The following is a 55,323-nucleotide window of genomic DNA, read 5'->3' as shown; positions in this document are numbered from 1 at the left end:
CCAGCAGGTCGAGCAGCTCGTGCGCGCCGGCAGTCGGTACGACGTCCGAGAGGTCGTCGTACTGCAGCTCGTGCTGGCGGCCGGCGGCGATCGCGCGGATCGTCGGGTCGAGACCGGGCAGGATCCGCGCGACCACGGACTCGGCCGGGCTGCCGTGCGCGACGGCGAGCACCGCCGCGGCGTCGACGCCGTACTCGCCCGCCCAGGTCGTCCAGGCGCGCTCGACGGCGGCGTCGGAGTCGACCAGGGTGCCGTCCATGTCGAACAGGACCGCGTGGATGTCCCGTGGATTCACAACCGCCTCCATTAAGCTCGTTCTCCGAGGATAACCTGGAGCTGATGGTGAACAGAAGAGGACGGTGGCAGACCGCGTCCGAGGTGCTCGGCCTGCTGAGCCGGCAGCCGGGCATCACCCGCGCGGCCGTGGCGCGGGCGCTGCAGCTCAGCACGGGCTCGGCCACCGAGGTCACCGCTCGCCTGCGCGACCTGCAACTGCTGAGCGAGTCCCCTGCACCGATCCAGGGCCGGGGCCGGCCGACCACCGTGCTGGCCGCACACCCGCTCGGACCGGTCGTGCTGGCGCTGGAGCTCCGGCAGGGCGGTTGGCGCAGCGGTGTGGTCGCGCTGGACGGCTCGCTCGATCAGTTGCCCGCACGCAGGCACCGGCGTGATGGTCCGGCGAGCGTCCTCGCCGCACTGCGCGAGGTGGTCGTCAGCGCGGCTGAGCAGTACGGCGACCGCCTGCAGGCCGTCACACTCGCCGTACCTGGCACTGTGCGCGGACTGGAGTTGCTGCAGGCGTCGACGTTGTCCTGGAACGACGTGGATCTCTCACCGGTCGTCGAGGGCACCGGGCTGTACCTGCTCGCGGGTAACGACGCCACGCTCGCCGGAGTCGCTGAGGCGCGGACCGGCGCGGCCGCTGGAGCCGGTACGGCGCTGCACCTGATCGTCGAGGTCGGCATCGGCGGGACGCTGCTGCTGGACGGCGTACCGGTCGGTGGGGCGAGTGGCACGGCCGGGGAGTACGGCCACACGCCGTACGGCGACCGGAGTGTGCGCTGCCCGTGCGGTGCGCGCGGCTGCTGGGACCTGGAGATCGACGGGCGGGCGCTGGCCCGGCACCTGGATGAGCCGCTGCCGGACGATCCCTATGTCTACGCCGACGAACTGCTGCGGGGAGCGCGGTCCTCCCGTGTCCAGCGAGCTGTTGAACGGGTCGCCGAAGCACTCGGCGCCGGGCTTGCCGGGCTGGTCAACGCCCACGATCCTTCGGTTATCACGCTCGGCGGCCTGGCTGTTCCCCTGCGCGCCGCGGCCCCGGCGGCCTTCGCAGCGGCGTACGAGGACAACTTGATGACCTTCCGCCGTACCGCTCCCCCGCCGATCCTCGACGCCGCCCACCCGACCGACGGCGTACTGCGCGGAGCGGGTGCGCTGGGCCTGGACCACCTGACGAGCGAGGCCTCGCTGACCGCGTGGGAGGCCGGCCGCGGTTAGTGTTCGTTGTCCTCGGCAACTGTCGCGGCGAGCTCGCCGCCGGGTGCCGTGTCGTCGTCGGTCGCCGTGTCGTCGTCGGTCGCCGTGTCGCCGATTGCCGTGTCGCCGGTTGCCGTCTCGTCCGTCGCGTCGCCTTCGGCCGTGGTCTCCTCCTCGACGACCGGCTTGGGGGCCGGAACGATCGGCGGTTCGACCTTCGCGAGGATCTCGATGATGTCGTGCCGGTGGTGCTGGATCTCGTGCGCGGTGTGCCGGACGATCCAGCTCAGCGACCGCGGCGCGCGGACCGGGTAGTTGTAGAGCCCGAGCCGGGCGAGCTCCGGCGGCGTCAGCACCCGCGCGGCCGCGCCGAACTCGCGCGCGAACTTCATCACCGCCGCCCCGACCTCGATCGGGTTCTGGAACTCGTACTTCTCCTGCTTGACCCGGCCGGTCCGATCCATCGGCGCGTACACCGGCCGGTCCTCGGCCAGGCACTGTGCGATCCGCAGCCGCTGAACCTCGAGCACGTCGCGGATGTGGCACGCGTACTCGATCGCGGACCAGACCTCCGGCTCGGGCCGCAGCCGGACGACGTCCGGGTCCGGCCCGGCAGCCGCCTTGGTCAGCGCCATCGCCGACTCGGCCGCCTGGCGGACCAGCAACGTCACCGTGCCCTGCAGGTCACCGGTGCCGTAGTTGAAGCCGCACTGCTCACACAGCCCGTCGACCGGCGGCTGCTGCTTGCTCACTGACCACTCCCTCTGAACTGCCATGCGTGATCCACCGGTCCGATCCCACCACCCAGGGCGAACCCGTGGGCGACCGCACCGCTGATGTACTCCTTCGCCGCCCCCACTGCCGACGGTACGTCGTACCCGCGCGCCAGGTACGACGCGATGGTGCTGGCCAGGGTGCAGCCGGTCCCGTGGGTGTGCCGGTTGTCCGCCCGCGGCGCACTGAACTCCTGCCGGAAGTCAGGCCCGTGCAGTACGTCGACAGCCAGGTCGCCGTCGTCGTGACCGCCCTTGACCAGTACCCAGGACGCACCGGCGTCCAGCAGGACCTTGGCGGCCAACTCCCGGTCGTCGAGAGTCCGCAGCTCCACACCGGCGACCGGACCGAGCTCGGTGAGGTTGGGCGTGAGCACAGTCGCCAGCGGGACCACCTCGGAGCGGACTGCCTCCATCGCCTCGGCACCGAGCAGCGCGTCCCCGTGCTTCGACACCGCGACCGGGTCGACCACGACAGGCACCTCCGGCGGCAGGGTGCGCAGCAGCGCCGCGACGACCCGGACCATGTCGGCCGACGCGAGCATGCCGGTCTTCACCGCGTCCACGCCGATGTCGTCAACCACGCTGCGGAACTGCGCCTCCACCTGCTCGGCCGGCAGCTCCCACGCACCCTGGACACCCAGGCTGTTCTGCGCGGTGATCGCCGTGAGCACGCTCATCCCGTGCACGCCGTTGGCCAGCATCGCCTTCAGATCGGCCTGGATCCCGGCGCCACCCCCGGAGTCGGACCCGGCGACGGTGAGCACTCTGGGCGGGGCGGACGTCATCGTGCTGCAGCTCCTCGGTCGGTTCGTTCGTTCGTGCCGGGCATGGTCCGGCTGGTCGCCGGGCCGGCTGGTTCGATCATCGCGCCCTCGTCCGGTCAGCTGGTGAAGTGGGCGTGACCGGCCGGAGACTCGAACAGCTCGCCGTCCACGGTGACCGTCCCGGCCGGGCGATTGTCGTTGCCCTCAGCAACCGTGCCGATGACGATCCAGCCGTCCGGGACGTCGGCCGGCTCGAAGGTGCCGACCAGCGCGTGGTCCTCACCCCCGGTCAGCACGAACGTCAACGCGTCGAGCCCGGTCGCCGCAGCCACCGACTGGAGCGGCTCGGCGATGGCCAGCGCCGGGGTCCGGACGTCGATCACCACCCCGCTCGCCTCGGCGATGTGCCGCAGGTCGGCGATCAGCCCGTCGCTCACGTCGCACATCGACGAGGCCCCGGCGAGCGCTGCGCGCGGCCCTTCGGCGTACGGGGGTTGTGGACGGCGATGCGCGTCGACGACGGTGCGCGGCGAGCGGAAGCCACGCGTCAGCACGGCGTACCCGGCCTCGGCCCAGCCGAGCCGGCCTGCGAAGGCGAGCTCGTCACCCGGGCGTGCACCGGACCGCAGTACGGGCCGCCGTCCGTCGAGCGAGCCGAACGCCGTCACCGACACGATGACCTTCTCCGACTGCACGGTGTCGCCGCCGACGATGCTCGCGCCGACCAGCTCGGCCTCGTCGGCCAGTCCCTGGTTGAGCTCGACCGCCCACGCCGTCGGCAGGTCCGCGGGCCCGCCGAAGCCGACCACGAGCGCCGTCGGGCGGGCGCCCATCGCGACCACGTCGGCCAGGTTCTGCGCGGCGGCCTTGCGGCCCACGTCGTACGCCGACGACCAGTCCTGCCGGAAGTGCCGGCCCTCGACGAGCAGGTCGGTGGTGATCACCATCCGCCCGTCCGGCACCGCCACCACGGCCGCGTCGTCCCCCGGACCGACCAGGACGTCCTCACTGGTGGACAACCCCCGGGTGACGGCCGCGATCAGCCCGAACTCCCCGGTAGTGCCCAACGTCTCTGTCACGTCAGTAGACCTCCCATATCGCCGACTGGAGTCTAGGCGGTACGGTGACCAGGCAACGACGAGTACGCCCGGCCGCTCTGCAGTACTGTGGCCGGTGCCCGCTGAGGACGACTGAGTGGAGAACGACGTGGTGGTCCAGGCCTACATCCTGATCCAGACCGAGGTCGGCAAGGCCGCCGACGTCGCAGCACAGATCGCCGAGGTCCAGGGCGTCACCCTGGCCGAGGACGTCACCGGCCCGTACGACGTGATCGTCCGCGCCGAAGCCCGCAACGTCGACGAACTGGGCAAACTGGTGGTTGCCCGGGTCCAGAACGTCCCCGGCATCACCCGCACGCTGACCTGCCCCGTCGTCCACATCTGACCATCAACCGGTCCGACCTCGCGCGCGGCCCCCGTACCAGTCTTCGGACGGTAACGGCGGTCGCGCTGCTGGCTGTCCTCACGGCCTGCGGCTCCGACCCGGTCCCCATCGCCGTACCGCAGCCGGCCCCCGAGGTAGTGGACGCCTGCACCACCCTCGTCAAGGCGTTCCCCCAGAAGATCCTTGACGCCGACCACCGCGACACCGATCCGCCCAGCCCCCTCACCAAGGCCTACGGCGACCCACCCATCGAGGTCACCTGCGGCGTCTCCCCACCCGCGGGCATGGCGCAGGCCCAGTCCCAGTGCTTCGAGGTCAACGGCGTCGGCTGGTACGCCAAGGAAGCCGCCAACGGCGTCATCTTCACCACCATCGGCCGCAAGCTCTACCTGGAGATCGCGGTCCCCAAGACCTACACCCCCGAAGCCAACGCCCTGACCGACGTCTCCGACGCCGTAAAAGCCCACAACCCCCTCATCACCCCCTGCACCTAAGCGGAACTTCCGCACCCAGCCGCACCGCCAGCCTCCGTGGCTTGTCCTGCATCCAAGAGCGGAACTATCGCCCCCAGCCGCGCGCCAGCTTCCGGGACTTGTCGCGCCAGCTTCCGGGACTTGTCGCGCCAGCTTCCGGGACTTGCTCTGTGTCTCCCCAGCGACGCGCCCCCACGCGCACGCCGTCGCCCCCCACTGACCAACCCCCGCGCCCGCTCACCATCCCCGCCTGACCAAGCGCAACCGCCGCCGCCCAACGCCACTTGATCAGTGGTGCACGTCGGCCCGGCGGACCTCCACCACTCACCAACCCCGCGGCTACCCTCCACCCCGAACCTCGTCGAGCGCGGCCATCGCCGCCCAAGCCCGCTTGCTGAGTGCTGCACGTCCGCCGGCCCCAGCTGACCCGCGACCGCGACCGCCGCCGCGACCCGCGCTCCGGGCCCCGGCACCGGCACCGGCACCGGCCCCCGGCGTCCTCCCCTGACGGTGGCCTTGCGTGGCGTTCAGCGACGCCCACCACCGTCCAACCCCGCGGTCGACACCGCACTCACGCCTCGTCAAGCGCAACCGCCCTCAGCAAGCGCCGCTTGGACGGTGGTGCACGTCGGCCGGCGGACCTCCACCACTCACCAAACCCGGCGGACGCCCTCTACCCACGCCTGGCTGAGCGTCGCCCATGCCCGCCAGCACCACTTGGTGAGTGCTGCACGTCCGGTCCGGCACGCACGGCTCGCTCAGACCGGCCTCGAACCGCGGGCCTTCAAGCTGGTTACCCCTCGCGGAGCTTGCCGGTCATCGTCGCCAGGTGGCGGAGTTCGTCGAGCTTTCCGGGGAGACCTCGCAGCGTGTCGCCCACAGCGGTATCAATCGCCGCCCGGTCTCCCATCCAGCGGGCCGCGGCGGCCTCCCCCAGCGAGACACGGATCCGCTCGCCCAGAACCTGGACCTGATTTCTCGCCACGCTCAGATAGAGATCCGGGCCGGCCCACCCAAGATCGCCGCCGGCCGCGACGTACGTGCTGAGAATTCTCCGGACCCGCTCGGGCTCTCCGCCCCCGAAGATGTACGCGACCCGACCCGCCTCGAGCGCAGCGCTGTCGTTCCGGACGCTGTCCCAGTCCACCAGGACCGGCCCCGAGGCAGACACGACGAGGTTGTGGGGCTTGAAGTCGCCGTGGGTCGTCACGACATCCGGCGCGACATCGCACAACGTCGCGATCCGTTCGGTGATCGCGAGGATGTGCGGGAGGCTGTCGCCGTACAAGCCCGCCCACGAGGCCTCGCGCTCACGAGCCTGCGCGAACCAGCTCTCCCACGTCGCGGGAGACTGGACCGCTTGCCGCCACCACCCAGGCAACCCGACCTGACCAAGTGGCTGCAGTCGATGGACCTGCACCATCGTCCGGCCGAGCCACACCGAGATGTCCCCGTCGGGCGCCGTCCCGTCCCCGACCCATCGGTGCACCCTGAACAGCCGGCCCCCGATGCGGGCCACCCACCCCAGAACCGGATCGACCGGCATCACCGGCCCCGGCACGTCCACCCCCGCCTCGAGTGCCCGGCGCTCGAACTCCATCGCAACCGCCAGTTGGTCGACCAGGTGCTCCCCGTTGAACTGACCACCCGTCGTCGGAAAGTACCCCTTGACGAAATACCGTCCCGTCGTGGTCTCAAGCCGCCAGGCATCGGTGTCACCCCGCCTGACATGCACGAGCCCGCCGATCGGAGTCCCCAGATCGAACGCCACCGCAATCTCCTCCGGAGTCGGCGTGTGCAACGGTCCCCCCCAAGCTGAGCGCAGGCGATGAGCATCCTCGTCAGTGTTCAACGGCGTTGGCGTTGAGGGCGTTCCAGCCTCAGGCCGGCGACACAGCGCTTGCCGGAACGGTTGGTGGGCGGATGGAAGCGGAAGCTCGGATTTCCTCCACCGGCCGTGTCCGGTTTTGCGTGGGGGCGTCGACCTACTGGGTGAGAGGCTCCACAGTGGTGTCACTCGCGGACCGAGGAGACGAGCATGAAGTACATGATCCTGAGCTACGCGTCGCAGGAGGACTACGACGGGATGGCGGGGAAGGACACCGGGAAGCCGGCGTGGACCGAGGCGGACTTCGCGGCGATGGGGGCGTTCATGGAGAAGTTCAACGCCGACCTGGCCGAGTCCGGGGAGCTGGTGGAGACCCGCGCGCTCGCCGCGCCGGTGCTGACGCGGCGGATCGGGTCGAAGGACGGCGAGTCGGTCGTCACCGACGGGCCGTACGCCGAGACGCAGGAGGTGCTCGCCGGGTACTGGATCGTCGAGTGCGACTCGTTCGACCGCGCGGTCGAGATCGCGGCGCGGCTGGGTGACACGCCGGCGCCGGAGTTCGTCCGCGCCACCGCGTACGCCGACATCCGCCCGGTCGTCGAGGGACGCGACGACATGCTCACCTGATGAACCACCGCCCCGGCGGCCTCCCGCCCGACGACCGGCCGGCATCCGCCGAGCCGCTCGACGAAGCACGGGCGGCCGCCGAGCCGATCGAGGACCTGCTGCGTGAGCTCGCGCCGCGGGTCCTCGGTGCGCTCGTACGCCGGTACGGGCACTTCGACACCGCGGAGGACGCCGTCCAGGAGGCCCTGCTCGCCGCCACGAAGCAGTGGCCCGACGAAGGGCTGCCTGACAACCCGCGCGGCTGGTTGGTCACCGTCGCCTCGCGGCGGCTCACCGATCTCCTCCGGGCCGAGCAGGCGCGGCACCGACGGGAGCAGCAGTGGACGACCGTGCCTCAAGAGCCGGTGACCGATTCCGACGACACGCTCATCCTGCTGTTCCTCTGCTGCCACCCGTCGCTGTCGCCGTCGTCGCAGATCGCGTTGACGCTGCGCGCGGTCGGCGGTCTCACCACCACCGAGATCGCCCGCGGGTTCCTCACCACGGAAGCGACGATGACGCGCCGGATCACCCGCGCCAAGCAGGCGGTCAAGGCGAGCGGCGCGCGCTTCTCGCTGCCGCCCGACCACGCCGACCGCCTCAGCGCCGTACTGAAGGTCGTCTACCTGATCTTCACCGAGGGCTACGCGACCACCAGCGGCCCGGACCTGCACCGCGTCGAGCTCACCGCCGAAGCGATCCGCCTCGCCCGGATGCTCCACGACCTGCTCCCCGACGACCCCGAGGTCATCGGCCTGCTCGCCCTGATGCTACTCACCGACGCCCGCCGCCCGGCACGCACCGGCCCGTCCGGCGAGCTGATCCCGATGGACGAGCAGGACCGCACGCTCTGGATCCGCCCGGCGATCGACGAAGGCATCGCGCTGATCACCGCCGCACTCCCCCGCGGCCCGCTCGGCCCGTACCAGCTGCAGGCCGCCATCGCCGCCGTCCACGACGAGGCGCCGACCGCCGCCGAGACGGACTGGCCGCAGATCGCTGCCCTGTACGGCGTACTGCTGCAGCTCACCGACAACCCGATGACCGCCCTGAACCACGTCGTCGCCGTCGCCATGGCGCAATCCCCCACCGCCGGCCTCGAGCTGCTCGCGACCATCGACACCGATCCGCGCCTGACCAGCGACCATCGCCTGTACGCCGTACGCGGTCACCTGCTGGAGATGTCCAACGATCCCGCCGGCGCCCGCACCGCCTACGAGCGCGCGGCCGAACTGGCCACGAGCCTCCCGCAGCAGCGCTACCTCAACCAGAAGCTCGCCGCGCTGGGCACTCCCCAATAACTCTTTGACAGTCCACCCACCGGTCAGGCATCGTTCCCCCCAAGAACTGTTGGGGAGTGGTGCATGACCGACGAAGACATCAAGGACCTCCGGGCCGTGGCGCATCCGGTCCGGCTGCGCATCCTCTCGCTGCTCACCGGATCGGCGATGAGCGCTGCCGAGGTCGCCCGCGAGCTCGACCTCACCCACGCCAACGCGTCGTACCACCTGCGGCTCCTGCACGAGTCCGGCTCGATCGTCGAGGCCGGCGAGGAGCGCATCCGCGGCGGCGTCGCCAAGCGGTACCGCTATCCGCACGAGAACCGCGGCAAGAGCCCCAAGCACACGATCACCAAGAGCCGGATCCCCGAGCTGCGCGCGCTCGCCCGCGAGATCGAGCGGCGCCTCCCCCAGCGCAAACGGACCGGTCGCAACCACTTCAGCGACATCGAGGCGTGGGTCCCGCCCGAGGTCCACGAACGCGCTCGCGCCCTGCTGATGGAGGCCTCCGCCCTGTTGCACGACAACAACCAACCCCCCAGGACGCCGGGCACCGTCCACGTCAGCGCCTCCTCGTGGATCTTCGAGATGACCCGCAAGGCGCGACCGTGAGCGGCGCACTCGCTCCGCTCCGCGAGGCGAACTTCCGCTACTACTGGATGGCCCGCCTGGTCGACCGAGCCGGTACGACGATGGCCGGCGTCGCGCTCGCGTTCGCGGTGATTCACGTCAGCGACTCGCCCGGCGCCCTCGGCACGGTGCTGGCCGCCCACAGCATCCCGATGGTCGTGTTCCTGCTGCTGGGCGGGGTGATCGCCGACCGGTTCGGCCGGACCCGGGTGATCCAGACGACCAATGTCGTCTCCGGCCTGAGCCAGCTGGCAATCGCCGGGCTGGTGATCACCGGCACCGCCGAGATCTGGTACCTCGTGGTGCTCACCGCGATCAACGGCACGGCGACCGCCGCCCGGATGCCGGCCCTCGCCGGCGTGCTCCCCCAGCTCGTCCCCCGCGACCAGTTCAAGGCGGCGAACCTCGTGGTCGCCGTCCCCGAGAACGCTCTGATGGTGCTCGGCCCCGCCGTGAGCGGCGTACTGGTCGTCGTGGTCGGACCCGGATGGGCCCTCGCGGTCGACGGTACGACGTACCTGCTGGCCACGCTGATCCTGACCCGGGTCCGGATCCCACGCCCGGCCGAGGGTCAGGCGAGCAAAGGCGTCGTCGCCGACCTGCGCGAAGGCTGGACCTACTTCCGTACGACGACCTGGCTGTGGGCCGTGGTCGCCTCGTTCTCCCTGCTCAACGCGATCAACAGCGGCGCCTTCAACACCCTCGGCCCGGTGCTCGCCACCCAGACCGGCATCGGCGAGGCCGGCTGGGGCCTGATCCGGTCGGCCCAGGCCGTCGGCTTCCTGGTCTGCTCACTGATCCTGATCCGGCTCACGTTCCGCCGGCCGCTGCGGTGGGGCATGGTCGCGATCGCGCTCCAGGGCGTGCCGCTGCTCGTGCTCGGGTTCGAGCCGGTGCTCGTGGCGGCGATGGTGGCGACGTTCGTGGCGGGGATCGGCAGCCAGATCTTCAACCTGGGCTGGGACCTGGCGATGCAGGAGCACGTGCCGGACGAGATGCTGTCGCGCGCGTACTCCTACGACATGCTCGGCTCGTTCGTCGCGATCCCGATCGGCCAGCTGGCGTTCGGACCACTGGGCCTGGCCGTCGGCATCCAGCCGGTGATGATCGCGGCCGGCATCGCGTACGTCGTCATCGCGCTCGTCCCGCTGGCCTCGCGCTCGGTGCGGGACCTGCCCCGCGCATCGGCCGTTCCCAGCACCATTCCCTGAGCCTCACTGCTCGAACAGCATCGCCGTCGTACCGGCGTCCACGAAGAGCTCGACGCCGGTGATGGCCCGGGCCTCCGGCGAGAGCAGGAAGGCGACGGCGTTGCCGATGTCGATCGCCTCGACCGCGGTGGGCAGCATCTGCTTGCTGGCGACGAAGTCGGCGAGCAGGTGTTCGTTGCCCCGGGCCTCGACCGCGCCGGGGTGGACGATGTTGCAGCGGAGGTTCTGCCGGCCGTAGTCACGCGCGATGCCCCGGGTCAGCGCGGCCAGCGCGGCCTTCGTCGCGGCGTACAAGGTGAAGGTCCCGGCGGCGCCCGCGGCGTGCACCGAGCCGATGTTGACGATGCCGCCACCGCCGTTCTCGAGCATGACCGGCACCACCTCCCGGATGCACGTCCACGCGCCGCGGTAGTTGATCGCGTGCAGCTGGTCGAACTCCTCCGGCGTCGCCTCCGCACCCCGCTTACGCAGCCCGACTCCCGCACTGTTGACCCAGGCATCGACTTGCCCGTACGCCGTAACCGTCGCCGCCACGACCTCGCGCACCGAGTCGGCGTCGGTGACGTCCAAGCGCATCGCCACCGCGGTCGCTCCGGCCGCCCGCAGTTCCTCGACCACGAGCTCCGCCGCCTCGAGGTCCTGGTCCGCCACCACCACGGTCCGCCCCTGGCCGGCCAGCGCCCGGCAGATCCCACTCCCGATCCGCACCCCGCCGCCGCCCGTCACGACACACACCCGCATCCCCGTGCACCCACCTTCGTCGTCGATCGTCCCCCGATTCCATCAGACGCGTCGCCGGGGAGGCGATAGGCACCGCCCTTCGCCCGCATCGATCGGCGGCCTTCACCCCCATCACGCGCTTGCGCGGTCCCGCGGCCACACCCCGGCACTCCCGCCCCCGCACCCGCACCCGCACCCGCGCGCCTTTGCGCACCTTCGCGCCGCCCCCTCGCTCCAAACACCGGCTCGCGTAGGATCTGTTGACCGTGACCTCACCGCGACCGCGCAAGCTGCGCAAGGACGCGGCCGAGAACGCCGAGCGGCTGATCGCCGCGGCGGTCCGGGCCGGGCTCGCCGAGGGCAAGTTCGTCCCGATGGAGCAGATCGCGGCCGAGGCCGGCGTCGGCGTCGGGACGCTCTACCGCCGCTACCCCAACCGCGAAGCCCTGCTGGAAGCGATGGCGGTCCGGGCGTACCGCCTGATCCTGGCCGAGGCGGAGAACGCCCTGGAGACCGGCGAGACCGGCCACGACGCGATCAGCCGCTTCCTGCACCAAACCTTCGGCCGCCGCGACGAACTCGTGCTCCCGCTGCACGGAGCACCGATGACCAAGGACACGGAGTCCGCCGAACTGCGGGCACGGATGCGGCAGACCATGTCCGCGATCGTCGAGCGCGGCCATCGCGACGGCTCGGTGCGCACGGACGTGACCGCGGGCACCGTCGTGCGCTTCGGCGCGATGCTCGCGCAGCCGATGTCGAACGTTCCGGACTGGCCGGAAGCGGCCGCGGAGCAGCGCGCGGTGTTCCTCCGCGGCATCACACCCGACACGCCCTAGGCGGAGGCGCCCGCCCGTACGCCGGAGAGCTCGGACAGCCACGCCGCGAGGTCGTGCACGTCCGGAACAAGCCGACGCGTCAGCCCGAAGTCCGCCCGGTACGCCGGAAGCGTCCCGAACCACCGGAACATCGCCCGCAGATCCTCGTCGTCGCCGAGCACGTCGAGCGGCACCGCGTCGTACCGCACCGCCCTGCCGAGCACCGCCGCCGCCCGCTCGGCCACCTGCGTCATCGTGAGCTCGTCGCCGCCGAGCTCGACCGCGTCACCATCGATCGCGTGCGGGTCGATCAGCATCCGCGCAGCCGCGGCTCCGATGTCCCGTACGGCGACCATCTGCACGGGAACGTCACCGGCGATCGGCAGCCGCAGCACCAGCTCGCCACTTCCGTCGCCGGCGAACTGCGGCGCCAGGTTCTCCATGAAGAACGTCGGCCGGACGAACTTCGCCGGTACGACGTCGCGCAGCCGCTGCTCGACCTGGTACTTGCTCTCGAAGTGCGGGATGCCCGTCGCACGCTCGGCGCCGCCGACGGACGAGTAGACGACGGACGGGACGCCGGCCCGCGCGGCGGCCTCCGCGACGGCCAGGCCGCGGCGTACCTCGCCCTCGGGTCCGTCTGATCCGGCGAAGGTGGTCATGAAGAACAGCGACCCGATGTCGGTGAGTCCGCGCTGCAGCGAGGCGGTGTCCTCCTGGTCCGCGGCGACGACCTCGACGCCGCGGTCGACGAGCGCTCGCGCGGGGGCCGAGTCCGGGTCACGAACGAGCGCGCGGACGGCCTGCCGCTGCTCGAGCAAGGCGTCGATGACGCCGCTGCCCTGCTGTCCGGTGGCGCCGATGACGGCGATGGGGTGCTGAGTCATGAGATGTCCAATCGGAGAAGGTGTACCAGCATAAGCGGAAGAAATCGTCCGCTTATTCCCGTACGCTGGTCGCATGCTTCTCGATCCGTCCGCCGCCGGTTACGCCGCCGCGACCCAGCCCCACAACTCGTCCGTCGAGCAGCGGCCCGCCCGGGTCGCCGTCATCTCCGGCCCTGAGGACCTCGCCCCCGCCCTCGAAGCGGTCGATGCCCTCGCGCGCTCCTCGGGCGCAGCGCTGGAGGTCGTTCCGCAGGCGACCGGTCACGGCGCCGGCGCTCCGGTCGGCGAGGGAGCGGTCGTCTTCGACACGTCGAACCTCACCCACATCTCCATCGACGCGGAGGCCCGGGTCGCGACGGTCGGGGCCGGTACGACGTGGGCCGCGGTGAACGCCGCCGCGGAACCGCACGGCCTGCTCGGGCTCGCCGGTTCGGCGCCGAGCGTGTCCGTGTCCGGGTACACCTTCGGCGGCGGCATCGGCTGGCTCGTCCGGCGGCACGGGCTCGCGAGCGCGGCCTTGCGCACCGTGCACTACGTCGACGGCGCCGGGCGCCATCGGGTCGCCGCGGACGACGCCGTCGAAGAGCTCGATCGCGCGGCGATCTGGGCGGCCCGCGGAGCCGGCGGGGTCGGGATCGCGCACACGCTGGAGTTCGACCTCGTATCGGTTCCCGATCTGCACGCCGGCGCGCTGCTGTGGCACGCCGAGGCGCTACCGGCTCTGATGGCTGCCTGGTCGCGCGAGATCGGGAGTCTTGGCAGCAGCGTCTCCTCGAGCATCGGCGTACTGCATGTTCCGCCGCTGCCGTTGTTCCCGGAGGAGCTGCAGGGCAAGGTCGCGGTGCATCTGGCGATCGCCGATCCCGATGGTTCGGTCGCGGCCGCGCCATTGCTCGACGCGATGCGGGCGGTTGCGACGCCCGTGTCCGACACGTGGGGTCCGACCGATGCGGCCGGACTCGCGCGGATTCATCTCGACCCGCCCACCGCGACGCCGGCGATCGGTGACGCGCGCTGGCTGGACGCGTCGACGCCGGAGCTGGCCGCGGCGCTGCTCGCCACTGCGGCAGGCGACGACAGCCCGATCGTGATGATGGAGATCCGGCACGTCGCCGGAGCGCCGACCGGCCGGGCCGGAGCCGTCGTGACGCCGCCGGGCGACTTCATCTACCACGCCGTCGCACCGCTCGGCCGGTCGTCGCGCGAGGAGATCGACGCAGGGTTCGCGCGGGCACGGAAGGTCTGGTCCTCCGCCGACGCCGGTACGGCGCCAGGCTCGTGGATCGAGGGGGCCGCGACAGTGCCCGAAGCCCTGCCGGTGGAGATCCGGGACCGCGCCCGGACGATCGCCGACACCGTCGATCCCCAACGCCGCATCCGCCGCTCCCGCCTGCTCGGCTGAGCGCCGGACTGCAGGCCGAGCCGCCGTCACGCGTCACGCGTCCCCGCCTGCTCGGCTGAGCGCGGAACCCCTCACCCGTCCGCGGCGCTCAAACCCACGAGCGCGCAGCCCGTCCGCGCCGCCCCAAGGCAGCGCGGACAGCAAAGCTCAGCGCAGTCCGGTAGGCCGCGTCTGGGCCAGCGTCAGCAGGCGATCGACCAGCGCCGGGTAGTCCAGCCCCGACGCCGCCCACAGCCGCGGGAACATGCTGGTCGGCGTGAACCCGGGCATCGTGTTGATCTCGTTGATGATCACGCGACCATCCGCGTCGAGGAAGAAGTCGACCCGCGCCAGCCCCTCGGCCTCGATCGCGTCGAACGCGGTCAGTGCCTTCGCGCGGATCTCGGCGACGACCTCGTCCGGGAGCTCGGCCGGCACCGACAGCGCCGTGTACTCCTCACCCTCGGGCAGGTACTTGGTCTCGAAGTCGTAGAAGTCGTGCCCACCACCGGAGATCGCGATCTCACCGCAGACACTCGCCTCGGGCAGCCCACCGTTCAGCCCGCCCAGGACGCCGACCTCGATCTCGCGCGGGTTCTTCACCGACGCCTCGACGATCACCTTCGGGTCGTGCGCGCGCGCCTCGGCGATGGCCGCGTCCAGCTCGTCGACGGACGACACCTTGCTGATCCCCAGGCTCGACCCACCGCGGGCCGGCTTCACGAAAACGGGGAACCCGAGCTCGACCACGGCGGCCCGGCAGGCGTCGGGGTCACGCAGCCAGTCCCGGTCGCGGATCACGACGTACGGGCCGACCTCGAGCCCGGCCGCCGCGAAGACGACCTTCATGTAGTGCTTGTCCATCCCGACCGCGCTGGACAGCACGCCGGACCCGACGTACCGGATGTCCGACATCTCCAACAGGCCCTGCAGCGTGCCGTCCTCACCCCACGGCCCGTGCAGCAGCGGGAAGACCACGTCGACCTCGCCGAGCGTGCTCGGCACCTGGTCCGGCTCGGAGACGACCAGCTCGCGGTCGGCGCCGAACAGCACCGGCGCCGCCGTCACGTCGACCTCGGGCAGCTTGCCGTCGGTGATCGACAGCCGGTCCGGGTCGCCGCTCTCCAGCACCCAGTGTCCCGACGTCGTGATCCCGACCGGGACCACGTCGTACTTGTCCCGGTCGATCGCCTGCAGCACGTTGGCCGCGGTGACGCAGGAAATGGCGTGCTCGCTCGACCGGCCACCGAAAACGACGGCGACACGGGGCTTGCTTTTTTCGTCCCTCGAGAACTCACTCACCGGCTCGACGATAGCGTCACCGGCGACCGATCCTGACCGGGGTTTGGTAAAGATCCCTTCAGATTGCTGTCAGTAGCGCCCGTTCGGACCGCAGTTCCCGCGGCATGTTCCAGCCCAGTACGGCGCTCACGCGGCCGCCGGACACGTAGTGCGCGAGGAACTTCCGCGCGCTCGGATCACCCTGTACGACGACCAGCCGCGCGTCCGGCGGCACGACGCCGTAGACCTGGATCCGGGCGTCATACTGGTCGGTCCAGAAGTACGGCACCGGATCGAACGCGATCTCCTGCCCGGCGATCCGGCGCGCCGCGCAGACGGCCTGCTCCGTCGCGTTGAACCGGTGCTCGAGCCGCAGCGACACCCCGAACCGCGCGCTGGTCCAGCGCGCCACGTCCCCGGCCGCGTGCACTCCGGCGGGCGCCTCCTCGCACAGCACACCGTCCCGGCAGGGCAGCCCGGAGGCCTCCAACCAGTCGGTCGCCGGACGCGAGCCCACGGCAACCAGTACGGCGTCCGCCTTCACCACCGACCCGTCAGCCAGCTCGACGCCTTCCACCGCCGACTCGCCGAGCAGCCGGGTCACACCGGACCCACCAAGCACCCGTACGCCGTGCGCGGCGTGCAGCTCGGCGACCATCCAGCCCAGCTCCGCCCCCAGCTGCACAGCCATCGGAGCGGGGGCCAGGTCGACCAGAGTCACCTCGCACCCGAGCTGGCGAGCCGCAGCAGTCGTCTCCGATCCCAGGAACCCGGCCCCGACGACCACTACCGCCGAGGCGTCGGCCAGCGACTTCCGCAGCGCCACTGCGTCGTCCAGCGTCCGCAGCACGTGGACACCGTCCAGGTGATGGCCCTCCCGAAGCCGCAAGGGCTGCACCCCGGTAGCCACGACCAGGTGGTCCCAGCCGACCTCCTCCCCGGTCGCCAGCTCGACGACTCGTCGCGAGAGGTCCAGCCCGGCAGCACGCGACCCGAGCCGCAGGTCGATGCCCTGCTCGGCGTACGTCGTACTTGGACCGAAGCTGGTTCGCTCGGCCGGCCAGCTGCCGAGCAGCACCTGCTTGGACAGCGGCGGTCGGTCGTACGGGAGATGCGGCTCGTCGCCGATCACCGTGATCGCGCCGGCGAAGCCCTCCCGGCGCAGCGTCTGTGCGGTCGTGGAGCCCGCGGCCGAGGCTCCGACGACAACTACGCGCTCCATTACTCGCTCAATACGATGGCCCGGGCCGGACAGAGCAGCGCGGCCTCGCGGGTCGCGGCGTACTCGTCCGCCAACGGCTCACGCAGCAGTACGGCGACGCCGTCCTCGTCGCGCTGGTCGAACACCTCCGGCGCGGCCAGCACGCACTGCCCGGCCGCGACACAGCCCTCCTGGTCGATCTCGACGTTCATCAGTTGCCCTCCCAGGTGACCGGCAGCTCGGCCAGGCCGTAGACCAGCGCGTCGTGCTTGAAGCGGATCTCCTCGAATGGCACCGCCAGCCGCAGCGTCGGGATCCGCGTGAACAGCCGGGTGTAGACCTCGATCAGCTCGACCCGGGCCAGTTGTTGCCCGAGGCACTGATGCGGCCCGAACCCGAAGGCCAGGTGCGCGGACGCCTTGCGGGTCAGGTTGATCCGGTCCGGGTCGGGGAAGACCCTGGTGTCGCGGTTCCCGGCGGTGATCGCGGCGATCAGGTACTCGCCGGCCTTGATCGTCTCGTCGCCGATCGGGATGTCGTCGAGCACGTGCCGGAACAGGCCGAACTGCACGACGGTCAGGTAGCGCAGCATCTCCTCGACCGCGGCCGGAGCGATCTCCGGGTGCTCGCGCAGCTGCTCCAGCTGCTCCGGGTTGCGCAGCAGCGCCAGCGTGCTGAGTCCGATCATGTTGGCCGTCGTCTCGTGGCCGGCGATCAGCAGGGTGATGCCGATCGACACCAGCTCGGGCACGGTCAGCGGCGTGCCCTGGTCCTCGGCCCGGGTGATCAGCCGGCTCAGCAGGTCGTCGGCCGAGCGGTCCTCCTGCTTCGCCATGACGAGCTTCGCCATGTACTGCTGGAGTTCCTCGCTGGTCTGCAGTTGCTGCTGCTGGGTCCGCTTCACCGAGAGCAGCAGCGCCGACCAGTGCTGGAACTGGTCGCGGTCGTCGTACGGGACGCCGAGCAGCTCGCAGATGACCAGGGACGGGATCGGCAGCGCGAACTGCTCGACCAGGTCGACCGGACCACCGGCGGCGAGCATTCGGTCGAGGTGCTGCTCGACCAGGTCCACGATCCGCGGCCGCAGCGCCTGCACGCGCTTCACCGTGAACTCGGCCGTCAGGAGGCGGCGCAGGTGCGCGTGGCGCTCGCCGTCGTTCTGCAGGATCGAGCCGGAGTCGACCTCACGCTCCAGGTCCGCGTGCGGAGACATGTGGGCCGAGGGAGCCGAGCGGGAGCTCAGGTTCGGGTTGCTGAGCACCTCGCGGACGTCGTCGTACCGGCTGACGACCCAGGCGTCGACACCGAGTGGGGTGGACACCTTGGTGGGCTGGTCGTTGGCCAGCAGGTCGGCGTAGCCGGTGGCGGGGTCGAACGGGCACCCGGTCGGCCGGATGTGAGGAAAGGCAGTCATCGAACCTCCAGATTCTGACAGTGACTACCATATGACTGTAAGTACTGCTTTTCAAAAGGAAGTAAGTTGGGCCAATGGGGCTTCGTGAGCTGAAGCGGGAACGGACCCGCCGGCTGATCTCGGACAAGGCTTTCGAGCTGTTCACCGACCACGGCTTCGGCCGGACCACCGTCGAGCAGATCGCCGCGGCCGCGGAGGTCGGGCCGAGCACGCTCTACCGGTACTTCCCGACCAAGGAGACGCTGGTTCTCGAGTTCGTCGAGAACAGCTTGTTCGGCGCGCTCGACTGGTTCCGCGAGCAGCCCGTCGGCCTGGACGTGCCGGACGCGCTGGAGCAGGTCATCGCGCGGGTCCTGGACCAGATCGAGAGCAACCCCGAGCGGGTGCGCGCGGTCTACGAGCTGGCCGGCCAGACGCCGTCGCTGAGCGCCCACCTGACCGACGCGATCTGGCGCTGGCGCAAGGAGCTCACCGTCGAGCTGGTACGCCGAGAGGCCGGCGACGGCACCGCGCTGACCGCCAAGCTTGCCGCCGGCACCACGATGAACATCATCGAGATCGTGGTCGAGACCTGGGTCGACCACCCCGACGGCCCCACGGTCAAACAGCTCGCCGAGGAAACCCTCCACCTCTTCCGCGACAACGCCATCCCCCTCCCCAGGGCTCGTTGACAGTTGACACAATCCCCGCATGACCTCTGACCTGGATCCGTCGACCGTTGTCGTGCACGCCGGACGTCCCGAGCGGGTGCCGAACGCGCCGCTCGGCGAGTCGCCGGTCTTCAGCTCGACGTACATCGCCGGCGGCGACCGCGGCTACGGGCGGTTCGGCAACGACGCGTGGGACGCGCTCGAGCAGACCCTCGGCGAGCTCGAAGGCGGTCGCGGTCTGACCTTCGCCTCCGGCATGGCCGCCGCGGCGGCGGTGATGGATCTCGTACCGGTCGGCGGTCTGGTCGTCGCGCCGCAGCACGCCTACAGCGGCGTACTGGGTCTGCTGGACCAGCAGGCAGCGACCGGCCGACTCAACCTGCAGCGAGTCGACATCGCGAACACCGACGAGGTCTCGGCGGCCGTGGAGAGCGCCGACCTGTTGTGGATCGAGTCACCCACCAACCCCGCCATGGAGGTCGCCGACCTCCCCGCGCTCTGCGCGGCAGGCCGTGCCGCCGGCGCGCTGATCGTGGTCGACAACACCTTCGCCACTCCCCTGCTGCAGCGCCCGCTGACCTTCGGCGCCGACCTGGTGATGCACTCCGCGACCAAGTTCATCGCCGGCCACTCCGACGTCGTGCTCGGCGCGATCGTCACCGCGAACGACGACCTGTGGACGATTCTGGAGGGCAAGCGCCGCAACCTCGGCGCGATCCCCGGCCCGATGGAAGCCTGGCTCGGTCTGCGCGGTCTCCGCACCCTTGCCCTCCGCCTCGAGCGCGCCCAGTCGAACGCCGCGTTCCTCGCCGAGCGCCTGCTCGAGCACCCGCGCGTGAGCCGCGTCCGCTACCCCGGTCTGGCCGACGACCCGGGCCACGAGCGCGCCAAGGCCCAGATGTCCGGCTTCGGCGCGATCCTCGCGATCGAGCTCGGCGGCGACGCCGACGGCGCCCAGCGGGTCTGCGAGTCCACCAAACTCTGGGTCCACGCGACGAGCCTCGGCGGCGTCGAGTCCATGCTCGAACGCCGCCGCCGCTGGCCCGCCGAGGTTCCCACGATCCCGGCCGACCTGATCCGCCTGTCGGTCGGCATCGAGCACCCCGACGACCTCTGGGCCGACCTCGACCAGGCCCTCAAGGCTTAGCGCGTACGACGACCGCCGAGCCCGTACGACGGACCGCCTAGGCCTTCGGCTTCCGCAGGACCGGCGCCCCGATCACCGTCACGATGCACAGAATCACCGGCAGGACGAACGCCACGTTCAGCGGCATCCAGTGCGCCAGCCCACCGATCAGCGCCGGTCCGGCCAGCAGCCCGACGTACCCGAGCCCCACGACCCGGGCCATCAACGCCCCCGAGGCTCGCGGGTCCAAGTTCCCCGCCGCCGTGAACAGCTGCGGCACGCCCCCGGCCAGCCCGAGCCCGAACAACGCCCACCCGACCAAGCCGACCGCCACCCACGGGCTGAGGATCACGATCGTCAGTCCGACCGCGGCCAGCGCAGCGCCGTACCGGACGATCGCCATCGCCCCGATCACCGCGGCGACCCGATCGGTCGCGAAGCGCCCGACTGTCATCGCCACCGCGAACGCGCCGTACGCGTAGGCCGCCGTACTGGTTGAAGTCCCCAGCACGTCCCGGAACTGCAGCGCCGCCCAGTCGTTCGCCACCCCCTCGGCCAGCATCAACCCGAAGGCCAACCCACCAAGGGCCCACACCAGCTTCGCCGACGGCTTGGCCGACGGCTGCTCCTCGTGCTCCTCCGGTACGTCGGACTCGATCAGGAACCGGCTCGTCACCAGCGACACCACGACGAGCAGGACGCCGCACGCGCCCAGCGTCACCTCGGTCGGTACGTCGGCCCGCAACGTCATCGCGCCGATCAGCGCCGCGATCGCCCCGCCGATCGACCACATCGCGTGGAACGCCGCCATGATCGGCCGCGGATAGGCCCGCTCGACCACCACCGCGTGCGCGTTCATCCCGACGTCGAGCGACCCGTTGGCGAACCCGAGCACGATCAACGTCAGCCCGAGCGCCCACCACGAGTGCGTCAGCCCCGGCCCGAACAGCGACAGCCCGAGCAGCACGCCCGATGCGGGCACCAGCCGCCGCTGCCCCACGCGGTCGGCCAGCGGACCGGCCACCTGCATGCCGAGGAACGCGGCACCGCCGAGGACGAGCAGCAGGAGCCCGAGCGTGCTGTGGGTGATCCCCGTGGCGTGCTCGATGTTCGGGATGTGCACGACCCACAGGCCGATGGCGAAGCCGTTGATGCCGAAGTACACCCAGGTCGCGATCCGGGCCGCCCGCGGTGGGGCGGCGACGAGCGTGCTCAAGAGTTCTGGTCCTCTCCGGCCACCTGGACGAGGACGCCGCGCTCTGCCAGCGCGGCGCGCTCGTCCATCGGGGCCGACGGGTCGGTGATGATCAGGTCGGGTCGATCAGCCGGGCAGATGTAGGCCAAGGCGGCCCGGTCCCACTTCGCGCCGTCGACCAGCGCGATCGAGCGCGTCGCGACGGCGAGCGCCTGCAGCTTCACCTCGGCATCGCCCAGGTCGAACGCGGTCAGTCCGCTCTCCAGGCTGAAAGCACACGGACTCAGTACGGCGACGTCGAAGCGCAGCGCGCGCAGCGACGCGAGCGTCAACGGCCCGACCAGCGCCTGCTCGCCCTTGCGCGGCTCGCCGCCGGGAAGCAGCAACCGGATGCCCGGGTTGTCGACGAGCTCCTGGGCGATCTGCAACGACAGCGGCATCACGGTCATCGTCCGGCCGCGCAGCAGCCGCGCGACCTCGAGCGCCGTCGTACCGCTGTCGAGCACGATCGAGTCGCCGTCGCGCAGCTGTTCCACGGCCGCCGCGGCGATCGCCCGCTTGGCCTCGACCGCGGCCGTCGAGCGCGCGGCGAACGGCGGCTCGACACCGGCCGGCATCGCGGAGACCGCGCCGCCGTGGACGCGCTTGAGCACGCCCCGCGCGGCCAGGTAGTCGAGATCGCGGCGGACGGTCATGTCGGAGGCGCCGGTCAGTTCGACCAGTTCGGCGACCGCGATCCGGGACGCGCCCTGCAGGCGTTCTACGATGACACGCTGACGTTCGGCACTCTTCACGGCACCGAATCTAACATTTCTGCCTGTGCGTTCAAACATTCCGCCTGTTGATATGGACTCCCCTTGATGATCGACGAGGTTCGGCGCGCCCGCGTCGCGGTGGCTGTCGTGTTCTGCGTGCACGGCGCGGTGACCGGGTCGTTCGCGACCCGCGTGCCCTGGATCCAGGACCACGCCGGGGTGAGTCCGGGCCAGCTCGGCCTGGCACTCGCGTTCCCCGCCCTCGGCGCCGCGATCGCGATGCCGCTGGCCGCCCGCGTCAGTCATCGCTTCGGATCCCGTACGGCGCAGCGCGGACTGCTCGCCCTCTGGACGCTCGCGCTGATCCTGCCGTCGCTGGCTCCGAACCTCATCGCCCTGTGCGGCGCCCTGTTCGTGTACGGCGCGACCGCGGGCATGGCCGACGTCGTGATGAACGCGATCGGCGTCGAGGTCGAGCACCGGATGGCGAAGTCGATCATGTCCGGGCTGCACGGGATGTGGAGCGTCGGCGCGCTGATCGGTTCGGGCATCGGCACGGTCGCCGCGCACCTGGACATCAACGCACAGCTGCACCACCTCGTGATGGCAGCCGTTCTGACCGTGCTCGGCGCGATCGCCTGCCAGTTCGTGCTCAACCTCCACCCGACCGAGGACGAGGAAGCGCCGCCGCACTTCGCGCTGCCGCCGAAGTCCGCGCTGCTGATCGGCGCGGTCGGGTTCTGCGCGGTCTTCGCCGAGGGCGCGAGCCTGGACTGGTCGGCGGTGTACCTGGAGGACGTGCTCACCACCTCGGCCGGCGTCGCCGCCGGCGCGACGACGGGCTTCGCGCTGACGATGGCCGTCGCGCGGCTCTTCGGCGACGCGGTGGTCGACCGGTTCGGCGCCGTCCGGACCGTCCGCGTCAGCGGGGCGATCGCGACGCTCGGCGGCGTTCTCGTCGTACTGGCTCCGCATCCGGCCGTCGCCATGGCCGGCTTCGGCCTGCTCGGTCTCGGCATCGCGGTGGTGGTCCCGTTGGCCTTCGCCGCGGCCGGCAAGGCCGGGCCGAATCCCAGCCAGGCCATCGCGGGCGTCGCGACCGTCACCTACGCGTCCGGCCTGGTCGCGCCGTCGATCATCGGCGGCATCGCGCAGGCCAGCAGCCTGACCCTGTCGTTCATCGTCGTCACCGTCCTCGCCACCGGACTGGCGCTCTTCGCCCCGGTCCTGGCACCCCGTCGCTCGAGCCGCACAGCCGCCGATCCCGCGTGAATCACTGGCTCTGCTTGACCGTTTCGATCAGCGCGTACGACGCCCGCGCCGCGGCGTCCGGATCCCCGGCGCAGATCGCCTCGTAGACGTCCAGGTGTGCCGCGCGCAGCTGCGGATGCTCGGGGAAGCTCGCGGTCTGCTCGATCGACTCGGCCAGCAGACCGGCCATCGCGTCGTACAGGCGGAGCAGGATCGGGTTGCCGGAGGCCTCGACCACACCCCGGTGAAACGCGCTGTCGGCGATCACAAAGGCCGCGAGGTCGCTTGCGTCATGCGCGGCATCGCGCGCCTCGATGGCAGCGATCAGCGTCTTGATCCCCTCAGAGCTCAGCCGCTGCGCGGCCAGCCGTGCAGCGGCCGCCTCGATCCCCGCGCGGGCATCGAACACCTGGTCGAGCGACGAGAGCTCATCCCGCAGCAGCACCCCGCTGATCTCGTCGGTCGCCCGCACGTACGTGCCGTCACCCACCCGCGGCTCCAGCAACCCGGTCAGACTCAGCGACCGCAATGCCTCGCGCACGGTCCCCCGACTAACCCCCAGCTCCGCCGCGAGCTGGTTCTCCCCGGGGATCCGCGTGTCCCGCGGCCACTCCCCCGATTCGATCAACGCGCGAAACTGATCGGCGACCTGCTGAACCAACGGCACCTGCCGCACCGGCCCGTTCAATGACATAGTGTGTAAATGTAGGACATCTACCGCGAGGAGGGAAGCACCAGTGGCACTGTCAGCCCCACCGGCCGCTCGGCAGTACTCGCCACTGGTCACCGCGACCGCCTTCGTGGTCGCCCTGAGCCTTCGACCAGCGCTCACCGCGGTCGGCCCTGTGTTGCCGCGCATCGGCGTCGACCTGCACCTCGGCGAGGGCATGCTCGGCCTGCTCGGCACGCTCCCGCTGCTGGCGTTCGCCTTCGCGTCACCGCTCGTGCATCTGCTGTCCCGCCGCTTCGGGATGGAACGCACGGTCTTCGTCTCGCTGCTCGTCCTCGCCGTCGGTACGGCGGCCCGGCCCTACACCGGCCTGGCCGGCCTGTGGATCGGCACGGTCGTGGTCGGAGCGGCGATCGCCGTCGGCAACGTGCTCGTGCCGGTGATCCTCAAGCGTGACTACGCCGCCAACGTGTCCCGCGCGACCGGCGTCTACACCGCGTTCATCACCGGCGGCGCCGCGGTCGCGTCGCTGGTCGCCGTACCGATCGCCAACGCGGCGGGCTGGCGGCTGGCGCTCGCGATCTGGGGCGGTCTGTCCGTCCTGGTCGCGCTGGCCTGGCTCCCGCGGACGATCTCACCGGCTCCGGTCCCGGCGGCGCCTGCCACCGAGGACGCGCCGCCGGTCAGCGTGTGGCGACAGCCGATGGCCTGGCTGGTCACGTTCTACATGGGCCTGCAGTCGACCAGCTTCTACCTGCTCGTCAACTGGCTGCCGACCATCGAGATCTCGACCGGCGTCTCCGAGCGGACCGCCGGAGTACACATCTTCCTGTTCCAGGTCTTCGGCCTGATCGGCGGCCTGAGCATTCCCTGGCTGATGAAGCACCCGACCAACCAGCGCCCGGGCACGATCACCGCGAGCCTGCCGATCCTGGTCGCGCTCCTCGGCCTCCTGCTGCTGCCCCAGCTCGCACTGCTCTGGGTGGTGCTTGCCGGACTCGGCCAAGGCGCCGCCCTGGTCGCCGCGCTCTCGCTGATCAGCATCCGCGGCCGCAGCCACCACGAGACGACCCAGCTGTCCGGTATGGCCCAGGCCGTCGGCTACCTGCTGGCCGCCGGCGGACCGGTCGCCGCCGGCCTGATCACCGAACACACCGGCACCTGGGACGCCGCGTTGATCGTGTTCGCGGCCTTGGCGGCGATCCAGCTCACGCTGGGGTTCGCCGCCGGCCGCGACTACCGCTGACTGCGTGGCTGCCGCTGGCTACTTGTCAGTGGCGAACGCTGCGTCGAACGCGGCTTCGGGCTTGTCGAAGGCCAGGTTGCGGATCACGTTGACGGCCTCCGCGGCGCCGACCTTGCGCTCCATGCCCGCGTCCTCCCACTCGACCGAGATCGGCCCGGCGTACCCGATCGAGTTGAGCACGCGGAAGCAGTCCTCCCAGTTCACGTCACCGTGACCGGTGGAGTAGAAGTCCCAGCCGCGCCGCGGGTCGCCCCACGGCAGGTGCGAGCCGAGCCGGCCGTTGCGCCCGCCGCCGACCCGCATCCGGGTGTCCTTGCAGTCGACGTGGTAGATCCGGTCCTTGAAGTCCCACAGGAACGCGACCGGGTCGATGTCCTGCCAGACCATGTGGCTCGGGTCCCAGTTCAGGCCGAACGCCTCGCGGTGGCCGATCGCCTCGAGCGCCAGCGTCGTGGTCCAGTAGTCGTACGCGATCTCCGACGGGTGCACCTCGTGCGCGAACCGGACGCCCTCGGCGTCGAACACGTCGAGGATCGGGTTCCACCGGTCGGCGAAGTCCTGGTAGCCGGCGTCGATCCGCTCGGCCGGGACCGGCGGGAACATCGCGACGTACTGCCAGATCGACGAGCCGGTGAAGCCGATCACCGTGTCGACGCCGAGCTTCGCGGCCGCCCGCGCGGTGTTCTTCAGGTCCTCGGCCGCGCGCTGCCGCACGCCCTCGGCGTCGCCGTCGCCCCAGACCCGGCCCGGGACGATCGCCTGGTGCCGGAAGTCGATCGGGTCGTCGCAGACCGCCTGGCCGACCAGGTGGTTCGAGATCGCCCAGACCTTGAGGTTGTACTTGTCCAGGATGTCCTTGCGGGTCTGGACGTAGTTCGGGTCGTCGATCGCCTGCTGGACGTCGAAGTGGTCACCGGAGCAGGCGATCTCGACGCCGTCGTAGCCCGCCGACGAGGCGAACTCGCAGACCTCTTCGAACGGCAGGTCGGCCCACTGGCCGGTGAACAGGGTGATCGGGCGTGGCATCCGCGGTGCTCCTCAAGCTGAGAGTGATGATCCGGGTACGACGTACTGCCTAGTCCTCGACCTCGACCCACGCGGAGTCGGCGGCCGCCGAGCGAAGGACCGCGTCGACCAGGCGGGCCGACCGTGCGCCGGCGGCGAAGTCCGGAAGTCCGTCCGGACGGTCGCCACCGCGCACGGCCGCGTAGGTGTCCGCGACGAACGAGTCGAACGCGTCCTGGTAGCCCTGGGCGTGACCGGCGGGCAGCCGGTTCACGCGGGCCGCCGGCGGGCTCAACGTGTCGGGGTCGCGGGTGAGCAACTGGCTGGCGGCGCGGTGGCCGACCCAGAGCCGGTCCGGGTCCTCTTGGTCGAAGCCGAAGCTCGACTCGGTGCCGGAGACTTCCAGGTACAGGCGGTTCTTGCGGCCGGCCGCGACCTGGCTGACCACGACCGTGCCGACCACTCCGGCCTCGGTGCGGAACTGCGCCGTCGCCAGGTCCTCGGTCTTGACCTCCACGCCACCACGCTGCGACCGGACGGTCCGCGTCTGCGCGCTGACCGCGGCGATCCGGTCACCGGTGACGAACTCGGTCAGGTCGCACCAGTGCGAACCGATGTCGGCGAAGGTCCGCGACGGACCGCCGGCCGCGTCGTCCACGCGCCAGTTGTCGTCGTCGGCACCGGCCAGCCAGTCCTGCAGGTAGCTGCCGTGGAGGCTGGTGATGATCCCCGCGTCACCGGCAGCGATCCGGGTCCGCAGCTCGCGGACCATCGGGTGGTAGCGGTAGACGAACGGCACGGAGGCGACCAGTCCGGCCTCCTGCGCGGCCGCGACGAGCCCGGCGGCGTCCTGCGCGCTCGTGGCCAGGGGCTTCTCGCAGATGACGTGCTTGCCCGCTTCCAGCGCCTTCAGCGCGAACGGGAGGTGCGTGCTGTTCGGCGTACAGACGTGGACGAGATCGAGGTCGGCGGCCAGCAGGTCGTCGAGGGTCTCGAAGCCCTGCTCGGCTCCGGTCGCGTCGGCCGCGGCCTTCGCGCGCTCCGGGCTGGAGCCGATCGCGCCGACGATCCGCGCGCCACCGACCAGCGCGGACCGGCCGTGCACCCGGCCCATGAAGCCGCCACCGATGATTCCGACGCGGAGCTGGTCTCTGGGCTTGTCTGTGGACACGCTCGGGACGCTATGTGACACTTTTGAACCCTGTCAAGCAAAAGTCTACCGACCGCCCGACGAAAGTGCGTACGCCGATGAGCGACCTCAGCACCACCGCCGCCGAGGCGGGTCCGCTGCTGCGGTTGCTGCTCGACGGTCAGCCGCGCACGCGGGCGGAACTGATCGACCTGTCCGGCCTTGCCCGGTCGACCGTGACCGGCAGGATCGAGGGGCTGCTGGCCAGCGGGCTCGTCGTACCGTCCGGTGAAGCGGCGTCGACCGGAGGTCGTCCACCGGCCCGCTTCCGCTTCAACCCGTCGGCGCGACTCGTCCTGGCCGCGGACGTCGGCGCGACGCATCTCTCGGTCGCGCTGACCGACCTGACCGGCACGCTGATCGACAGCCGGACGCTTCCGCTCAACATCGCCGAAGGGCCCGAGACCGTCCTCGGCGCGATCGTCCACACCGGCCGCTCGTTGCTGGCTGCTGCCGGCCGCTCCCCCGCCGACCTGGCCGGCACCGGCGTCGGCCTGCCCGGCCCGGTCGAGCACCGTACCGGCCGCCCGAACCACCCGCCGATCATGCCCGGCTGGGACTCGTACGACGTGGTCGCGCGGCTCAGCGCCGACCTCCCCGGCCCGGTCCTGGTCGACAACGACGTGAACATCATGGCGCTCGGCGAGCACAGCACGGCGTACGCCGACGTCGAGCACCTGCTGTTCGTGAAGGTCGCCACCGGCATCGGCGCCGGCGTCATCAGTGGCGGCCGCCTGCACCGCGGCGCACAGGGCGCGGCGGGCGACATCGGCCACGTCCAGACCCCCGGCCGCACCGACCTCTGCCGCTGCGGCAACCACGGCTGCCTGGAAGCCGTAGCCTCCGGCACCGCGATCGCCGCGGCTCTGACCTCATCCGACATTCCAGCAACTTCAAGTAGGGATGTCGTCGACCTGGTCCGCTCCGGCAACCCCACTGCTACTCAACTGGTCCGCCAAGCCGGTCGGGAAATCGGCTCCGTCCTCGCAACCGCCGTCAGCCTGCTCAACCCGTCGGTCATCGTCGTCGGCGGCTCACTCTCGCTGGCCGGCGACAGCCTGCTGGCCGGCATCCGCGAGACCATCTACGCCCGATCGTTGCCCCTGGCCACCACCGAGCTCCGCGTCGTACCGTCCCGGACCGGATCCCAAGGCGCCCTGCACGGCGCCGCCGCCCTGGTCCTGCAGCACACCCTCACCAGCTGACAGCCAGCTGATCCACAAACTCCACAAACCGCTCCAGCATCAGACCACCCCGAGCGAACCCGAATCCCCGCCGCCGCCCCCGGTACGCCGCCAACGCCAACTGCAACCGCACCCACTGCCGTACTCGCTCGGCGTCGAGTTCGGCCGCATCGGCGAACACCTCCAGCTCACGACGCAGAGCACTCGTCCGATCGTCGGTCTCCATCAACGCCCTGGCCCTCGACCCGAAGTAGATGCTGCCGTCGAAGGCCGGATCGCCCACCCACCCCTTCGGGTCGATCGCGAGCCAGTCCTCCCGCTCACTCCGCAGGATGTTCCGCGGATGCAGATCCCCGTGCACAACCAGTTCCGGCTGGTGCCGCGCCAACTCGTCCACGATCACCAGAGCGGCATCGACCACCGAGATCGGCAACACCTCCGGGAACTCCGAGGCTCCGGCGCGGAGCTGTTCCTCCCAGCCGTCCGCCTGATCCTGCAACCGCGGCCAGCCCACCGGCCCCGGCACCGACAACCGACGGCTCAACCGCCCTGCCACCTCGGCGATTTCCTCACCGTCGCGGAGGTCCGCGAGCCGCGACGGACCCGCCCGCTCGAGCAACATCGCGAACCGCTCGTCATCCCGCTCGTACAGCAGAACGGCACCCCGTCCACCCCACGCCGCGAACGCCTCCGGCTCGTACGCATTACCTGGATGAGGAAACGACACCTTCAGCACTGCAGCTGCATCAGCACGCCGTACCGGCACGATCAGGCCCACCTGGCCGTGCGCCACCGCACCGTCGTACTCGCACTTCCAGCGTGTCAGCAGCTCCTCGACGATCGCGGGCAGATCGGACAGCCAGGCCTCGCCGCCCGCGCCCTCGCGATCGATCGTGGCGCGGGTGAAGCTGTCCGGGATCATCCCCAGCGTTCGGACTTCGCCGACCGCGAGACCAGGCTGAACAGCATGTCCTTCGGCGTCATCTCCCCCGCGACGACCTTGGTCACGTGCTCCGCGATCGGCATCTCCACGTCGTGGTGATGCGCCAGCTCGGAGATCGACGAGCAGGACTTCACGCCCTCCGCCACCTGCCGGGTCGCCCCAGCGATCTCGGCAACGGTCATCCCCTGCCCGAGCTTCTCGCCGAAGGACCGGTTGCGCGACAACGGCGACGAACACGTAGCGACCAGATCACCAAGCCCTGCCAGCCCCGAGAACGTGTGCTCGTCAGCCCCCAGTGCCGCACCGAGCCGCGCCGTCTCCGCGAGCCCTCGCGTGATGACCGACGCCCGAGCGTTGTCACCAAAACCGAGACCGACAGCCATCCCGACCGCCAGCGCGATCACGTTCTTCGTCGCGCCACCGAGCTCGCACCCGACGACGTCGTTGTTCGTGTACGGGCGGAACACCGGCGAGTGGCACAGCTTCTGCAGCCGCGTCGCCGTTCCCTCGTCGGCACACGCGACGACCGCCGCAGCCGGCTGTCCCTCGGCGATCTCGCGGGCGAGGTTCGGCCCGGAGACGACCGCGATCCGCTCGGGCCCGGCGCCGGTCAGCTCGGCGATGACCTCGGACATGCGCTTCGTCGTACCGACCTCGACGCCCTTCATCAAGCTGACCAGCGGCACCGCGGGCGGCAGGACGCCGGCCCAGTCGCGCAGGTTGTCCCGCAGCGACTGGCTCGGTACGGCGAGCACGATCGCCTCGGCGCCGTCGGCCGCGGCGGCCGGATCGTGCGTAGCGGTGATCGCCTCGGGCAACCGCAGCCCGGGCAGGTAGTCCGGGTTCTCGTGCCGGCTGTTGATCGCCTCGCACAACGACTCCCGCCGGCCCCACACCGACACCTGGTTGCCCGCGTGCGCCAGCACGGTCGCGAACGCCGTACCCCAGGAACCGGCCCCGAACACCGCTACTTTGGTCATTTGTTCTCCTCGTCCTCGGCCTTGGCCTTGCGCAGGTCGAACAGTTCCTTCGGCGGGGTCTGCCCGCGCAGCTCGCCGAGTCCGGCGGCGACCGTCCGCATGATCACCTCGGTTGCCTCGTGCAACAGCTCGTTGGTGATCGGCCGGCCGCGGAACGCGTCCAGGTCGACCGGCGGCCCGGCCTTCACCTTCATCGTCTTGCGCGGCAGCAGCCCGATCCGGAACTTGCTGCCGTAGGAGTGGAAGACCTCCTGGGCACCCCAGTTCGCGATCGGGATCACCGGGCAGCCGGTCATCAGCGCGATCCGCGCGGCGCCGGTCTTGCCGGTCATCGGCCACATCTCCGGATCCCGCGTGATCGTGCCCTCGGGGTAGACGCCCACGCACTCACCCCGCTCGACCGCCGCGACCGCGTCCCGGAACGCGTCGGCCGCCTGCGCGGACTCGCGGTAGACCGGGATCTGCCCGGCCGCGGTGATGATCCGCCCGGCGATCGGCAGCTTGAACAGCGACGCCTTGCCGAGCAGCCGCGGGATCCGCCGGCACTCCCAGATGTAGAACCCGAGCACGAACGGGTCGAAGTGCGAGATGTGGTTCGTCACGAACACCACCCCGCCCTGGCGCGGCATGTTCTCGCGGCCCTGGAAGTCGGGCTTGGTGAAGACGAGCATGAACGGCTTGACCAGCGCCACCACCAGCCCGAACCAGAACCCGCGCGGTGGGCGGGGATCGTGTTCCGGGCTGTTCACTGCTGCCTCCTGCGCGTCGTCGCCGTACGTCATGGGAGAATCCTGCCTGATGGAAGACGTACAGGTCGCTCCCTGGATCCTGGTGGTCCCGGTGAAGCGTACGGCGATCGCGAAGAGCCGGCTCGCTGCGGCCTACCCTCAGCACCGTCCGGAGCTCGCGCGCGCCTTCGCGGCCGACACCGTCGAGGCAGCCCTGGCCTCGCCACTGGTCCGGACCGTCCTGGTCGTCACCGACGACCCGAAGGTCGCCGCGGACGTCACCGCGGCAGGCGCCCGCGTCGTACCGGACCTGCCGGCCATCGGCCTCAACGAAGCCCTTGACCATGGAGCGGCTGCAGCTGTCGCCGAGTTCCCCGATGCGAGAATTGCCGCTTTGTCGGCCGATCTGCCGGCACTGCGCCCTGACGAGCTGACCGCCGCTTTGGCCGCTTGCGTCGCCGATCGCAGCTTCGTCATCGACCAGCCAGGCACCGGTACGACGATGCTCGCGGCCGCACCCGGCGTCGCCCTCGATCCCCACTTCGGCGTCGGGTCCGCGTTGGCCCACCAAGCCTCGGGCGCCGTACCGCTGGACCTCGCGATTCCTTCCGTACGCCGTGACGTCGACACCGCCGCCGATCTCGCCGACGCCGTCCAGCTGGGCGTCGGCCCTCGCACAGCCGAGGTGATGTCGATCGTCCTCGGCGCCGTGATCGGCTCCGAAGGCCTCGCCTGCTAGTGCAACGTGATGAAGTGCACCGCGGTGATCGCGATGCCGTGGCCTGATCCGCTGGTCTCGACGCGGACCCGCTGACCGACGCGGAGGAAGCGCACCGGCGTACCGGCCAGCTCGTCGGCACTGAACGGCAGCTCGACGCCGGTGTCGGTCAGCACCGCACCGGACCTGGACGCGTCGTCGTAACGGCTCACGGTCGCCTGCATGGCACCACGCTAGGCCATCCCGCTCGCGCTCGCACCGGAGGTTGCCGACGACATCTTCCCGGCGTACCGCGGACACGGCGAAGGCCGGTCGCCCCTGGAGTGGGGAGACCGGCCTTCGCTGGTGTTTCGGTGCTGCAGTGCTGAAGGTCAGCGAGCCGAGGCGCGCTTGGCCGGAGCCTTCTTGGCGGGGGCCTTCTTGGCCGGCGCCTTCTTGGCCACGGTGGCCTTCTTGACCGGGGCCGCCTTCTTGGCAACGGTCTTGGCGGGGGCCTTCTTCGCCGGGGCCTTCTTGGCGACCGTCTTGGTGGCAGCGGCCTTGGCCGGCGCCTTCTTGGCGGCGGTCTTGGTCGCGGCGGCCTTGGCCGGAGCCTTCTTGGCCGGAGCAGCCTTCTTGGCCGGAGCGGCTGCCTTGGTGGCGGTCGCGGCCGGCTTCGGGGCCACCAGCTTCGGCAGCTTCTTCGCACCGGAGACAACGGCCTTCAGCTCCGCACCCGCGCGGAACTTCGGAACCACGGTCTTCTTGGCACGCTTGGTCTCGCCGGTCCGCGGGTTGCGGACCATGCGGGCACCGCGCTCGATGGCCTCGAAGGCACCGAACCCGGTGATGGCGACCTTGCCGCCCTTCTTGGTCAGCTCGCGCTGGACGGTGTCGATCACCGACTCCAGGGCGTGCTGGGCCGAACGGCGATTTCCGTCGAAGTGCACTGCGAGCGCTTCGACCAACTGGCTCTTGTTCACTGTCTTCCCTCCGTGAACGATGGCGTCGAGCACAGCGCTCGATCTCACGTGAACGTTATGGACTCAACACGCCGTTCACAAACACCAACGCGGCAATTTGGCCTTGTTTTGGGCGATTTGCCCCTGATTTGGCCTCCAAGAGCCCGATCTGGGCCCTTGGATTCCCTTCTGAGCAACGATCCGGCGACCAACGGTGACCCCGGCCACAACCCCTCGAAAGGGGTTCAGCGGCGCTTTCCGCGCAGTGATCGAAGCCCTGACTGGGCCGTGTCCAGCCCTCTGGTGACCGCGCTGTCGCCCTTGCGCTGACGCAGGGTCTGGCTGATCTTGCCCAGCAACCAGTCCACCAGCGGTACGGCGATCGCCAGCACGGCCCACATGATCAGCCGCCGCCGCAGGAACAACCACATCTTTGCCTCCAAGTTCGCAGGGTCTGTTGAAGACTAGTGCCCGCGACAGAAACAACGCCGACGTGTCAGAGCCAGCCGCGACGCTTGAAGACCTGGTGCAGACTCCCGCAGACCAACGCCATCAGGCCGATCGCGAACGGGTAACCCCACTGCCAGTGCAGCTCCGGCATCACGTCGAAGTTCATCCCGTACACCGTCCCGATCAGCGTCGGCGCGAACAGGATCGCCGCCCACGCCGAGATCCGCTTCACCTCTTCGTTCTGCGCGTTGCTGGCCACGGTGAGGGACTTCATCTCCTCGTTCTGCTGCTGGGCCACCAGCGTCGCGTTCACGGTCAGGATGTCGCGCAGCAGTTCGCGGAAACCGTCCACCCGCTCGACCACCTGCGTGACGTGGTCGGCGACGTCACGCAACGACCGCTGCAGTTCCTGGTCCACGCCGTACTTGTCGAACCCGGCCCGCAACGAGTCCAGCATCCCGATCAGCGGCCGGGTCGCGCGCTGGAACTCGATCACCTCGCGGGACAGCTCGTAGATGCGCCGCGACACCTTCGGATCGCCGCGGAACACCTCGGTCTCGATCTCGTCGATGTCGTTCTCCAGGCCGGCGACCACCGGCGCGTACCCGTCGACGACCTTGTCCATGATCGCGTAGAGCACCGCTTCGGTGCCCTGCCGCAGCAACTCCGGATCGCGTTCCACGCGCCGCCGTACGGCGGCCAGGTTCGGCGCCTCGGCGTGCCGGACCGTCACCACGAAGTCCGGTCCCACGAACACGTGCACCTCGCCGAACTCGACCTCCTCGGTCGCGTCCCGGTACCGCGCGGCCTTCAGCACGACGAACAACGTGTCGCCGTACCGCTCGAGCTTCGGCCGCTGATGGGCCTGGATCGCGTCCTCGATCGCCAGCTCGTGCAGGTCGAACTCCTGCGCCAGCGACATCAGCTCACGCCGGTCCGGCCGGTACAGCCCGATCCACGCCAAGCTTTGCGGCGCCTCGTGCAGCACCTGGTAGGTGTCGGCCAACGACTCCGGCGACGCCACCCGCCGGCCGTCGCAGTAGATCGCACTGTCGACGACACTGTGGCCCTTGGGCTTGCTGTGCACCGAGTGGTCCACGGTCGGCTCGATCGCTTCCGGGACGGGCGCGGTCAGCCCTCCGGCGTACCGGCGAGCAGCAGCCCGCAACGACGGCGTACGACCGAAAGCACGAAGGGTGCGCAGGCGCAGGTCGGACATGAGTCCTCCAGGGTTTGTTGCAGACGGGGAGACGACGACGTCTGCCCGACCCCCGCGACCCTTTGCCGCGCACCACAACACACCCCCGGCGTCACTGCACAGGGGCGGCTGACCTGGAAGAGGAGTTAGTTGCCTCGAGGCCGAGCGAGATCGGTATGTCTGGAGGGGTCACTGGTCATCAGCGCCTCACCTCCTCGATCTCGAATGCCTGCCTGCGACAACTCCGCAAGGGTAACACCAGAGTTATCGCCCCAGATGTGCAATCCGTTACGCCCAGGTTTACAAGAACCCCACGCGGGCTCCTCCGTTCGCTGTCGCTCACTACGGTGCCTGCTCCCACCCACCCTTGGTTCAGCTGCAGGCTGGCGCCCGCGGTGCGCGCTACCGCTCAGTGGGCGTGCTGTCGCCCGCTACCAGTCCGCGCTGGCGCCCAGTAAAAGTAAGCGCTGGCGCGCTTGCGTGCGCGCTACCGCGCTGTAAGTGCGCGTGCTGCCGCGCCTCGTCAGCTATGCGCTCCCCCACCCGGATGCGCTCCTGCCGCATCGGGGCATGAGCTCCGACCTCGTTGTCCTCAGCAACCGAAACCGCCGCTGAGGTCACCTCCCGATCAGCAGCCGAAGCAGTGCCAGCTGCGACGCAGCCCCCACGATCTCTCCGCCGGCAATCCGATCGAGCACCGAGTCCAACGCAATCCACCCGACCTCCTGGGCTTCGTTCACGTCAGACGGCTCGCCGACGTAGTCAGCCCCACGGGCCACATAGATGAGGTTTTCCGCATCAGCCAAACCAACGTTCGGCTGAGCCGACATCAAATACTGCACATCCCGCGGCCGCCACCCCGTCTCTTCCTCGACCTCACGCGCCGCGGTGACCGCAGGATCTTCGTCCGGATCGACATAACCACCCGGCAACTCCCACACCCACCGATCAATCACAAACCGATGCCGCCGCATCATCAGAACACCCCCGCGGCCATCCAGCACCGCGACGATCGCAGCCTTCGGGATCCGCAGAACGTACTGCTCGAACGTGACCCCGTCCGGCAGCTCCACCGAAGCAACACTCAGCGTCAACCGCCGAGAGGCATCAACAACCCGCTCACCATGAATCGTCCACTTGGTCGTTTCATCCAGTTCGTCGCCCGGCACGCGCCCACGCTATCGACTTCTCTCCGACACCGGCGGCCGTCTCTCCAAGCAGCCACTACACGCTCACGGTTCAAGCAGCGCACACAAAAGCGCGCGCCAGCGCACCGCACGAAGCGGGCGCTGGCGCGCGCAGGTGTAGCAGGTCTTACGACGAAGATACTAAGCCTTCGCAGGCAGCGTCGCCGGCTTGAAGCTCGGACGGGTCGCCTCGTAGGCCTCGATGTCGTCCGCGTGGGACAGCGTGATGCCGACGTCGTCCAGCCCGTTGAGCAGCCGGTACCGCGTGTAGTCGTCGATCTCGAACGGCGCCGACAGGGCGCCGGCGGAGATCGTCTTCGCTTCGAGGTCGACCGTGACCTTCGTGCCGGGGTCGTTCTCGATGGTCGTCCACAGTTCCTCGACGACGTCCTCCGTGACGAGCGCGGCCAGCAGACCGGCCTTGCCGGAGTTGCCGCGGAAGATGTCGCCGAAGCGGGACGACACGACGACGCGGAAGCCGTAGTCCATCAGCGCCCACACGGCGTGCTCGCGTGACGAGCCGGTGCCGAAGTCCGGGCCGGCGACGAGCACCGAGACTCCCTCGTACTCGGGCTGGTTCAGGACGAAGGCCGGGTCGTTGCGCCAGGCAGCGAACAGGCCGTCCTCGAAGCCCGTGCGGGTGACCCGCTTCAGGTAGACGGCGGGGATGATCTGGTCGGTGTCGACGTTGCTGCGCCGCAGCGGGGCGGCGGTGCCGATGTGCTGGGTGAAGGCGTCCATGATTCCTTTGTCCTCAGACGTTCTCGGGTACGGTGACCTCGACCGGCGGCAGGTCGGTCGGCGCGGCCAGGGTTCCGGTGACGGCGGTGGCGGCGGCGACGAGCGGCGACACCAGGTGCGTGCGCCCGCCCTTGCCCTGCCGGCCCTCGAAGTTGCGGTTCGAGGTCGACGCGCTGCGCTCGCCCGGCGCCAGCTGGTCCGGGTTCATGCCGAGGCACATCGAGCACCCCGCCCCACGCCACTCGGCCCCGGCGTCCTTGAAGATGACGTCCAGACCCTCGGCCTCGGCCTGCAGCCGGACCCGGCCGGAGCCCGGTACGACGAGCATCCGGGTGCCGTCGGCAACCTTCCGCCCGGCCAGTACGCCGGCCGCGGCGCGCAGGTCCTCGATCCGCCCGTTCGTGCAGGAGCCGAGGAACACGGTGTCGACCTTGATCTCGCGCAGCGGCGTACCGGCGGTCAGGCCCATGTACTCCAGCGCCCGCTCGGCCGCGATCCGGTCGTTCTCGGTCTCGAAGTCCGACGGCGACGGCACGTTGGCCGACAGCGGCAGACCCTGACCGGGGTTGGTGCCCCAGGTGACGAACGGCGCGATGTCCTCGGCGCGCAGCACGACCTCACGGTCGAACGTCGCGTCCTCGTCGGTCGCCAGGCTCTTCCAGTACTCGACCGCGGCTTCCCAGTCCGCACCCTGCGGGGCGTGCGGCTTGTCCTGCAGGTACGCGAACGTCGTCTCGTCCGGCGCGATCATGCCGGCCTTGGCGCCCCACTCGATCGACATGTTGCAGATCGTCATCCGCGCTTCCATCGAGAGCGCGCGGATCGCCTCACCGCGGTACTCCACGATGTAGCCCTGGCCGCCGCCGGTGCCGACCTGCGCGATCAGCGCGAGCACCAGGTCCTTGGCGGAAACACCGTCCGGCAGAACGCCGTCGACGGTGACCGCCATCGTCTTGGGCCGGGCCTGCATCAGCGTCTGGGTGGCGAGCACGTGCTCGACCTCGCTGGTGCCGATCCCGAACGCGATCGCGCCGAACGCGCCGTGGGTCGAGGTGTGGCTGTCGCCGCAGACCACCGTCATGCCCGGCTGGGTCAGCCCGAGCTGCGGGCCGATCACGTGCACGACGCCCTGGTCGGGGTCACCGAGGGTGTGGATCCGGATGCCGAACTCCGCGGCGTTCTTGCGCAGCGTGTCCACCTGCGTCCGCGAGACCGGGTCGGCGATCGGCTTGTCGACGTCGTACGTCGGGACGTTGTGGTCCTCGGTCGCGATCGTCAGATCCGGACGCCGGACCTTCCGGTCGGCCAGCCGCAGACCGTCGAAGGCCTGCGGGCTGGTCACCTCGTGGACGAGGTGGAGGTCGATGTAGAGGAGGTCGGGTTCCCCGTCGGCGTGACGCACGACATGTGCGTCCCAGACCTTTTCCGACAACGTCCTGCCCATCAGACTTCTCCTTCGGGTGGTGTACTGAGGTGCGCTCTCGCTCACAGTGCGCCGAACTGGGGCGTACAAGCGACTTGCGTTCCACGATTCGAGACGGCAATATCGTCTCATGGACAACTCTAGCGGAGTCGGCGTTCTCGACAAAGCAGCTCTCGTTCTGTCCGCACTCGAGTCCGGACCGGCGACCCTGGCCGGGCTCGTGGCGGCGACGGGGCTGGCCCGCCCGACGGCGCACCGGCTCGCCGTCGCGCTCGAGCACCACCGGCTGGTGGGACGCGACATGCAGGGCCGCTTCGTGCTCGGGCCGCGCCTGAGCGAGCTCGCCTCCGCCGCCGGCGAGGACCGCCTGCTGGCCACCGCCGGTCCGGTCCTGGCCCGCCTGCGTGACATCACCGGTGAGTCGGCGCAGCTGTTCCGCCGCCAGGGTGAGTACAGGGTGTGCGTCGCGGCCGCCGAGCGTCCGTCCGGTCTGCGCGACACCGTCCCGGTCGGCAGCCAGTTGACCATGGCGGCCGGGTCGGCCGCTCAAATACTGCTGGCCTGGGAGGACCCGGAGCGCATGCACCGCGGACTCCACAACGCGACCTTCAACGCGGCCGCCCTGGCCGGCGTACGGCGTCGTGGCTGGGCGCACTCGGTCGGCGAGCGCGAGCAGGGCGTCGCCTCGGTCTCGGCCCCGGTCCGCTCCCCTTCCGGCAAGGTGATCGCCGCGGTCTCGGTCTCCGGCCCGATCGAGCGCCTCTCCCGCCAGCCCGGCCGCATGCACGCCCCCGCCGTCATGGCCGCCGCCGAGCGCCTCTCCGAAGCCCTGCGCCGCGCGTCCGAGTAGTCCTGTACGACGGAAGGCCTGACCGCACACCCCCGCGGTCGGGCCTTCTGCTTTTCTTGCGGCTCCACCACAACTCCCCGTCGACGTCTTGTCGCGTACGGCGGTCAGGATCACGATGAAAGCGGGTTGCGGCCCGTCCGGGCCGGCCCGTGGAGGTCGGCGGATGCCTGGACCAGCAGCGGTGGGCGACTGGCTGTCGGTGGGATGGAAGATGCTCGTCGTGCGCGGCGCGATCGGCATCGTGTTCGGGATCCTGGCCGTCGTCTGGCCACTGTCGACCGCGATCGCGCTGGCGTTGCTGTGGGGCTTCTGGGCCTTGATGGACGGCATCGGCTCGCTGGTGCAGGCGTTCCAGCCGGAGTCGCGTGGCAGCAGGCTCTGGCTGATCGTGATGGGCGTGATCGCATTGGTGGCGGCCTTCTTCGCGATCTTCAGCCCGGCGATGACCGCGGTGACCCTGACCTGGATCCTCGGCATCTGGCTGATCGTCCGCGGCGTGTTCGAGGCGATCGGCGCCTTCGGCAGCACGTCGTCCACTCCGCGCTGGTTGTTGCTGCTCAGCGCCGCCCTGTCGATCCTGATCGGAATCCTGTTCGCCGCCAACCCCGGCGCGGGAGCGGTCACCATCGCGACCTGGCTGGGGATCGCCGCGCTGCTCTGGGGAGCCGTCTTCGTGATGGGCGGTCTCGCCGTACGCCGGGAACTCACCGGCCACTCGACACCTCTGATGCCGCCGGGTCCCGCCGCGCCTCAAGCCTGAGTCCAGAAACCAGAAGCGCCTCTCACCCGGAGGTGAGAGGCGCTGTTTCTCTGGTAGCCCCGACGGGATTCGAACCCGCGCTACCGCCTTGAGAGGGCGGCGTGCTAGGCCGCTACACAACGGGGCCAGAGGGTTGTTGCATGGTCCTTGCGGACCTGGCAACGAGGAAGGACTCTACCGATTTTCATCGGCCGGGTCCAATCGCTCGCTGGGGTACTAGGACTCGAACCTAGACTAACTGAACCAGAATCAGACGGGCTGCCAATTACCCCATACCCCAAAGGCATTTCACCGGTTTCCTGAGTTCGTTTCCGCCCTCATCACCCGGCTCAGAGAGCATACCGAAGTCCGGGCCCAGACACCAAAACGAGTCCCCGCTGAACCAGATGTCACTCGTGTCACACCAGTCTCCGGCCCGGTCCACCCACCACCGGCGCGTGCACCAGCGGCAGGTCGCACGTCGTCGCCAGGTGCTGCTTGCGCGCCAGCAGCACGGCCACAGCGCCGAACAGGACGAACTTCGACACGTCCACCGCCACCAGCCCCCAGCCCGCGTCCGAAGCGTTCAGGCTGGCGCTGACGCTGTTCGTCAACGCGGCGTAGATGAACGTCACCACGTTGTTCGCCGCGTGCGCCGCGATCGACGCCTCCAGCCCACCGGTCCGTACGGCGAGGAAGCCGGCGACCAGCCCGAACGCGAAGCGGTCCAGGAACAGCGCCGGGCTCTCCCACGGCCACACCCCGTGCGCCATCGTGAACAGCACGGTCGTGACCACCACCGCGACCACCGAGCTGCGCACGAACGCGCCGACCGCCTGCAGCAGGTAACCGCGGAAAAAGTACTCCTCCCCCGCCGCCTGCAGCGACGACGTGAGCAGTACGACCGCGATCACCCCGGCCGCGTCCGAGGCTGCACCCTTGCCACCGCCGGAGAGCAGCTCGATCCCGCCGACCTTGATCACGCCGAGCATCACCAGCTCGACCACGACGGCGGCCAGCCCGAACCACAGCATCGGCCGCCACCGGATCCGGCCCACGACCGACGACAGCAGCCCCGGGGTCTGCTGGTTCAGCCGGGTCGCGACGACCATCGCCAACGGGATCAGCACGATCAGCGTCAGGTTGGTCGTCAGCAGCCCGAACCAGGAGATCGTCCCCTCGGGGTCCTTGCGGATCCCGAACGCGATCACCTGGATGACCAGGCTGAGGAACATCCACCCGGCCAGTACGGCGAACGCTCCGAGCACCACGGTCCAGCCGGCCGTGGCCGGGTTGCGCAGCAGCCGGTGGTACGGCTGCGGCCCCGCATCCCGGGGGTCCACGGTGGACCCGGGACGCGGCGTCGCGTCGTACGGCATGCTCACTCCGCCGGAAGCAGCGTGCGGGCGTGCTCGAGCCGGTGCAGCGACCGGTCGCGACCGAGCAGCTCGAGCGACTCGAACAGCGGCGGCGAGATCCGGCGGCCGGAGATCGCGACCCGGACCGGGCCGAACGCGTTCTTCGGCTTGAGCCCGAGGCCGTCGATCAGCGAGGCGCGCAGCGCGGCCTCGATCGCCTCGGTGGTCCAGTCGGACAGGTCCGACAGCGCCTTCACCGACGCCTCGAGAACGGCCCCCGCGTCACCGCTCAGCACCTTGGCCGCCGCGTCGGGGTCGACCGTGAACGCTTCGTCGGGGACGAACAGGAAGCCGAGCATGTCGACCGACTCCGACAGCGTGTTCATCCGCTCCTGCACCAGCGGTACGGCGGCGGTCAGCAGTTGCTGCTGCTCCTCGGTCGGCTCGGCCGGCAGCACGCCCGCCTTGGCCAGGAACGGCACCACCCGGCGGCCGAACTCGGCCGGCTCGAGCAGCCGCATGTGGGAGGCGTTGATCGCCTCGCACTTCTTCGGGTCGAACCGGGCCGCGTTCGAGTTCACCTTGCGGATGTCGAAGGCCTCGATCATCTCGGCCATCGTGAACACGTCGCGGTCCTCGGCGATCGACCAGCCGAGCAGGGCCAGGTAGTTCAGCAGGCCCTCGGGCAGGAAGCCGCGCTCCATGTACTCGCCCAGACCCGCGCCCGGGTCGCGCTTGGACAGCTTCTTGTTGCCCTCGCCCATCACGAACGGCAGATGCCCGAACCGCGGCGTCCGGCCCGCGCCGACACCGATCTCGGCCAGCGCCTCGTACAGCGCGATCTGCCGCGGCGTCGACGGCAGCAGGTCCTCGCCACGCAGGACGTGGGTGATCTCCATCAGCGCGTCGTCGACCGGGTTCACCAGCGGGTACAGCGGGAACCCGTTGGCCCGGACCAGGACGTAGTCGCCGAGGTTCTCGGGCAGGAAGGTGATCTCGCCGCGGACCAGGTCGGTGAAGGTGATCGGCCGGTCCGGCATCCGCAGCCGGACGACCGGACGCCGGCCCTCGTCGACGTACGCCTTGACCTGCTCCTCGGTCAGCGTGCGGCAGTGGCCGTCGTACCCGCTGTGCTGGCCGGCCTGGCGGGCCGCCTCGCGGCGCTGGTCGAGCTCCTCCTGCGAGCAGTAGCAGTGGTACGCCTTGCCGGCCTGCAGCAGCTTGGCCACGACGTCGGCGTAGATGTCCATCCGCTCGGTCTGCTTGTACGGGCCGTAGTCGCCGCCGACCTCGGGGCCCTCGTCCCAGCCGATGCCCAGCCAGCGCAGCGAGTCCAGCGTGTACTGCAGCGCCTCGGGGGTGTTGCGGGCCGCGTCGGTGTCCTCGATCCGCAGGACCAGCTTGCCGCCGTAGTGGCGGGCGAAGGCCCAGGCGAACAAGGCGGTGCGGATGTTGCCGACGGTCAGGAGACCGGTCGGCGAGGGGGCGAACCGGAGGCGGACCTGGCTCGGTTCGAGGCCACCGAGGACGTCGTCGTCAGTCGGGGCAGGCCTGTCAGTCACGCACGATCACCTTGTTCGTCAGAGTTCCGAGTCCTTCGACGCTCACCGCGACCTCGTCGCCGGGCAGCATCGGACCGACACCCGCGGGGGTCCCGGTGAGCACCACGTCGCCGGGCAGCAGCGTGGTGAAGGAGGTGATGTAGGCCAGCACCTCCGGGATGTCGAAGATGAACTGCGAGGTCCGGCCGTCCTGCTTCGGCTCGCCGTTCAGCTCCGTGCTGACCCGGACGTCGGAGACGTCCAGGTCGGTCTGGATCCAGGGACCGAGCGGGCAGAACGTGTCGTAGCCCTTGGCCCGGGCCCACTGGCCGTCGCTCTTCTGCAGGTCGCGCGCGGTCACGTCGTTCGCGATCGTGTACCCGAAGATCACCTCTTCGGCCCGTTCGCGGGGCAGGTCGCGGCAGATCCGGCCGATCACGATCGCCAGCTCGCCCTCGAAGTGCAGGTTGTTGGTCTGCTCGGGGTAGACGATGCCGTCGCGCGGACCGATCACCGAGGTGTTCGGCTTGAGGAAGATCATCGGCTCGGCCGGGACGTCGTTGCCCAGCTCGGCGGCGTGGTCGGCGTAGTTGCGCCCGACGCAGACCACCTTGCTGCGCGGGATCACCGGGGCCAGCAGCCGGACGTCGGCCAGCTGCAGCACCTCGCCGGTGAGCTGGACCGGGCGGTACAGCGGGTCCGAGTCGAGTACGGCGACGGTGCCGACGAGACCTTCGGGGTCGTCGGTCTCGACAAGCCCGTACTTCGGTTCGTCGTCGACGGAGAATCTGGCGATACGCACGGCTGGCCTTCAGTCGAGGGAATGAACGGCCCGAGCCTACCGCCGTACCGATCCAGCCCTCCGATCCTGTCCCCGTCTCCTCTCTTTCCCGGGCGGGTCTCCTCTCTTCTCCGGGTGGGCGGCGCGGATGAGACAGTGGTCCGGTGACCACCGACCCAGCCCCGTTCACGATCCGCCTGGCCGAGCCCGCGGAGTATGCCGCCGTCGGCGAGCTGACCGTCGAGTCGTACGCGAACGACGGTTTCATCCCGGCCGGTTCCGACTACGGCGACACCCTGCGCGCCGCTGCCGACCGCGCCGAACGCGCCGAGCTCTGGGTCGCCACCGACGGTACGGATCTGCTCGGCACGGTCACGTACTGCGTCCCGGGCTCGTTCTACGGCGAGATCGGCCAACCCCACGAGGGTGAATTCCGCATGCTCGGCGTCTCGGCCAAGGCGCGCGGGCTGGGCGTCGGCACCGCGCTCACCCAGCGCTGCATCGACCGCTCCCGCGAGCTCGGCTTCACCCACCTGGTCCTGTCGAGCGCCGACTACATGAAGCCCGCGCACCGCATCTACGAGCGCCTCGGCTTCACCCGGGTCCCCGACCGCGACTGGTCCCCTCGCCCTGGCGTCCACCTGTACGCCTACTCCCTGGCGCTGTGACCACGCAGCCCGAGCTCGCGACCACGCGCCCCGCCCCCGACGCGGAGCCGGTGCGTCTTGCCCACGCCGAAGAGCCGGTGCACCTTCCCCGCGCCGAATGGGAGCCACTCGCCGCTGCCCACGCGGCGCGGGTCGACGAACTCGTCGCCGGGCACCTCGCGCGTCGTCAGCGCCGTGAGGCCCATCCGGTCGAGGACTTCCTCTTCACCTACTACTCCACCCGCCCGAACCAGCTCCGCATCTGGCACCCCGGCCCCGGCGTCAGCCTGCTCGGCGCCACCACCTACGAAGGCCGCAAGGGCTACCTGTACGCCGATGGCGCCGCGTCCCTCGACCCGGCCGAGATCGCACGCCGTACGGACTCCATCACCTGGATCCGCCGCCTGCTGGCCGCGACCCTCGACCGCCAGCCCCAGTTCGGCTGCTTCGGCCTGCACGAGTGGGCGATGGTCTACCGCCTGCAACCCGGCGAGGTCCGGCACGAGAAGTGGCCGCTGAGACTAGGGGCCGAGGGCACCGATCAGGTCGTCGAGTCGCACAAGATCGCCTGCTCCCACTTCGACGCCTTCCGCTTCTTCACCGAACCGGCCCGTCCCCTCAATGCCCTGCAACCGACCCGCGACCTCCAGCCCCAGCTGGAACAAGGCGGCTGCCTGCACGCCAACATGGACCTTTACAAGTGGGCCACCAAACTCGCCCCCTCCACCCCCAGCACCCTCCTGCTGTCCTGCTTCGAGCTCGCCAAGGACATCCGCACCCTCGACATGCGAGCCTCCCCGTACGACCTCGCACCCCTCGGCTACTCCCCCGTCCCCATCGAAACCCCCGCCGGCAAAGCCGAGTACGCCGCCACCCAACGCTCCTTCGCCACCCGCTCCAAACCCCTTCGCGAACAACTCGTCGCCCTCTGCGACAAACTCCTCAGCACTCCGACCAACTAGCCCTCAGGCTGCGGATCGTTCGCCGCAGATCTACGACCTGGTGATTCTCGGCGGAGCCTGCACCACCCGTTGGTGACGGCGAGCCCGCCGACGCCGAGCCGAGTAGCTTCGACCCATGAGCGCGACCTGGACTCCGGACGAGATCCGGCGCTTCACCACCGCCGACGAACTGCAGATCGCCGCCCGACGCACCGACGGCACCCTGCGACGCTGGGTGCCGATCTGGGTCGTCTGCGTCGACGAGCAGGTGTACGTCCGCACCTGGTACCGCCGCAACACCGGCTGGTTCGCTCACGTGCTCGACTCCCAGCGTGCCTGCATCCGCGTTCCCGACCTGCAGTCCGAGGTCTCCGTCGAGGACGTAGGCTCCAGATCGCAGCAGCTGCGGGCGGACGTCGACACGGCCTACCGCACGAAGTACGCGCGCTACGGCGCCTCGACCATCGAGCAGATGGTGTCCCCGGCGGCCGCGGCCACAACTCTGCGGCTCACTCCGGAGCAGGACCGGATCACACCGGCTTAGTGGCTTTCAGGGCGAACAGCAACGGGATCCGCGGCGCCTCGTCCGGCAAGCGCCACCAGCCCTCGGGGGTCTGCACCATCGACGACCAGCGCGGCCACTGCAGCACCTCGGACTCGCGCAGGCTGTCGATCCGCAAGCCCGCGGCCGACAGCGTGGTGACCACCTCGCCCAGGCCGTGCATCCACTCGTAGCTGGTGTTGCGGCCCGGCACCTCGTCGCCGGTGTACGTGACGGTCGACTCGTGCGCGATCGCGCCGCGCCCTTCCAGGTAGTCGTGCCGCAGCACCAGCTCGTCCGACTCCCCCGGCGACCCCATCGGCCGCAGTGCGTTCAGCAGCGGATGGAACTCGACGAGGTAGACGAACCCACCAGGCTTGAGCAGACCGCTGACGACCTCGGCCCACTTCGTCAGGTCAGGCAGGTAGCAGAGCGCGCCCTTCCCGGTGTAGACGACGTCGAACTGCCGTCCCCCGAGCGCCTCCGCCGCGTCGTACACGTTGGCCCGCACGTACTCGATCCCGACGCCGGCGTCATCGGCCAGCCGCCGCGCCTCGTCCAGCGACCGCCCCGACAGATCGAGCCCGAAGGTCTTCGCGCCCTTGCGCGCAAAGGCGATCGTCTCGGTCCCCAGGTGGCACTGCAGGTGCACGAGATCACGTCCGCCCAGCTCCCCCAGGTCGTCCCACTCGTAGTCGGCGAACCAGAACTCCGCCGGCCGCTCGTAGAACTCGCTCGCCGCGTGCAGCGGAGCCCGCGCGTCCCAGTCCGCCTCGTTCGCGGCCACCCGCGCCAGCTCGTCGGCCTCCAACGTCACCGGCTTCTCCCTCTGTCGCCTGCTCCGGTCCTCGTCCTCCCAGTCTCTCCAGGCCCAGGTCCAGGCATCCCCACTCAGGCTCATTTCCGCTCACCCGGCGACACGAGTTTCCCCCTCGGAAGCAGTCCCGTGAGCAGCCGCTGTGCGCCCGGACGTCCCGAGCGCGTTCCCCCAGCTCTGCTCACCCAGCGTGACTCTACTCCCGTCGGCCACGCTGAGTAATCACGGTTGGGTCTCACTCAGCACCATCTCCCCGATCGCGCCCGCAATAGCACTCGACCACCGGAAGCACCAGCACCGACACGCTGTGCTGATTGACTTTCCGGCGTCCGCTCGACCACAATTCGAACACATGTTCGACGCAAGGACAAACCGCGGGGAATCGGGGAGCGTGAGGATCTGTGATGCCGGAACCGTTCGACTGGGACATCCTGGAGCGACCGTCGGCGATGGCGATGGTGCGGGGCCAGCTCGGTTTCAGCTGGATGGTGCTCGCCCAGCGACTGGCCAGACTCACCGACGACGAGTACTTCTGGCGACCGAGCGCGGAGGCGCTGACCGTCGTCCGGCGACGGCACGCCGGCCGGTTCCGCTCGCTCGGGTCGGGTGAGTGGGTGGCGCAGTGGCCGGACGAACCGGACCATCGCGGGCCACGGACGATCGCCTGGTTGATCGCCCACCTGACCGAGACGTTCTTCGAGCGCTGGGAGTGGACCTTCGGCGAGAAGCTCCAGGGCCGCACCGACATCACGCTGCACGGCAACGCCCGGGACGCGGTCGCCTGGCTGACCTACTGGGTCGACGCCTGGCAGGAGTCGATCGCCGGGCTGGAGGAGGACCAGGTGATGACCGTCGGCCTCAGCCAGGCCACCGAGCTGGACGCCGCGGAGCCGTTCGGCCACGTCGTCCTGCGGCTGAACCGGGAGCTGATCCACCATGGCTCGGAGATCATGACGCTCCAGGATCTGCATGCGCTGGCCGCCTGAAACCACTAAATATGCGACACGCGGCGCGTCGAGACACTACATGTCGTGGTCCGGCGCTAATGTTCTGCGTGCTGGTGGTTCTGCCCGGACGACGCGACGAAGCGCGGCCGGGTGGAGGCAACAGGGGAATCCGGTGCGAGTCCGGAGCTGCCCCGCAACGGTGAGCGGACAAGTCGTCCGCGAGTCCGAGTACCTGCCACCGGTGCGCGTACCGCCGGTACGCGTTGGTCCGAGACCTCGTGGGTGGGTCGGTGGACGTCAAGGCAGTCGTACTCGCCGTACTGCCTTGCGTCGCGCGCTCTCGCACGGGTCCTGGTCCTCCGGAACTCGCGTGGAGAGTGCGCTTGTGACCATCGTTTCGTCCTCGTCGCCGACCGCACCGGGCCCCCTGCCCGACGCGTCGGCGTCCCAGCTGACCGTCGTCCGCCGCGACGGCACCAGCACCACGTTCGACCCGACCAAGATCGCGGTCGCGATGAGCAAGGCCTTCCTGGCCGTCGAAGGTGCCGAGGCCGGCACCAGCCACCGCGTCCGCGACCTGGTGTCCGACCTGACCGACCGCGTCGTCACGGCTCTGACCAGCCGCGGCGACTCACGCCGCAGCGTCCAGGTCGAGGACATCCAGGACCAGGTCGAGCTGGCCCTCATGCGCGCGGGAGAGCATCAGGTCGCCCGCGCCTACGTCCTGTACCGCGAAGAGCGCACCAAAGCCCGTACGCCGGCCGACCCGGCCGGTGTCACCGAGAGGCCGGTCGTCACTGTCCGTGCCGTCGACGGCAGCACAGCGCCACTGGACGTCGACCGTCTCCGACTCGTCATCGCCGAGGCGGCCGCCGGCCTGGACGCCGTCGACCCCGAGCAGATCCTCGACGAGACCCTCGGCTCCTGCTACGACGGCATCGCCCAGCACGAGGTCGAGCTCGCCCTGGTGATGGCCGCCCGGTCGTACGTCGAGACCGAGCCGCAGTACAGCCAGGCCGCCGCGCGCCTGCTGCTCGACCAGATCCGCCGCGAGACGCTCGGTCGCGTGCACGGCCAACCCCGGCAGGCGACCCAGGCCGACATGAGCACGGCGTACGCCGAGTACTTCCCGCGCTACGTCTCCGTCGGCATCGAGGCCGGCCTGCTCGACCCCGAGCTGGCGACCTTCGACCTCGCCCGCCTGGCCGCGGCGATCAAGCCCGAGCGCGACCTGGACTTCGCGTTCCTCGGCCTGCAGACCCTCTACGACCGGTACCTGCTGCACATCGACAAGGTCCGCTTCGAGCTGCCGCAGGCGTTCTTCCTGCGCGTCGCGATGGGCATGGCCCTCAAGGAGGACGACCGCGAGGCCCGCGCACTGGAGTTCTACGAACTGCTCAGCTCGTTCCGCTTCATGTCGTCGACGCCCACGCTGTTCAACTCCGGCACCACCCGCCCGCAGCTGTCGTCCTGCTTCCTCACCACCGTCCAGGACGACCTGTCCGGCATCTTCACCGGCATCCGCAACAACGCCCTCCTGGCCAAGTACTCCGGCGGCCTAGGCAACGACTGGACCCCCGTCCGCGGCATCGGCGCCAAGATCCGCGGCACCAGCGGCGAGTCCCAGGGCGTCGTCCCCTTCCTGAAGATCGCCAACGACACCGCCGTCGCAGTGAACCAATGCTTCGCTCCGCAGACTCTGGTGTACGCCGCAGCAGGACCGACGCCAATCAGTGAAATCGCGGTCGGAGAGCTGGTACTGGGCGCCAGCGGCTTCTACCGCGAAGTCACCAAGACTTTCACCTACGACCAGAACGATCCGATGGTGGAGCTTGACGTCAAGCACTCGATCGATCCGCTCGTGGTGACCGCCGGCCATCCTTTCTACGCGATCCAAGGCGTTCCGATGGAGCAGAGCAATGAGCGCACCATCGATTGGCTGGCCAAGAAGAAGGTGCAGGCGACGTGGGTCGAGGCCGGCATGCTCAGCAAGGGTGACTACGTAGGGCAGGTGATCCCCCGGGACGTCGTTCCGGTCCCGGGGCTGACCGAGGAGGACGCCCGCCTGTACGGCATCCTGCTGGGCGACGGCCATCTGTCGAAACAGGGCCGCCAGTGGGGTGTGTCCGGCAACCCACAGCGTGACACACACCTGTCGTTCGTTCGCGAGTACCTGACCGCACGGCAGATTCATTTCTGGGAAACCGGGCGGGCGGACACCTACCGCCAAATTCACTGGGCCTCCGGACGCGGGGCTCTCAGGGACCCGATCACGGGACGTATCACCGGCCAGGGCGAGGCAACCCTGCCGTTCACCTCCGACGATCTGTACGACGAACTCCACCACAAGCACATCTCTCGACGGTTCGCTCACCTACCGCGTCCGCAGACACTCGCACTCGTCCGGGGTTTGCTGGAGACGGACGGTGGGGTGTCCCGTGGCCAGGAGATCTACTTCACGAGCACGTCGCAGCGACTCGCCGTCGGCCTGCGCTACCAGTTGCTTCGTTTGGGCGTTCCGACAGCAGGTCAGTACCGGATCCGTGAAGGGGCGCACGAGGGCCGGCGCTCCGACGGATCTGTCATCACCTTCACCAAACCGGTCAAAACCTTCGACCTACGAATTCCAGCCGTCTCTTCGATCGCCGAGCTGGTGGGCGTCGCCCCGATCCGGAAGCACAACTGGATCAGCCACCAGGGCATGGTGTTCTCCCGCGTTCGCGACGTCCGGCGTACCGCGACGGTCCCAGTCGTTCACGACCTCGAAGTGGAGGTCGACGAGTCGTACATGACCGTCGCCGGGCTGGCTCACAACGGCGGGAAACGTAAGGGCGCGGTCTGTGCGTACCTCGAGACCTGGCACGTGGACATCGAGGAGTTTCTGGAGCTGCGCAAGAACACCGGGGACGAGCGTCGGCGCACCCATGACATGAACACGGCGAACTGGGTGCCCGACCTGTTCCTGCAGCGGGTCGAGGCCGGTGGCGAGTGGACGCTGTTCTCCCCCGACGAGGTGCCGGAGCTGCACGACCTGTACGGCGCGGCCTTCGTGGCGGCGTACGAGGACTACGAGGCCGCCGCCGATCGTGGCGAGATCCGGGTGTTCCGCCGAGTGAAGGCCGTCGACTTGTGGCGCCGGATGCTGACCGTGCTGTTCGAGACCGGTCACCCGTGGATCACCTTCAAGGACGCCTGCAACCTGCGGTCCCCGCAGCAGCACGACGGCGTGGTGCACTCGTCCAACCTGTGCACCGAGATCACGCTGAACACGACCGTCGACGAGACCGCCGTCTGCAACCTCGGCTCGGTCAACCTGGTCGCCCACCTGACCGAGACCGGTCTCGACGCCGAACTGCTGCGCGACACGGTGAAGACCGCGGTCCGGATGCTCGACAACGTGATCGACGTGAACTTCTACACCACGCCGGAGTCGGAGCGCGCGAACCAGCGGCACCGCCCGGTCGGCCTCGGCCTGATGGGCTTCGCCGACGCGCTGTTCGCGCTGCGCATCCCGTACGCCTCCGACGCCGCCGTCGCGTTCGCCGACGTCTCGACGGAGGCGATCAGCTACCACGCGATCGAGGCGTCGACCGAGCTCGCGGCCGAGCGCGGGACCTACGAGTCGTACGACGGATCGCTGTGGAGCCAGGGCGTGCTGCCGATCTACTCGCTCGAGCTGCTGCGGACGGCGCGCAACGGTGACGTCCAGCTCGACACCGGCCGGACGCTCGACTGGGAGGCGCTGCGCGCGAAGGTGCTGCAGGACGGCATGCGCAACTCCAACGTGCTGGCGATCGCGCCGACCGCGACGATCTCCAACATCTGCGGGGTGAGCCAGTCCATCGAGCCGACGTACAGCAACCTGTTCGTGAAGTCGAACATGTCCGGTGAGTTCACCGTCGCGAACCCGTACCTGGTCGCCGACCTGAAGGCGCGCGGGCTGTGGGACCAAGTGATGGTTTCGGACCTGAAGTACCACGACGGCGTGCTGAGCCGGATCGAGCGGATCCCGGCCGACCTGCGCGAGCTGTACGCGACCGCGTTCGAGATCGAGCCGCTCTGGCTGGTCAAGGCGGCGGCGCGGCGGCAGAAGTGGATCGACCAGGCGCAGTCGCTCAACCTCTACATGTCGGCGCCGTCCGGCAAGGCACTCGACGAGCTGTACCGCTCGGCCTGGCGGTACGGGCTGAAGACGACGTACTACCTGCGCTCCCAGTCCGCCACCCACGTCGAGAAGTCGACTCTGCAAGGAACAGATGGTCGTTTGAACGCGGTACCAGTTGCATCTGCACCGAAACCCACTTCCGAAGTTCCGATGGACGACACCCTGCTCGAAGCCCCTGCCGTCTGCAAGCTCGACGACCCTGACTGCGAGGCCTGCCAGTGACCAGCACCTCCACCGGACTCGGTGACATCACCCTCGGCGCCGGCCGCGTCGAGGTCGCCGACAAGGCGATGATCAACGCCCGCGCCGACGTCAACCAACTGCTCCCGCTGAAGTACCAGTGGGCCTGGGACAAGTACCTTGCCGCCTGCAACAACCACTGGATGCCGACCGAGGTCTCGATGCAGGCCGACATCGCGCTCTGGAAATCCAAAGACGGCCTGACCGACGACGAGCGCCTGATGCTCAAGCGCAACCTCGGCTTCTTCGCCACCGCCGAGTCCCTGGTCGCGAACAACATCGTGCTCGCCGTCTACCGCCAGCTGACCAACCCCGAGTGCCGGCAGTACCTGCTGCGCCAGGCGTTCGAGGAGGCCGTGCACACGCACACCTTCCAGTACATCTGCACCTCGCTCGGCCTGGACGAGGGCGAGCTGTTCAACATGTACCGCGAGGTCCCGTCGATCTCCGACAAGGACGCCTGGGCGCTGAAGTACACCCGGCACCTGGAGGACGGCAACTTCCGGACCGGTACGCCGGAGGCCGACACCGACTTCCTGCGCGACCTGATCGCGTTCTACGTGGTCTTCGAAGGCATGTGGTTCTACACCGGGTTCGCACAGATCCTCTCGCTCGGCCGGCGCAACAAGATGGTCGGCATCGCCGAGCAGTACCAGTACATCCTGCGCGACGAGTCGATCCACCTGAACTTCGGCATCGACTGCATCAACCAGATCAAACTGGAGAACCCGCACCTGTGGACTCCTGCGTTCCAGGCCGAGGTCCGCCAGATGCTCACCGAAGCCTGCGAGCTGGAGGTCGCCTACGGCCGCGCCACCCTGCCGCACGGCATGCTCGGCCTGACCGCCGACCTGTGCGAGCAGTACATGCACTTCGTCACCGACCGCCGCGCCGAACAGATCGGCCTCCAGCCGATCTTCGGCGAGTCCCGCAACCCGTTCGGCTGGATGTCCGAGGTGATGGACCTCAAGAAAGAGAAGAACTTCTTCGAGACCCGAGTCATCGAGTACCAGTCGGCTTCGGGCCTCACCTGGGACTGAGCGGCAGGCCGTCGCGGGCCTCAGCTGGGACTGACCGGCGCGAACGGGAGGCCGTCGTAGGCCTCCCGGAGCGCGGGCAGTGTCTCGTGCACCTGAACGGCGCCGGCGGACAGCAGTTCGCCGGCGCCGGTTCCACCGGTGCGGAGCGCGACGCACGGCAGACTGATCCGTTCCGCCGCCTCGCAGTCCCACACCGAGTCCCCAACCATGACCGCCCGCCCGTCGTACCCGTCGAGCGCAACCTCGAGCAGCTCCGGATCAGGCTTGGTCCCCGACGCGTCGTCGCCACTGATCCACCGATCGCCGCCCAGCGCCTCGAACTCCAGCAGCTTCACGTAGTGCTCGATGTGTTCGCGCGCTCCAGAGCTCGCCAGTACAACTCGCCAGCCACGGTCCTTCGCCGCGGCCAGCGCATCACGCGCCCCGTCGAACAGCCGCACCTCGTGCAGCATCGGGTCGAACTCCTGCTTCCACGCGTCCCGTACGCCGTCCCCGCAGCGATCCTCGACGTCGTCGCCCGCGACGGCGGCCACCAGCCGGTCGCCGCCCATCCCGATCGCCCGATGGATCCGCCAGACCGGGACGGTCACGTCGAAGCGCCGGAACGCGCGGAACCACGCCACCGCGTGGTGGTAGTTGGTGTCCACCAGCGTGCCGTCGATGTCGAACAAGATCGTGTCGCTCATCGCGCACCGGTACCCCGCAGTGCAACGGGAAATCAGGAAGCCGACAACCGGGCGTCGATCGCCGCCGGCGAGTACACCTCGTTGACCACCAGCCGCGCCATCCCGTCCAGCGCGGCATGATCCGCCAGCTGCCCGGTCGCCACCGTCAGATGCCGGGTCGCCCGCGGCAACGTCGACTGGTACAGCACCTCATGCACCCCGGCCACGAAGTCGGTGTGCGCCAGGTCCCCAGCGATCATCAGCACCCCGGGATTGATCACGCTCACCACCGTCGCCAGCACCTCGCCCACCCGCCGCCCGGCCTCCCGAGCGAGCCGCAACGCGTCCGGCTGCCCCGACTGCAGCAACGCCCGTACGTCGGCGCCGGACCGCGCCGTGACCCCGAGCTCGGTCAGCGCCGACGCGAGCGCGCCACCACTGGCCACGGCCGCCAGGCACCCGAGGGACCCGCACTGGCACTTCGCGTCACCCGCGTCCCGGACGCGGATGTGCCCGATGTCCCCGGCGCCACCGTCGATCCCGCGGAACACGCTGTCCCCGATCACGACTCCCGCGCCGATTCCGGTCGACACCTTCACGAGCACGAACGCCGGTGAGTCCGGGTACCCCGCCGACTGCTCGCCGAGCGCCATCGCGTTGGCGTCGTTGTCGACCAGCACCGGTACGTCGTACCGGCGGCGCAGGTGGTCGCGGATCGGGTACTCGTCCCAGCCCGGCATGATCGGCGGCCGGATCACCAGCCCGGTGTCGAACTCGACCGGCCCGGGCACGGACAGCCCGATCCCGGCCAGCTCGTCCACCGATCGCCCGGCCTCGGCGAGCAGCCGGTCGAACCAGTCCGACAAAGTGTCCAGCACGGCCTGCGGTCCGTCGGCGATGACCAGCTCCCCCGAGTGCTCAGCCAGTACGCCGCCCGCCAGGTCCATCACCGCCGACCGCGCATGCCGAGTGTCGAGATCAGCCGCCAGTACCACGGCGTGCTGCTCGTCGAACCGCAGCACAACGGGCGGCCGGCCGCCGGTCGAGGCGGTCGATCCCGCCTCGACCAGCCAGCCGTTGCCCAGCAGCGGCTCGAGCCGCTGGCCGAGCGTCGAGCGCGACAGCCCGGACAGCTCCTGCAGCTCCCCGCGGGTCCCGGCCTGGCCGGTCCGGACGAGGTGCAGCAGCCGTCCCGCGGACGTCGTCGCGTCAGCCCTTGTCTGCCCCACTCGTCAACCCTTCCGTCAGCAACCGTTCGGCGCCGTAGAACATCAGTACCACCGGCAGCGTCAGTACGACGGATCCTGCCATCAGCACGGTCTTCGGTACCTCCACGCCGTTCGCCAGCTGCTGCAGCCCCAGCGACACCGTCCAGTGGTCCGGCTCGGCCGCCAGGAACAGCAGCGCGAACAGGAACTCGTTCCACGCGATCATGAAAACGTACAGGGACGTCGCCATCACCGACGGCGCCGCCAGCGGCAGCACCACCTTGCGCAGGATCTGGAACCGCGACAGCCCGTCGATCGCGGCCGCCTCCTCGATGCTGACCGGCACGGTGCTGAAGTAGCTGCGCAGCATGTAGATCGCGACCGGCACGGTCTGCGCGATGTACACGATGATCAGCCCGATCAGGCTGCCCTGCAGACCGACCTTCGCGAACATCACGAACAGCGGCACGGCCAGCAGCGTCGCCGGGAACAGGTAGACGCCGAGGAACAGCGCGCTCACCTTGCGGTGCCCGGTGAAGCGCAGCCGGCTGACGGCGTACGCGCCCGGGATCGCGACCAGCAGCGTGAGCAGCATCGCGCCGATCGAGACGATCGCGGAGTTGCGCAGCATCAGCGGGAAGCCCTGGCCGCCGTTCTCGACCGAGGTCAGCACCGACCGGTAGGAGTCGAGGCTGAACTCCTTCGCCGACACCCAGATCCGGCCGGGGTCGAGCAGCAGCTCGTCGATCGGCTTCACCGACAGCAGCACCATGTAGTAGAAGGGGAACAGCGTGGCGACCACCAGCGCGGCGATCACCACCCACCGCATGATCCCGAAGAAGCGGATCTGGAAACCGTCGCGCGTCATGCCTGGTCCTCCTGCATCTTGCGGCCGAAGAACTTGAAGTACAGGCCCAGCAGCACGATCAGTACGACGGCCAGCACGACCGCCTGCGCCGAGGCCAGCCCGACGTCGAACCGCGCGGTCAGGAACCGGTACACCCGGACCGCGACCACGTCCGTGCCCGCACCACCACCGGTGAGCAGGTAGACGTCGTCGAACTTGTTGAA

Annotated in this window: 57 protein-coding genes, 2 tRNA genes and 1 riboswitch (2 of these 60 running past the window's edge); of the genes, 23 read left to right on the top strand and 36 right to left on the bottom strand. The window is 69.8% G+C overall.

The window, feature by feature from the left end:
- Positions 1 to 295, bottom strand: the 5' end (the start) of a protein-coding gene (locus tag ABD235_RS39040; RefSeq protein ID WP_344183616.1) for an HAD-IA family hydrolase. It extends 323 nt beyond the left edge of the window; 295 of the gene's 618 nt are visible here — the first part of the coding sequence; the start codon lies at positions 293 to 295; its stop codon lies beyond the left edge, outside the window.
- A 44-nt stretch (positions 296 to 339) separates the two neighbouring features.
- Between ABD235_RS39040 and ABD235_RS39035 the strand changes: the two genes are divergently transcribed.
- Positions 340 to 1,500 carry an ROK family transcriptional regulator gene (locus ABD235_RS39035; protein ID WP_344183614.1) on the top strand — a complete coding sequence of 387 codons (1,161 nt, stop codon included), beginning with the start codon at positions 340 to 342 and terminating at the stop codon, positions 1,498 to 1,500.
- Here ABD235_RS39035 and ABD235_RS39030 read toward each other — a convergent pair.
- The 3 genes from ABD235_RS39030 to ABD235_RS39020 form a co-directional block, all read right to left on the bottom strand.
- Positions 1,497 to 2,231 carry a DinB family protein gene (locus ABD235_RS39030; RefSeq protein ID WP_344183612.1) on the bottom strand — a complete coding sequence of 245 codons (735 nt, stop codon included), beginning with the start codon at positions 2,229 to 2,231 and terminating at the stop codon, positions 1,497 to 1,499. The two genes, ABD235_RS39035 and ABD235_RS39030, sit on opposite strands and share 4 nt — an antisense overlap.
- Positions 2,228 to 3,040 (bottom strand): bifunctional hydroxymethylpyrimidine kinase/phosphomethylpyrimidine kinase, encoded by an 813-nt coding sequence (gene thiD / locus ABD235_RS39025; RefSeq protein ID WP_344183611.1) that lies wholly within the window; start codon positions 3,038 to 3,040, stop codon positions 2,228 to 2,230. Before thiD ends, ABD235_RS39030 begins: the two co-directional genes overlap by 4 nt.
- 95 nt (positions 3,041 to 3,135) lie before the next feature.
- Positions 3,136 to 4,098: a thiamine-phosphate kinase gene (locus tag ABD235_RS39020; RefSeq protein ID WP_344183609.1), complete on the bottom strand. Its 963-nt coding sequence runs from the start codon at positions 4,096 to 4,098 to the stop codon at positions 3,136 to 3,138.
- A 127-nt stretch (positions 4,099 to 4,225) separates the two neighbouring features.
- Between ABD235_RS39020 and ABD235_RS39015 the strand changes: the two genes are divergently transcribed.
- On the top strand, positions 4,226 to 4,462 hold the full coding sequence (locus tag ABD235_RS39015; RefSeq protein ID WP_184806149.1) for an Lrp/AsnC family transcriptional regulator: 237 nt from the start codon (positions 4,226 to 4,228) through the stop codon (positions 4,460 to 4,462).
- Positions 4,441 to 4,956: a DUF3515 domain-containing protein gene (locus tag ABD235_RS39010; RefSeq protein WP_344183865.1), complete on the top strand. Its 516-nt coding sequence runs from the start codon at positions 4,441 to 4,443 to the stop codon at positions 4,954 to 4,956. The genes ABD235_RS39015 and ABD235_RS39010 overlap by 22 nt, the downstream gene beginning before the upstream one ends.
- A gap of 772 nt (positions 4,957 to 5,728) precedes the next feature.
- Here ABD235_RS39010 and ABD235_RS39005 read toward each other — a convergent pair.
- Entirely contained in the window at positions 5,729 to 6,706 is a 978-nt protein-coding gene (locus ABD235_RS39005) for an aminoglycoside phosphotransferase family protein (RefSeq protein ID WP_344183607.1), read from the bottom strand.
- A gap of 267 nt (positions 6,707 to 6,973) precedes the next feature.
- Here ABD235_RS39005 and ABD235_RS39000 point away from each other — a divergent pair, with 267 nt between their 5' ends.
- From ABD235_RS39000 to ABD235_RS38985, 4 genes are all read left to right on the top strand, one after another.
- Positions 6,974 to 7,390: a YciI family protein gene (locus ABD235_RS39000; protein WP_344183605.1), complete on the top strand. Its 417-nt coding sequence runs from the start codon at positions 6,974 to 6,976 to the stop codon at positions 7,388 to 7,390.
- Complete coding sequence (locus ABD235_RS38995) at positions 7,390 to 8,670, top strand: RNA polymerase sigma factor (RefSeq protein ID WP_344183603.1); 1,281 nt, start codon at positions 7,390 to 7,392, stop codon at positions 8,668 to 8,670. Before ABD235_RS39000 ends, ABD235_RS38995 begins: the two co-directional genes overlap by 1 nt.
- Positions 8,671 to 8,733: 63 nt before the next feature.
- Positions 8,734 to 9,261, top strand: a complete 528-nt coding sequence (locus ABD235_RS38990; protein ID WP_344183601.1) for an ArsR/SmtB family transcription factor — start codon at positions 8,734 to 8,736, stop codon at positions 9,259 to 9,261.
- Positions 9,258 to 10,490, top strand: coding sequence for an MFS transporter (locus ABD235_RS38985; RefSeq protein ID WP_344183600.1), 1,233 nt, complete (start codon positions 9,258 to 9,260; stop codon positions 10,488 to 10,490). Before ABD235_RS38990 ends, ABD235_RS38985 begins: the two co-directional genes overlap by 4 nt.
- Positions 10,491 to 10,493: 3 nt before the next feature.
- Here ABD235_RS38985 and ABD235_RS38980 read toward each other — a convergent pair whose 3' ends face one another.
- Positions 10,494 to 11,231, bottom strand: coding sequence for an SDR family NAD(P)-dependent oxidoreductase (locus tag ABD235_RS38980; protein ID WP_344183599.1), 738 nt, complete (start codon positions 11,229 to 11,231; stop codon positions 10,494 to 10,496).
- Positions 11,232 to 11,476: 245 nt separating this feature from the next.
- Between ABD235_RS38980 and ABD235_RS38975 the strand changes: the two genes are divergently transcribed.
- Complete coding sequence (locus ABD235_RS38975) at positions 11,477 to 12,049, top strand: TetR/AcrR family transcriptional regulator (RefSeq protein ID WP_344183597.1); 573 nt, start codon at positions 11,477 to 11,479, stop codon at positions 12,047 to 12,049.
- On the opposite strand, the gene ABD235_RS38970 is transcribed toward ABD235_RS38975, so the two are convergent.
- Positions 12,046 to 12,915 carry an NmrA/HSCARG family protein gene (locus tag ABD235_RS38970; RefSeq protein ID WP_344183595.1) on the bottom strand — a complete coding sequence of 290 codons (870 nt, stop codon included), beginning with the start codon at positions 12,913 to 12,915 and terminating at the stop codon, positions 12,046 to 12,048. The genes ABD235_RS38975 and ABD235_RS38970 overlap by 4 nt on opposite strands.
- A gap of 73 nt (positions 12,916 to 12,988) precedes the next feature.
- Between ABD235_RS38970 and ABD235_RS38965 the strand changes: the two genes are divergently transcribed.
- A complete protein-coding gene (locus ABD235_RS38965; protein ID WP_344183593.1) occupies positions 12,989 to 14,317 on the top strand; it encodes an FAD-binding oxidoreductase in 1,329 nt (442 codons plus the stop codon).
- 147 nt (positions 14,318 to 14,464) lie between these two features.
- Here the strand turns inward: ABD235_RS38965 and ABD235_RS38960 are convergent, their stop codons facing one another.
- The 4 genes from ABD235_RS38960 to ABD235_RS38945 are packed head-to-tail and all read right to left on the bottom strand — an operon-like array spanning position 14,465 to position 18,192.
- Positions 14,465 to 15,598 carry a D-alanine--D-alanine ligase family protein gene (locus tag ABD235_RS38960; protein ID WP_344183591.1) on the bottom strand — a complete coding sequence of 378 codons (1,134 nt, stop codon included), beginning with the start codon at positions 15,596 to 15,598 and terminating at the stop codon, positions 14,465 to 14,467.
- Between the two features lie 58 nt (positions 15,599 to 15,656).
- A complete protein-coding gene (locus tag ABD235_RS38955) occupies positions 15,657 to 16,799 on the bottom strand; it encodes an NAD(P)/FAD-dependent oxidoreductase (protein WP_344183589.1) in 1,143 nt (380 codons plus the stop codon).
- Positions 16,799 to 16,990, bottom strand: a complete 192-nt coding sequence (locus ABD235_RS38950; RefSeq protein WP_344183587.1) for a ferredoxin — start codon at positions 16,988 to 16,990, stop codon at positions 16,799 to 16,801. Before ABD235_RS38950 ends, ABD235_RS38955 begins: the two co-directional genes overlap by 1 nt.
- Positions 16,990 to 18,192, bottom strand: a complete 1,203-nt coding sequence (locus tag ABD235_RS38945) for a cytochrome P450 (protein WP_344183585.1) — start codon at positions 18,190 to 18,192, stop codon at positions 16,990 to 16,992. Before ABD235_RS38945 ends, ABD235_RS38950 begins: the two co-directional genes overlap by 1 nt.
- A 74-nt stretch (positions 18,193 to 18,266) precedes the next feature.
- Here ABD235_RS38945 and ABD235_RS38940 point away from each other — a divergent pair, with 74 nt between their 5' ends.
- Complete coding sequence (locus ABD235_RS38940; RefSeq protein ID WP_344183583.1) at positions 18,267 to 18,863, top strand: TetR/AcrR family transcriptional regulator; 597 nt, start codon at positions 18,267 to 18,269, stop codon at positions 18,861 to 18,863.
- Positions 18,864 to 18,882: 19 nt separating this feature from the next.
- Positions 18,883 to 19,989: a trans-sulfuration enzyme family protein gene (locus ABD235_RS38935; RefSeq protein WP_344183581.1), complete on the top strand. Its 1,107-nt coding sequence runs from the start codon at positions 18,883 to 18,885 to the stop codon at positions 19,987 to 19,989.
- A gap of 37 nt (positions 19,990 to 20,026) precedes the next feature.
- On the opposite strand, the gene ABD235_RS38930 is transcribed toward ABD235_RS38935, so the two are convergent.
- Together ABD235_RS38930 and ABD235_RS38925 are read right to left on the bottom strand one after the other, a co-directional pair.
- Positions 20,027 to 21,184, bottom strand: a complete 1,158-nt coding sequence (locus ABD235_RS38930) for an MFS transporter (RefSeq protein WP_344183579.1) — start codon at positions 21,182 to 21,184, stop codon at positions 20,027 to 20,029.
- Positions 21,181 to 21,957: a DeoR/GlpR family DNA-binding transcription regulator gene (locus tag ABD235_RS38925; RefSeq protein WP_344183577.1), complete on the bottom strand. Its 777-nt coding sequence runs from the start codon at positions 21,955 to 21,957 to the stop codon at positions 21,181 to 21,183. Before ABD235_RS38925 ends, ABD235_RS38930 begins: the two co-directional genes overlap by 4 nt.
- 66 nt (positions 21,958 to 22,023) lie before the next feature.
- Here ABD235_RS38925 and ABD235_RS38920 point away from each other — a divergent pair, with 66 nt between their 5' ends.
- On the top strand, positions 22,024 to 23,190 hold the full coding sequence (locus ABD235_RS38920) for an MFS transporter (RefSeq protein WP_344183575.1): 1,167 nt from the start codon (positions 22,024 to 22,026) through the stop codon (positions 23,188 to 23,190).
- Between the two features lies 1 nt (position 23,191).
- Here ABD235_RS38920 and ABD235_RS38915 read toward each other — a convergent pair whose 3' ends face one another.
- Positions 23,192 to 23,863, bottom strand: a complete 672-nt coding sequence (locus ABD235_RS38915; protein WP_344183573.1) for a FadR/GntR family transcriptional regulator — start codon at positions 23,861 to 23,863, stop codon at positions 23,192 to 23,194.
- Between the two features lie 43 nt (positions 23,864 to 23,906).
- Between ABD235_RS38915 and ABD235_RS38910 the strand changes: the two genes are divergently transcribed.
- Positions 23,907 to 25,085, top strand: a complete 1,179-nt coding sequence (locus ABD235_RS38910; protein WP_344183571.1) for an MFS transporter — start codon at positions 23,907 to 23,909, stop codon at positions 25,083 to 25,085.
- 18 nt (positions 25,086 to 25,103) lie between these two features.
- On the opposite strand, the gene ABD235_RS38905 is transcribed toward ABD235_RS38910, so the two are convergent.
- Entirely contained in the window at positions 25,104 to 26,111 is a 1,008-nt protein-coding gene (locus ABD235_RS38905; RefSeq protein ID WP_344183569.1) for a sugar phosphate isomerase/epimerase family protein, read from the bottom strand.
- 49 nt (positions 26,112 to 26,160) lie between these two features.
- Positions 26,161 to 27,261 carry a Gfo/Idh/MocA family protein gene (locus tag ABD235_RS38900; RefSeq protein WP_344183567.1) on the bottom strand — a complete coding sequence of 367 codons (1,101 nt, stop codon included), beginning with the start codon at positions 27,259 to 27,261 and terminating at the stop codon, positions 26,161 to 26,163.
- Positions 27,262 to 27,338: 77 nt separating this feature from the next.
- Between ABD235_RS38900 and ABD235_RS38895 the strand changes: the two genes are divergently transcribed.
- Positions 27,339 to 28,484 (top strand): ROK family transcriptional regulator, encoded by a 1,146-nt coding sequence (locus ABD235_RS38895; RefSeq protein WP_344183565.1) that lies wholly within the window; start codon positions 27,339 to 27,341, stop codon positions 28,482 to 28,484.
- Here the strand turns inward: ABD235_RS38895 and ABD235_RS38890 are convergent.
- From ABD235_RS38890 to ABD235_RS38880, 3 genes are read right to left on the bottom strand one after another with little or no spacing between them, the layout of a single operon-like run.
- Positions 28,474 to 29,385, bottom strand: coding sequence for an aminoglycoside phosphotransferase family protein (locus ABD235_RS38890; protein ID WP_344183563.1), 912 nt, complete (start codon positions 29,383 to 29,385; stop codon positions 28,474 to 28,476). The genes ABD235_RS38895 and ABD235_RS38890 overlap by 11 nt on opposite strands.
- Positions 29,382 to 30,386 (bottom strand): NAD(P)H-dependent glycerol-3-phosphate dehydrogenase, encoded by a 1,005-nt coding sequence (locus ABD235_RS38885; RefSeq protein ID WP_344183561.1) that lies wholly within the window; start codon positions 30,384 to 30,386, stop codon positions 29,382 to 29,384. Before ABD235_RS38885 ends, ABD235_RS38890 begins: the two co-directional genes overlap by 4 nt.
- Entirely contained in the window at positions 30,383 to 31,168 is a 786-nt protein-coding gene (locus tag ABD235_RS38880) for a lysophospholipid acyltransferase family protein (protein ID WP_344183560.1), read from the bottom strand. Before ABD235_RS38880 ends, ABD235_RS38885 begins: the two co-directional genes overlap by 4 nt.
- Before the next feature lie 16 nt (positions 31,169 to 31,184).
- Between ABD235_RS38880 and cofC the strand changes: the two genes are divergently transcribed.
- On the top strand, positions 31,185 to 31,853 hold the full coding sequence (gene cofC / locus ABD235_RS38875; protein ID WP_344183558.1) for a 2-phospho-L-lactate guanylyltransferase: 669 nt from the start codon (positions 31,185 to 31,187) through the stop codon (positions 31,851 to 31,853).
- Here cofC and ABD235_RS38870 read toward each other — a convergent pair.
- The 7 genes from ABD235_RS38870 to leuC form a co-directional block, all read right to left on the bottom strand.
- On the bottom strand, positions 31,850 to 32,056 hold the full coding sequence (locus tag ABD235_RS38870) for a hypothetical protein (RefSeq protein ID WP_344183556.1): 207 nt from the start codon (positions 32,054 to 32,056) through the stop codon (positions 31,850 to 31,852). The two genes, cofC and ABD235_RS38870, sit on opposite strands and share 4 nt — an antisense overlap.
- A 147-nt stretch (positions 32,057 to 32,203) precedes the next feature.
- Positions 32,204 to 32,794: an HU family DNA-binding protein gene (locus ABD235_RS38865; RefSeq protein WP_344183554.1), complete on the bottom strand. Its 591-nt coding sequence runs from the start codon at positions 32,792 to 32,794 to the stop codon at positions 32,204 to 32,206.
- A gap of 224 nt (positions 32,795 to 33,018) precedes the next feature.
- Positions 33,019 to 33,216 carry a hypothetical protein gene (locus ABD235_RS38860; RefSeq protein WP_344183552.1) on the bottom strand — a complete coding sequence of 66 codons (198 nt, stop codon included), beginning with the start codon at positions 33,214 to 33,216 and terminating at the stop codon, positions 33,019 to 33,021.
- Positions 33,217 to 33,269: 53 nt separating this feature from the next.
- A complete protein-coding gene (gene corA, locus ABD235_RS38855) occupies positions 33,270 to 34,442 on the bottom strand; it encodes a magnesium/cobalt transporter CorA (protein ID WP_344183550.1) in 1,173 nt (390 codons plus the stop codon).
- A gap of 596 nt (positions 34,443 to 35,038) precedes the next feature.
- Positions 35,039 to 35,590, bottom strand: coding sequence for an NUDIX hydrolase (locus tag ABD235_RS38850; RefSeq protein ID WP_344183548.1), 552 nt, complete (start codon positions 35,588 to 35,590; stop codon positions 35,039 to 35,041).
- 159 nt (positions 35,591 to 35,749) lie between these two features.
- Positions 35,750 to 36,349, bottom strand: a complete 600-nt coding sequence (gene leuD / locus ABD235_RS38845) for a 3-isopropylmalate dehydratase small subunit (RefSeq protein WP_344183546.1) — start codon at positions 36,347 to 36,349, stop codon at positions 35,750 to 35,752.
- A gap of 13 nt (positions 36,350 to 36,362) precedes the next feature.
- The gene (leuC, locus tag ABD235_RS38840) at positions 36,363 to 37,793 is read right to left on the bottom strand and encodes a 3-isopropylmalate dehydratase large subunit (protein WP_344183544.1); all 1,431 of its coding nucleotides are present in this window, start codon (positions 37,791 to 37,793) and stop codon (positions 36,363 to 36,365) included.
- 109 nt (positions 37,794 to 37,902) lie between these two features.
- Between leuC and ABD235_RS38835 the strand changes: the two genes are divergently transcribed.
- Positions 37,903 to 38,622, top strand: a complete 720-nt coding sequence (locus tag ABD235_RS38835) for an IclR family transcriptional regulator (RefSeq protein ID WP_012922430.1) — start codon at positions 37,903 to 37,905, stop codon at positions 38,620 to 38,622.
- Between the two features lie 163 nt (positions 38,623 to 38,785).
- Positions 38,786 to 39,382, top strand: coding sequence for an HdeD family acid-resistance protein (locus tag ABD235_RS38830; protein ID WP_344183542.1), 597 nt, complete (start codon positions 38,786 to 38,788; stop codon positions 39,380 to 39,382).
- 51 nt (positions 39,383 to 39,433) lie between these two features.
- Here the strand turns inward: ABD235_RS38830 and ABD235_RS38825 are convergent.
- The 5 genes from ABD235_RS38825 to ABD235_RS38805 form a co-directional block, all read right to left on the bottom strand.
- Positions 39,434 to 39,509 (bottom strand) — tRNA-Glu (locus ABD235_RS38825).
- Positions 39,510 to 39,590: 81 nt separating this feature from the next.
- Positions 39,591 to 39,662: transfer RNA gene (locus ABD235_RS38820), tRNA-Gln, on the bottom strand.
- A 118-nt stretch (positions 39,663 to 39,780) separates the two neighbouring features.
- Positions 39,781 to 40,740 (bottom strand): CPBP family intramembrane glutamic endopeptidase, encoded by a 960-nt coding sequence (locus ABD235_RS38815; protein ID WP_344183540.1) that lies wholly within the window; start codon positions 40,738 to 40,740, stop codon positions 39,781 to 39,783.
- Positions 40,741 to 40,742: 2 nt separating this feature from the next.
- Positions 40,743 to 42,281, bottom strand: coding sequence for a glutamate--tRNA ligase (gene gltX, locus ABD235_RS38810; RefSeq protein ID WP_344183538.1), 1,539 nt, complete (start codon positions 42,279 to 42,281; stop codon positions 40,743 to 40,745).
- Positions 42,274 to 43,062, bottom strand: coding sequence for a fumarylacetoacetate hydrolase family protein (locus tag ABD235_RS38805; RefSeq protein WP_344183536.1), 789 nt, complete (start codon positions 43,060 to 43,062; stop codon positions 42,274 to 42,276). The genes gltX and ABD235_RS38805 overlap by 8 nt, the downstream gene beginning before the upstream one ends.
- 143 nt (positions 43,063 to 43,205) lie before the next feature.
- On the opposite strand from ABD235_RS38805, the gene ABD235_RS38800 reads away from it, so the two are divergent.
- From ABD235_RS38800 to ABD235_RS38790, 3 genes are all read left to right on the top strand, one after another.
- Entirely contained in the window at positions 43,206 to 43,709 is a 504-nt protein-coding gene (locus tag ABD235_RS38800; RefSeq protein WP_344183534.1) for a GNAT family N-acetyltransferase, read from the top strand.
- Positions 43,706 to 44,650: a 3-methyladenine DNA glycosylase gene (locus ABD235_RS38795; protein WP_344183532.1), complete on the top strand. Its 945-nt coding sequence runs from the start codon at positions 43,706 to 43,708 to the stop codon at positions 44,648 to 44,650. The genes ABD235_RS38800 and ABD235_RS38795 overlap by 4 nt, the downstream gene beginning before the upstream one ends.
- 115 nt (positions 44,651 to 44,765) lie before the next feature.
- Complete coding sequence (locus ABD235_RS38790) at positions 44,766 to 45,173, top strand: DUF2255 family protein (RefSeq protein WP_344183530.1); 408 nt, start codon at positions 44,766 to 44,768, stop codon at positions 45,171 to 45,173.
- Here ABD235_RS38790 and ABD235_RS38785 read toward each other — a convergent pair.
- On the bottom strand, positions 45,160 to 45,987 hold the full coding sequence (locus ABD235_RS38785; protein ID WP_344183528.1) for a class I SAM-dependent methyltransferase: 828 nt from the start codon (positions 45,985 to 45,987) through the stop codon (positions 45,160 to 45,162). The genes ABD235_RS38790 and ABD235_RS38785 overlap by 14 nt on opposite strands.
- A gap of 404 nt (positions 45,988 to 46,391) precedes the next feature.
- Here ABD235_RS38785 and ABD235_RS38780 point away from each other — a divergent pair, with 404 nt between their 5' ends.
- From ABD235_RS38780 to ABD235_RS38770, 3 genes are all read left to right on the top strand, one after another.
- A complete protein-coding gene (locus ABD235_RS38780; RefSeq protein WP_344183526.1) occupies positions 46,392 to 46,973 on the top strand; it encodes a DinB family protein in 582 nt (193 codons plus the stop codon).
- Positions 46,974 to 47,031: 58 nt separating this feature from the next.
- A riboswitch (cobalamin riboswitch) is annotated at positions 47,032 to 47,188 on the top strand.
- Positions 47,189 to 47,319: 131 nt separating this feature from the next.
- Positions 47,320 to 51,321 (top strand): ribonucleoside-diphosphate reductase subunit alpha, encoded by a 4,002-nt coding sequence (locus tag ABD235_RS38775; RefSeq protein ID WP_344183524.1) that lies wholly within the window; start codon positions 47,320 to 47,322, stop codon positions 51,319 to 51,321.
- Positions 51,318 to 52,379 (top strand): ribonucleotide-diphosphate reductase subunit beta, encoded by a 1,062-nt coding sequence (locus tag ABD235_RS38770; RefSeq protein WP_344183522.1) that lies wholly within the window; start codon positions 51,318 to 51,320, stop codon positions 52,377 to 52,379. The genes ABD235_RS38775 and ABD235_RS38770 overlap by 4 nt, the downstream gene beginning before the upstream one ends.
- Positions 52,380 to 52,399: 20 nt before the next feature.
- Here the strand turns inward: ABD235_RS38770 and ABD235_RS38765 are convergent, their stop codons facing one another.
- The 4 genes in view from ABD235_RS38765 to ABD235_RS38750 are tightly spaced (at most 32 nt apart) and all read right to left on the bottom strand, a layout consistent with a single transcriptional unit that may run on beyond the window.
- Entirely contained in the window at positions 52,400 to 53,065 is a 666-nt protein-coding gene (locus tag ABD235_RS38765; protein WP_344183520.1) for an HAD family hydrolase, read from the bottom strand.
- A 32-nt stretch (positions 53,066 to 53,097) separates the two neighbouring features.
- Positions 53,098 to 54,273, bottom strand: a complete 1,176-nt coding sequence (locus ABD235_RS38760; RefSeq protein WP_344183518.1) for an ROK family protein — start codon at positions 54,271 to 54,273, stop codon at positions 53,098 to 53,100.
- Complete coding sequence (locus ABD235_RS38755; RefSeq protein WP_344183516.1) at positions 54,254 to 55,120, bottom strand: carbohydrate ABC transporter permease; 867 nt, start codon at positions 55,118 to 55,120, stop codon at positions 54,254 to 54,256. Before ABD235_RS38755 ends, ABD235_RS38760 begins: the two co-directional genes overlap by 20 nt.
- A protein-coding gene (locus ABD235_RS38750) for a carbohydrate ABC transporter permease (RefSeq protein ID WP_344183514.1) crosses the window boundary here: on the bottom strand, positions 55,117 to 55,323 show its 3' end. It continues 783 nt past the right edge of the window; only the last 207 of its 990 coding nucleotides appear in the window; its start codon lies beyond the right edge, outside the window; the stop codon is at positions 55,117 to 55,119. Before ABD235_RS38750 ends, ABD235_RS38755 begins: the two co-directional genes overlap by 4 nt.

Origin of the sequence: Kribbella lupini (genome assembly GCF_039529595.1) — a bacterium.
Classification (GTDB): domain Bacteria; phylum Actinomycetota; class Actinomycetes; order Propionibacteriales; family Kribbellaceae; genus Kribbella; species Kribbella lupini.
Note: the sequence above shows the minus strand (reverse complement) of the source record. Positions and strands in the feature narration are given on the sequence as shown.

Excerpts from the sequence above, each read along its gene's own strand:
- ABD235_RS39035 (WP_344183614.1), top strand. The coding sequence starts at position 340 with ATGGTGAACAGAAGAGGACGGTGGCAGACCGCGTCCGAGGTGCTCGGC.
- thiD (WP_344183611.1), bottom strand. The coding sequence starts at position 3,040 with ATGACGTCCGCCCCGCCCAGAGTGCTCACCGTCGCCGGGTCCGACTCC.
- ABD235_RS39000 (WP_344183605.1), top strand. The coding sequence starts at position 6,974 with ATGAAGTACATGATCCTGAGCTACGCGTCGCAGGAGGACTACGACGGG.
- ABD235_RS38995 (WP_344183603.1), top strand. The coding sequence starts at position 7,390 with ATGAACCACCGCCCCGGCGGCCTCCCGCCCGACGACCGGCCGGCATCC.
- ABD235_RS38990 (WP_344183601.1), top strand. The coding sequence starts at position 8,734 with ATGACCGACGAAGACATCAAGGACCTCCGGGCCGTGGCGCATCCGGTC.
- ABD235_RS38980 (WP_344183599.1), bottom strand. The coding sequence starts at position 11,231 with ATGCGGGTGTGTGTCGTGACGGGCGGCGGCGGGGTGCGGATCGGGAGT.
- ABD235_RS38970 (WP_344183595.1), bottom strand. The coding sequence starts at position 12,915 with ATGACTCAGCACCCCATCGCCGTCATCGGCGCCACCGGACAGCAGGGC.
- ABD235_RS38965 (WP_344183593.1), top strand. The coding sequence starts at position 12,989 with ATGCTTCTCGATCCGTCCGCCGCCGGTTACGCCGCCGCGACCCAGCCC.
- ABD235_RS38955 (WP_344183589.1), bottom strand. The coding sequence starts at position 16,799 with ATGGAGCGCGTAGTTGTCGTCGGAGCCTCGGCCGCGGGCTCCACGACC.
- ABD235_RS38950 (WP_344183587.1), bottom strand. The coding sequence starts at position 16,990 with ATGAACGTCGAGATCGACCAGGAGGGCTGTGTCGCGGCCGGGCAGTGC.
- ABD235_RS38945 (WP_344183585.1), bottom strand. The coding sequence starts at position 18,192 with ATGACTGCCTTTCCTCACATCCGGCCGACCGGGTGCCCGTTCGACCCC.
- ABD235_RS38940 (WP_344183583.1), top strand. The coding sequence starts at position 18,267 with ATGGGGCTTCGTGAGCTGAAGCGGGAACGGACCCGCCGGCTGATCTCG.
- ABD235_RS38935 (WP_344183581.1), top strand. The coding sequence starts at position 18,883 with ATGACCTCTGACCTGGATCCGTCGACCGTTGTCGTGCACGCCGGACGT.
- ABD235_RS38920 (WP_344183575.1), top strand. The coding sequence starts at position 22,024 with ATGATCGACGAGGTTCGGCGCGCCCGCGTCGCGGTGGCTGTCGTGTTC.
- ABD235_RS38915 (WP_344183573.1), bottom strand. The coding sequence starts at position 23,863 with ATGTCATTGAACGGGCCGGTGCGGCAGGTGCCGTTGGTTCAGCAGGTC.
- ABD235_RS38905 (WP_344183569.1), bottom strand. The coding sequence starts at position 26,111 with ATGCCACGCCCGATCACCCTGTTCACCGGCCAGTGGGCCGACCTGCCG.
- ABD235_RS38895 (WP_344183565.1), top strand. The coding sequence starts at position 27,339 with ATGAGCGACCTCAGCACCACCGCCGCCGAGGCGGGTCCGCTGCTGCGG.
- ABD235_RS38890 (WP_344183563.1), bottom strand. The coding sequence starts at position 29,385 with ATGATCCCGGACAGCTTCACCCGCGCCACGATCGATCGCGAGGGCGCG.
- ABD235_RS38885 (WP_344183561.1), bottom strand. The coding sequence starts at position 30,386 with ATGACCAAAGTAGCGGTGTTCGGGGCCGGTTCCTGGGGTACGGCGTTC.
- ABD235_RS38880 (WP_344183560.1), bottom strand. The coding sequence starts at position 31,168 with ATGACGTACGGCGACGACGCGCAGGAGGCAGCAGTGAACAGCCCGGAA.
- cofC (WP_344183558.1), top strand. The coding sequence starts at position 31,185 with ATGGAAGACGTACAGGTCGCTCCCTGGATCCTGGTGGTCCCGGTGAAG.
- ABD235_RS38870 (WP_344183556.1), bottom strand. The coding sequence starts at position 32,056 with ATGCAGGCGACCGTGAGCCGTTACGACGACGCGTCCAGGTCCGGTGCG.
- corA (WP_344183550.1), bottom strand. The coding sequence starts at position 34,442 with ATGTCCGACCTGCGCCTGCGCACCCTTCGTGCTTTCGGTCGTACGCCG.
- leuD (WP_344183546.1), bottom strand. The coding sequence starts at position 36,349 with ATGGACGCCTTCACCCAGCACATCGGCACCGCCGCCCCGCTGCGGCGC.
- leuC (WP_344183544.1), bottom strand. The coding sequence starts at position 37,793 with ATGGGCAGGACGTTGTCGGAAAAGGTCTGGGACGCACATGTCGTGCGT.
- ABD235_RS38835 (WP_012922430.1), top strand. The coding sequence starts at position 37,903 with ATGGACAACTCTAGCGGAGTCGGCGTTCTCGACAAAGCAGCTCTCGTT.
- ABD235_RS38830 (WP_344183542.1), top strand. The coding sequence starts at position 38,786 with ATGCCTGGACCAGCAGCGGTGGGCGACTGGCTGTCGGTGGGATGGAAG.
- ABD235_RS38815 (WP_344183540.1), bottom strand. The coding sequence starts at position 40,740 with ATGCCGTACGACGCGACGCCGCGTCCCGGGTCCACCGTGGACCCCCGG.
- ABD235_RS38790 (WP_344183530.1), top strand. The coding sequence starts at position 44,766 with ATGAGCGCGACCTGGACTCCGGACGAGATCCGGCGCTTCACCACCGCC.
- ABD235_RS38780 (WP_344183526.1), top strand. The coding sequence starts at position 46,392 with ATGCCGGAACCGTTCGACTGGGACATCCTGGAGCGACCGTCGGCGATG.
- ABD235_RS38765 (WP_344183520.1), bottom strand. The coding sequence starts at position 53,065 with ATGAGCGACACGATCTTGTTCGACATCGACGGCACGCTGGTGGACACC.
- ABD235_RS38755 (WP_344183516.1), bottom strand. The coding sequence starts at position 55,120 with ATGACGCGCGACGGTTTCCAGATCCGCTTCTTCGGGATCATGCGGTGG.